General features: G+C 61.8%; 53 protein-coding genes and 2 tRNA genes. 27 read left to right on the plus strand and 28 right to left on the minus strand.

The window, feature by feature from the left end:
* Positions 1-219: 219 nt before the first annotated feature.
* The 3 genes from EN885_RS15475 to EN885_RS15485 all read right to left on the minus strand — a co-directional run bounded on the left by EN885_RS15475 (position 220) and on the right by EN885_RS15485 (position 6561).
* Positions 220-780 (minus strand): hypothetical protein, encoded by a 561-nt coding sequence (locus EN885_RS15475; protein WP_128242110.1) that lies wholly within the window; start codon positions 778-780, stop codon positions 220-222.
* A gap of 66 nt (positions 781-846) precedes the next feature.
* On the minus strand, positions 847-2466 hold the full coding sequence (locus EN885_RS15480) for a DUF1254 domain-containing protein (protein WP_128242111.1): 1620 nt from the start codon (positions 2464-2466) through the stop codon (positions 847-849).
* Positions 2467-3174: 708 nt separating this feature from the next.
* On the minus strand, positions 3175-6561 hold the full coding sequence (locus EN885_RS15485) for a DUF3971 domain-containing protein (RefSeq protein WP_128242112.1): 3387 nt from the start codon (positions 6559-6561) through the stop codon (positions 3175-3177).
* Between the two features lie 96 nt (positions 6562-6657).
* On the opposite strand from EN885_RS15485, the gene EN885_RS15490 reads away from it, so the two are divergent.
* From EN885_RS15490 to EN885_RS15530, 9 genes are all read left to right on the plus strand, one after another.
* Entirely contained in the window at positions 6658-7125 is a 468-nt protein-coding gene (locus EN885_RS15490; protein WP_128242113.1) for a peroxiredoxin, read from the plus strand.
* A gap of 117 nt (positions 7126-7242) precedes the next feature.
* Complete coding sequence (locus EN885_RS15495; RefSeq protein WP_128242114.1) at positions 7243-8505, plus strand: M23 family metallopeptidase; 1263 nt, start codon at positions 7243-7245, stop codon at positions 8503-8505.
* Between the two features lie 176 nt (positions 8506-8681).
* The gene (locus tag EN885_RS15500) at positions 8682-9848 is read left to right on the plus strand and encodes an ROK family transcriptional regulator (RefSeq protein WP_128242115.1); all 1167 of its coding nucleotides are present in this window, start codon (positions 8682-8684) and stop codon (positions 9846-9848) included.
* A gap of 38 nt (positions 9849-9886) precedes the next feature.
* Positions 9887-10651 carry an ATP-binding cassette domain-containing protein gene (locus EN885_RS15505; RefSeq protein WP_128242116.1) on the plus strand — a complete coding sequence of 255 codons (765 nt, stop codon included), beginning with the start codon at positions 9887-9889 and terminating at the stop codon, positions 10649-10651.
* Between the two features lie 40 nt (positions 10652-10691).
* Positions 10692-11732: a sugar ABC transporter substrate-binding protein gene (locus tag EN885_RS15510; protein ID WP_128242117.1), complete on the plus strand. Its 1041-nt coding sequence runs from the start codon at positions 10692-10694 to the stop codon at positions 11730-11732.
* Positions 11733-11894: 162 nt separating this feature from the next.
* On the plus strand, positions 11895-12890 hold the full coding sequence (locus EN885_RS15515) for an ABC transporter permease (protein ID WP_128242118.1): 996 nt from the start codon (positions 11895-11897) through the stop codon (positions 12888-12890).
* Positions 12887-13672 (plus strand): SDR family oxidoreductase, encoded by a 786-nt coding sequence (locus EN885_RS15520; RefSeq protein WP_128242119.1) that lies wholly within the window; start codon positions 12887-12889, stop codon positions 13670-13672. The genes EN885_RS15515 and EN885_RS15520 overlap by 4 nt, the downstream gene beginning before the upstream one ends.
* Before the next feature lie 326 nt (positions 13673-13998).
* Positions 13999-14451, plus strand: coding sequence for a hypothetical protein (locus EN885_RS33595; RefSeq protein ID WP_164897853.1), 453 nt, complete (start codon positions 13999-14001; stop codon positions 14449-14451).
* Complete coding sequence (locus EN885_RS15530) at positions 14448-15563, plus strand: hypothetical protein (protein ID WP_128242120.1); 1116 nt, start codon at positions 14448-14450, stop codon at positions 15561-15563. The genes EN885_RS33595 and EN885_RS15530 overlap by 4 nt, the downstream gene beginning before the upstream one ends.
* Before the next feature lie 32 nt (positions 15564-15595).
* Here the strand turns inward: EN885_RS15530 and nadE are convergent, their stop codons facing one another.
* The 5 genes from nadE to EN885_RS15555 form a co-directional block, all read right to left on the minus strand.
* Complete coding sequence (gene nadE / locus EN885_RS15535) at positions 15596-16603, minus strand: NAD(+) synthase (RefSeq protein ID WP_128242121.1); 1008 nt, start codon at positions 16601-16603, stop codon at positions 15596-15598.
* Entirely contained in the window at positions 16600-18147 is a 1548-nt protein-coding gene (locus EN885_RS15540; protein WP_128242122.1) for an AMP-binding protein, read from the minus strand. Before EN885_RS15540 ends, nadE begins: the two co-directional genes overlap by 4 nt.
* A gap of 22 nt (positions 18148-18169) precedes the next feature.
* Entirely contained in the window at positions 18170-18430 is a 261-nt protein-coding gene (locus EN885_RS15545; RefSeq protein ID WP_128242123.1) for an acyl carrier protein, read from the minus strand.
* 18 nt (positions 18431-18448) lie between these two features.
* Complete coding sequence (asnB, locus tag EN885_RS15550) at positions 18449-20386, minus strand: asparagine synthase (glutamine-hydrolyzing) (RefSeq protein ID WP_128242124.1); 1938 nt, start codon at positions 20384-20386, stop codon at positions 18449-18451.
* A 434-nt stretch (positions 20387-20820) separates the two neighbouring features.
* Positions 20821-20896, minus strand: a tRNA-Val gene (locus EN885_RS15555).
* A gap of 216 nt (positions 20897-21112) precedes the next feature.
* Between EN885_RS15555 and EN885_RS15560 the strand changes: the two genes are divergently transcribed.
* Both EN885_RS15560 and EN885_RS15565 read left to right on the plus strand, forming a co-directional pair.
* Positions 21113-21189 (plus strand) — tRNA-Asp (locus EN885_RS15560).
* A 174-nt stretch (positions 21190-21363) separates the two neighbouring features.
* Positions 21364-22152, plus strand: coding sequence for an ion transporter (locus tag EN885_RS15565; RefSeq protein ID WP_128242125.1), 789 nt, complete (start codon positions 21364-21366; stop codon positions 22150-22152).
* Positions 22153-22442: 290 nt separating this feature from the next.
* Here the strand turns inward: EN885_RS15565 and rbsK are convergent, their stop codons facing one another.
* Genes rbsK through ugpC form a run of 3 tightly spaced genes read right to left on the minus strand, consistent with a single transcriptional unit; the run spans position 22443 to position 24921 of the window.
* Positions 22443-23369, minus strand: a complete 927-nt coding sequence (gene rbsK, locus EN885_RS15570; RefSeq protein ID WP_128242126.1) for a ribokinase — start codon at positions 23367-23369, stop codon at positions 22443-22445.
* A 4-nt stretch (positions 23370-23373) separates the two neighbouring features.
* Positions 23374-23826, minus strand: coding sequence for an RbsD/FucU family protein (locus tag EN885_RS15575; RefSeq protein ID WP_128242127.1), 453 nt, complete (start codon positions 23824-23826; stop codon positions 23374-23376).
* Positions 23827-23862: 36 nt separating this feature from the next.
* A complete protein-coding gene (gene ugpC / locus EN885_RS15580; RefSeq protein ID WP_128242128.1) occupies positions 23863-24921 on the minus strand; it encodes a sn-glycerol-3-phosphate ABC transporter ATP-binding protein UgpC in 1059 nt (352 codons plus the stop codon).
* 293 nt (positions 24922-25214) lie between these two features.
* Between ugpC and EN885_RS15585 the strand changes: the two genes are divergently transcribed.
* From EN885_RS15585 to EN885_RS15595, 3 genes are all read left to right on the plus strand, one after another.
* Positions 25215-26879, plus strand: a complete 1665-nt coding sequence (locus tag EN885_RS15585) for a sugar ABC transporter substrate-binding protein (protein WP_095489663.1) — start codon at positions 25215-25217, stop codon at positions 26877-26879.
* A 101-nt stretch (positions 26880-26980) separates the two neighbouring features.
* Positions 26981-28102 (plus strand): sugar ABC transporter permease, encoded by a 1122-nt coding sequence (locus EN885_RS15590; protein ID WP_128242129.1) that lies wholly within the window; start codon positions 26981-26983, stop codon positions 28100-28102.
* 9 nt (positions 28103-28111) lie between these two features.
* Positions 28112-29029 (plus strand): carbohydrate ABC transporter permease, encoded by a 918-nt coding sequence (locus EN885_RS15595; protein ID WP_128242130.1) that lies wholly within the window; start codon positions 28112-28114, stop codon positions 29027-29029.
* A gap of 208 nt (positions 29030-29237) precedes the next feature.
* On the opposite strand, the gene EN885_RS15600 is transcribed toward EN885_RS15595, so the two are convergent.
* Positions 29238-29981 carry a creatininase family protein gene (locus tag EN885_RS15600; protein WP_128242131.1) on the minus strand — a complete coding sequence of 248 codons (744 nt, stop codon included), beginning with the start codon at positions 29979-29981 and terminating at the stop codon, positions 29238-29240.
* Positions 29982-29987: 6 nt separating this feature from the next.
* Positions 29988-30128 (minus strand): hypothetical protein, encoded by a 141-nt coding sequence (locus EN885_RS33600; protein WP_158302576.1) that lies wholly within the window; start codon positions 30126-30128, stop codon positions 29988-29990.
* A gap of 185 nt (positions 30129-30313) precedes the next feature.
* Here EN885_RS33600 and EN885_RS15605 point away from each other — a divergent pair, with 185 nt between their 5' ends.
* A complete protein-coding gene (locus EN885_RS15605) occupies positions 30314-31336 on the plus strand; it encodes an aldo/keto reductase (protein ID WP_128242132.1) in 1023 nt (340 codons plus the stop codon).
* A 69-nt stretch (positions 31337-31405) separates the two neighbouring features.
* Here the strand turns inward: EN885_RS15605 and EN885_RS15610 are convergent, their stop codons facing one another.
* The 6 genes from EN885_RS15610 to EN885_RS15635 all read right to left on the minus strand — a co-directional run bounded on the left by EN885_RS15610 (position 31406) and on the right by EN885_RS15635 (position 40062).
* A complete protein-coding gene (locus tag EN885_RS15610) occupies positions 31406-33001 on the minus strand; it encodes a glycosyltransferase family 39 protein (protein ID WP_206616825.1) in 1596 nt (531 codons plus the stop codon).
* Between the two features lie 252 nt (positions 33002-33253).
* Positions 33254-33526: an HU family DNA-binding protein gene (locus EN885_RS15615; protein ID WP_006201846.1), complete on the minus strand. Its 273-nt coding sequence runs from the start codon at positions 33524-33526 to the stop codon at positions 33254-33256.
* A gap of 196 nt (positions 33527-33722) precedes the next feature.
* On the minus strand, positions 33723-36134 hold the full coding sequence (lon, locus tag EN885_RS15620) for an endopeptidase La (protein WP_128242183.1): 2412 nt from the start codon (positions 36132-36134) through the stop codon (positions 33723-33725).
* Between the two features lie 288 nt (positions 36135-36422).
* Positions 36423-37697, minus strand: coding sequence for an ATP-dependent Clp protease ATP-binding subunit ClpX (gene clpX, locus EN885_RS15625; RefSeq protein ID WP_095485846.1), 1275 nt, complete (start codon positions 37695-37697; stop codon positions 36423-36425).
* A gap of 294 nt (positions 37698-37991) precedes the next feature.
* Positions 37992-38621, minus strand: a complete 630-nt coding sequence (gene clpP, locus EN885_RS15630) for an ATP-dependent Clp endopeptidase proteolytic subunit ClpP (RefSeq protein WP_095485814.1) — start codon at positions 38619-38621, stop codon at positions 37992-37994.
* Positions 38622-38958: 337 nt separating this feature from the next.
* Complete coding sequence (locus EN885_RS15635; RefSeq protein ID WP_128242134.1) at positions 38959-40062, minus strand: FAD-binding oxidoreductase; 1104 nt, start codon at positions 40060-40062, stop codon at positions 38959-38961.
* 105 nt (positions 40063-40167) lie between these two features.
* Here EN885_RS15635 and EN885_RS15640 point away from each other — a divergent pair, with 105 nt between their 5' ends.
* Both EN885_RS15640 and EN885_RS15645 read left to right on the plus strand, forming a co-directional pair.
* On the plus strand, positions 40168-41418 hold the full coding sequence (locus tag EN885_RS15640) for a cytochrome P450 (protein WP_128242135.1): 1251 nt from the start codon (positions 40168-40170) through the stop codon (positions 41416-41418).
* Between the two features lie 27 nt (positions 41419-41445).
* The gene (locus tag EN885_RS15645) at positions 41446-42165 is read left to right on the plus strand and encodes a transporter substrate-binding domain-containing protein (protein ID WP_128242136.1); all 720 of its coding nucleotides are present in this window, start codon (positions 41446-41448) and stop codon (positions 42163-42165) included.
* Positions 42166-42182: 17 nt separating this feature from the next.
* On the opposite strand, the gene EN885_RS15650 is transcribed toward EN885_RS15645, so the two are convergent.
* From EN885_RS15650 to EN885_RS15675, 6 genes are all read right to left on the minus strand, one after another.
* Positions 42183-42533, minus strand: coding sequence for a cupin domain-containing protein (locus EN885_RS15650; protein ID WP_095485810.1), 351 nt, complete (start codon positions 42531-42533; stop codon positions 42183-42185).
* A gap of 21 nt (positions 42534-42554) precedes the next feature.
* Positions 42555-43835 (minus strand): O-acetylhomoserine aminocarboxypropyltransferase, encoded by a 1281-nt coding sequence (locus EN885_RS15655; RefSeq protein ID WP_127205854.1) that lies wholly within the window; start codon positions 43833-43835, stop codon positions 42555-42557.
* 246 nt (positions 43836-44081) lie between these two features.
* Complete coding sequence (locus tag EN885_RS15660) at positions 44082-44603, minus strand: CoA-binding protein (protein ID WP_127205853.1); 522 nt, start codon at positions 44601-44603, stop codon at positions 44082-44084.
* Positions 44600-45382, minus strand: coding sequence for an AAA family ATPase (locus EN885_RS15665; RefSeq protein WP_128242137.1), 783 nt, complete (start codon positions 45380-45382; stop codon positions 44600-44602). Before EN885_RS15665 ends, EN885_RS15660 begins: the two co-directional genes overlap by 4 nt.
* Positions 45383-45392: 10 nt before the next feature.
* Positions 45393-45815: a VOC family protein gene (locus EN885_RS15670; protein ID WP_127205852.1), complete on the minus strand. Its 423-nt coding sequence runs from the start codon at positions 45813-45815 to the stop codon at positions 45393-45395.
* A 2-nt stretch (positions 45816-45817) separates the two neighbouring features.
* Positions 45818-46639: an enoyl-CoA hydratase gene (locus EN885_RS15675; protein WP_128242138.1), complete on the minus strand. Its 822-nt coding sequence runs from the start codon at positions 46637-46639 to the stop codon at positions 45818-45820.
* Positions 46640-46806: 167 nt separating this feature from the next.
* On the opposite strand from EN885_RS15675, the gene EN885_RS15680 reads away from it, so the two are divergent.
* The 5 genes from EN885_RS15680 (at position 46807) to rpsI (ending at position 49233) form a co-directional block, all read left to right on the plus strand.
* Positions 46807-47271 carry a PaaI family thioesterase gene (locus tag EN885_RS15680; protein ID WP_127205850.1) on the plus strand — a complete coding sequence of 155 codons (465 nt, stop codon included), beginning with the start codon at positions 46807-46809 and terminating at the stop codon, positions 47269-47271.
* Positions 47272-47370: 99 nt separating this feature from the next.
* On the plus strand, positions 47371-47880 hold the full coding sequence (locus EN885_RS15685) for a LysE family translocator (RefSeq protein ID WP_245493083.1): 510 nt from the start codon (positions 47371-47373) through the stop codon (positions 47878-47880).
* A gap of 2 nt (positions 47881-47882) precedes the next feature.
* Positions 47883-48020, plus strand: coding sequence for a hypothetical protein (locus EN885_RS34250; RefSeq protein WP_245493084.1), 138 nt, complete (start codon positions 47883-47885; stop codon positions 48018-48020).
* A gap of 264 nt (positions 48021-48284) precedes the next feature.
* Entirely contained in the window at positions 48285-48749 is a 465-nt protein-coding gene (gene rplM / locus EN885_RS15690) for a 50S ribosomal protein L13 (RefSeq protein ID WP_091591498.1), read from the plus strand.
* 1 nt (position 48750) lies between these two features.
* Entirely contained in the window at positions 48751-49233 is a 483-nt protein-coding gene (gene rpsI, locus EN885_RS15695) for a 30S ribosomal protein S9 (protein ID WP_023717316.1), read from the plus strand.
* A gap of 68 nt (positions 49234-49301) precedes the next feature.
* Here the strand turns inward: rpsI and EN885_RS15700 are convergent, their stop codons facing one another.
* Positions 49302-50210, minus strand: a complete 909-nt coding sequence (locus tag EN885_RS15700) for a LysR family transcriptional regulator (protein ID WP_128242139.1) — start codon at positions 50208-50210, stop codon at positions 49302-49304.
* 94 nt (positions 50211-50304) lie between these two features.
* Here EN885_RS15700 and EN885_RS15705 point away from each other — a divergent pair, with 94 nt between their 5' ends.
* Positions 50305-51177 (plus strand): aldo/keto reductase family oxidoreductase, encoded by an 873-nt coding sequence (locus tag EN885_RS15705; RefSeq protein ID WP_128242140.1) that lies wholly within the window; start codon positions 50305-50307, stop codon positions 51175-51177.
* 215 nt (positions 51178-51392) lie between these two features.
* Here the strand turns inward: EN885_RS15705 and EN885_RS15710 are convergent, their stop codons facing one another.
* On the minus strand, positions 51393-52451 hold the full coding sequence (locus EN885_RS15710; RefSeq protein ID WP_128242141.1) for a glycerophosphodiester phosphodiesterase family protein: 1059 nt from the start codon (positions 52449-52451) through the stop codon (positions 51393-51395).
* A 404-nt stretch (positions 52452-52855) separates the two neighbouring features.
* On the opposite strand from EN885_RS15710, the gene speB reads away from it, so the two are divergent.
* From speB to EN885_RS15725, 3 genes are read left to right on the plus strand one after another with little or no spacing between them, the layout of a single operon-like run.
* Positions 52856-53863 carry an agmatinase gene (speB, locus tag EN885_RS15715; RefSeq protein ID WP_095485801.1) on the plus strand — a complete coding sequence of 336 codons (1008 nt, stop codon included), beginning with the start codon at positions 52856-52858 and terminating at the stop codon, positions 53861-53863.
* Between the two features lie 29 nt (positions 53864-53892).
* Complete coding sequence (gene argC / locus EN885_RS15720; RefSeq protein ID WP_128242142.1) at positions 53893-54825, plus strand: N-acetyl-gamma-glutamyl-phosphate reductase; 933 nt, start codon at positions 53893-53895, stop codon at positions 54823-54825.
* Positions 54826-55665, plus strand: coding sequence for an aminoglycoside phosphotransferase family protein (locus EN885_RS15725; RefSeq protein WP_095485799.1), 840 nt, complete (start codon positions 54826-54828; stop codon positions 55663-55665). It abuts the gene before it with no gap.
* Here EN885_RS15725 and EN885_RS15730 read toward each other — a convergent pair.
* Positions 55655-56746, minus strand: a complete 1092-nt coding sequence (locus EN885_RS15730) for a COX15/CtaA family protein (protein WP_095485798.1) — start codon at positions 56744-56746, stop codon at positions 55655-55657. The two genes, EN885_RS15725 and EN885_RS15730, sit on opposite strands and share 11 nt — an antisense overlap.
* A gap of 152 nt (positions 56747-56898) precedes the next feature.
* On the opposite strand from EN885_RS15730, the gene EN885_RS15735 reads away from it, so the two are divergent.
* Positions 56899-57117, plus strand: coding sequence for a DUF2842 domain-containing protein (locus EN885_RS15735; RefSeq protein WP_095485797.1), 219 nt, complete (start codon positions 56899-56901; stop codon positions 57115-57117).

Consider the following 57117-nt stretch of genomic DNA (forward strand, 5'->3'; position numbering starts at 1 on the left):
GCAGGAACGTCAGTGGCGGCTTTCTCCACGTGCCTTCCTTACTGGACCAATTCGACCGCGCTCGGCCGCCATTCCGCTAGTGGCAAATCGCCGGCATGCCCGAATAAATCCAGAGTGCGCCGGCTGCGATGCCGCCAAGGAGCCATCTTTCTCGCCACACCCACCTTGGGAGAAGCGGGTGTGGCGGTTGGCTGGTGACGGCATCAGGGCTTTGATTACTCATCGGACTGCGCTCGGTAGAAGTTCGCGCGATGCCCTGCGGATGCCGGCAGACGCATAACAAACGCCGACCACATAGACGGCTATGCTGATCCCCTGGGCCACAAGCCACAGGTTCTTTCCGGTCTGCACCGGTTCGAAGTAGAAATTCGGCCAGAAATAGTTACCGATGGCGTAGCCGGCGCCGGCGGTCACCAGTTCGGCGATCAGGCCGTATGCGCAAAGCGTTGGCGCAATGCGCTCGTGGCTGGAGATGTTTGGCGACCCACCCTGTCTGGTTATGGTCAGGTAACAAAGTCCGATGGCGATCATGCCAAGGCCGCCGGTCTTGAGCGTCAGTTCCGCCAGTATCGCCGGACATCCCCACCAGAGCGTCATGTTCTTCAGAAAGACCGGACCCACGTCTCCGGCCAAAGCCCCATTGATGTAGTGCGCGATTGGAATGAAGCCAGTCACGAAACCCGTGATGAAGAGCCCGAGACCCCAGTGAATGTGTGCCCAGCCCAGTGCGGCTGGCGTGACAGCGGCTTGTCCATCCATGGAAATTGAAGCGGTGCTCATGATTTCCTCCTGTTGTTGGGGATGGCCACGCCCGAAGGGCGGCCATCCCGCAGTCCGGTTCAGGTATCAGGGAACGAGCTCGATCTCGCTCGGCCGCCAAGTCTTGTCGAAGAAGCTGGGCTTCGGGCCGTAGAGGCGAAAGACCGTGAACCAACCCTTTTCCGGGTCGGTCTGGATCCAGTTGCTGCGCGCCACGCCCTCGGGCTGTTCCGGGCCGAACCAGACGGTCGTCGAGCCGTCGGCGGCAGCCTCGGCGGCAGGCGAGGGATAGCTCTGGCTGCCGGAACGCGGGTATTTCTGCGGTGTCTGCAGCATCGAGCGCGTCTGGGTGTCGTAGAGTGTGAACGACCAGAACGCCCTCGCGGGGATGTCCTTGGGCAGCGTCACCTTGTAGGTCTTCGCCCCATCAAAGGAGTTTCCGTCAGGATCGAGGAAGCCCATGAGATACTGCGAGCCGATGTCGGAAATGCGCATGATCATGCCCGGCGAGTCCACCGTGTAGGCGAAGTAGTAGGCCGTGCGCGAATCGAGCGTGCGTGCGCCGGTCGGCGGCAACGGCTTGAACATGCCGTCCTCGTAGAGCGGCGGCGGGGTCTCGAAAAAGGCGCCGCCTTCCCACAGCATCATCATCCAGCGCGAATTCTCGTAGTAGGCCCAGTCGGGGTGCGCCTGGGCAAAGCGCGCGTTCAGCGAGCGCCCGACCGTCTGCCCGACCGCGGCGGCGTCGGTCAGGATCTTCTTCATCCGATCGTCGGGGTTGAACTCCTTGCCATGCACAATACCGATGGCCGCAAGCTGTCCGGCGAGTTCCACGTCCAAACTTGTGACTGGCTGGCTCTGGACGTTCTCGTTGAGCAACTCGAAAAAGCCGTAGTCGCTGGGCGGAATCGTGTTGAACGATAGCCCGGTCCCCTCGATGAACTTCGTCTCGGGAATCTTCGGCTCGCCTGCTATGCGCACCGTGCCCTCCAGAGCTTGCGCGATGCTCGTTCCGTAGGAGCCCGGCTGGTAGGGATAGATTTTCATGTTCTTTTTGATGTTCTCGACCGCCGGCTTCGGGTCGTTGTCGACGAGGTAGGCGCGCCCGGCATAGAGGACGTCGTTGGTCTTCGCATGCGCAACGAAGTAGCCACCCTCGGGGAGCGGGCCGTCATAGCCGGGGCCGACGATCAGATATTTGCCGCCGAGCCCGCGATCCGGCCCCGGACCGCCGATGTCGATGACCCACGAGAACCACATGTCGTTGATCGCGCCGACGGCGTTTGACGGCTGTTCGATCACTATCGGCCCTTTGCTGAGATCGAGTCCGGCGAGGTAGTAGACCGTGTCGGCATTGGTCGTCAGGAATTGCGAGTTCGAATCCATCAACTCGGAGAAGATGATGACATCGCCGGGTTTGGCGCCGATGCTCTCGAAGCCCTTGACGAGCGCCAGGGCCGAGGCGCCGCGGAAGCTGTTGTTGTAGGCGTTAAGTGCGTTGGTGAAGTCGAGCGTGTCGTAGACCTTCTGAGCAGTGTCCGCGGTCGGCACACCGTCCTTGAATTCAAGTGTGCCGGCGCTGGTCTCGACCTTGTCGGGGGCGCTGAGGGACTTCACCGTCTCCTCCGACACCTGCGCGTCGGCGGTGCCGGCGGCTGCGAGGGCAGCAATCGCGGCAGCGCCGGCCAATTTCAGGTAGCGTCTCATAGGCTTTCATCCTTTGTTGCGGTTCGGACTGCGCGACGCCTCATCCGGCGCCACGCATTACGGGTTCGAGGGGATAATTATTGCGCCACATTGATACCGGGCGGCTGCCACATCCTTTCGCCGACCGGCAGTATCGAAGGCCATTCGGCGCTGATGGCCGGTCCGGCCAAGGGAATGCCGGCGACGCTAATCGCGATGTTGGGCGCGCCGCATTACATTCCCCTCAATGCACGCCCATAGGTTGCATGCCCTCTTGGCTTCGGCAACGTAAATTACAGTAGCGAGTGTGTAACCTACTAAACACCGAACGCGAGCGCGCGCCGGGCTGATCGTGGACGGGCCACAATCAAGGCAAGCGACTGAGGCTGATATTGAAGGTCGGTTGCGCGTCCTGCCGAATTCAGTAGACGACAGTCGGGACAGTTAGCCTTTTTGGAGAAACGAGTCGGCAGTGGCGGGCTTATCGGACGACGTGCCGCCGTCTGAGTGGACCGCTCTTGTTTCGCCAGGGCTATGGCTACCGCATTAGCGATGTCCGCTTTTGGTGAGTGAACGGGACCGTTGGAATGACTGCTATTGGGCGCTAAGCGGCCGTATGCCGAGCGGAGATCGAAAGTCGCGCTTGGGTCATGGGCGTGAATTCGGCCGGGGCGAACTAGAGTCCGCTTAGGGTCAAGACTCGGTCGCTTGAAGTGATTGGTTTTGACCTCACCGATACTCGAAGATCGACCTGAAAATTCCGGGCGCGATCACCGACAGCGGATTGACGTCCAGTTTCGGTTTGTTGGCATCGCCCCTGAGCCGGTAGGTCACGCCGATCAGGCCGCGATCGCGGCCATTGCCGAGCAGCGCGCCGAAGAGCGGCAGTTCGCCGAAGATGCGGTTGAGGCCATAGACCGGCATGAACGTGCCGGTCATGTCCATGTTGTTGTTCCGGTCGTAGAGCGTGCCCTGGAAGGTGGTGCCGATGCGTGGACCGCGCAGCACGCCATTGGCCAGCTTGAGATAGCCGGCACCCTTCTCGATCTCGGAAAAGCCGCGCTCGAACTTCACTCTCGACGTGTCGATATTGGCTTTGACAGCTTCGTTGAGGCTGCGGCTGTCGCCCGCCGGCGTCGTCGATACGAGCGAGGCGAGTTTCGGCTCGTTGACCACGAAGAAGTTGCTCGAATCGACCTGGCCCTTCATCGGCCCATCGCTTGCCCCGGCGAGCGCCAGCGTGATCGAACCGCCCTCCATATGCTCGTAGATGTTGAGGAACCGCAGGATGGCGCCGGCATCGGCCGACGTCATGTTGAGGGCGCGCCTGCCGGCGCCGGTCGTATTGCTGATGCTTATGGCAGCACCCGAACTTGCCGTGGCGCTGACCCTGAGCCCGTTCACCCTGGAGCCGGCGGCGCTGTAGTCGAGCTTCAGGTTCGACAGTGTCTCGTTGTGGAAGCCGGTCAGGGAATTGACATCGGCACTGACGGAAATTGCGTCGGAACCCGTGGCCTTGGTGGCGGTGTCGACATCGGACGTGAATTGCTTGATCAGCGAGCGCGCGTCCAGCGCGTTGCCGCTGATGTCGATAGCGTAGCCCTTGCCCGATCGTTTCACTGACACGGCAACATCGTCCCCCCGATTCAACGTGACCTTGCTGAACCGCGCCGAGGACAGGGCGCCGTTGACCAGCACCACGCCGCCGTCGATCGAAAAAGTCTTTCCATCCAGGTCGAAGTCGGACAGCGTCGTGGTGTCGCCGGACTTGGTCATGGCAAATGTGACCTTGGCTGGAATGCCGGGTCCCTTGCTCCAGCCTGCCCACGGAATGTCCAGCCTGGCGTTGGTCAGGTCCGCCGAAACAGTCTGGTTGCTGCCGCCGCTCTTGTCGATCGCAACCTTGATGGTTCCGGAAAGCAGCGTCGACAGGCCCGGCATGGCGGTTGCGCGCATCTTGTCGTCGAGCACCAGCGCCACTTTCCGGCTGCGGGGCGGTCCGGCATTGTTGAGCGGCTCGATCAGGTCGAGCTCGGCTGGAATGCCGTTCAGCAGCGCCTTGGCGGAGATCACGGCCCGATTGGGCTCGACAGTGATCGAACCGTTGGCCTCCGTCACCGCCTGGCCTTCGAACGGCTTGGCCAGCGAGAGGTCCTTGTAGTCGAGCGCCACCAACCAATCGAGCTTCGAGGTGTCGACGCCGGACTGCAACGGAATGTCCGCTCTCACGTGGCCGGTCACCGTGCCGGACAGGTCGTCCGGCAACAGGCCGACATGGCGCATGGCGTTGATCGGCTCATAGGAGGCGAGCTCGGCGATTGCAGACGCCTCGCCGGCGACGTCGATGTCGAGCGCGCCGATCACCGGCGGGCGGTTTGCCGCCTTGACCGTCATCGTGCCGTTGCTCGCCGCCACCGTGCGGCCGCTGACCATATAGACGTTGCCCGAGGAGAGCCTGACGTCGACGTCGTTGCCGTGGAATTCGACAACGCCGACGGCATCGCGTATCGGCGGAATGTGACCGGCCGTATCGAAGCGCGCTCCTTCGATCTGGAAACGGCCGAACACTTCATCGGCGGATAGCGGAATCCCGTTGCCCAGGCGCCCCGGCACGACCTGGAACTGCAGGCTGGCGTCAACAACGCGGCCGCCGAACAGGTTCTTCAGCACCCAAAGGCGGGCGTTTCGCGCGGAAAACCAGGGCCACAACTGCTTGACATGCGAGACCGGCATGTCGTGGACGTTGAACGCAACGGATATGCCCGGTACCTTTCCCTCGACGAACTCGACCGACGCCGTGCCCAGCGCCTCGCTGGCGGATCCGGACCTGATCCCGATCTGCTCGGCCACGAGCTTATGGCTCCTGGTCTGGTAAACGCCGGCGACGCGGGCGATGAAATTGAGTGCTGGTTCGGATGATTCCGAGGGCGCCAGTATCGAACGGTCGCTGGTCAGGTCGTAGCGATAGGACGGCTCCTCGCCCGCTGTTCCAGTCGCCGGCTTCGGCCCGATCGAACCGGCGAAATCGAACGTCGAGCGACCGGTCTTCACCTGCAGCCTGTCCACCTGGATCTTGTTGGCGCCGGCGACAAGCGTCGCATCGAGATCGACATCGGCTGGAAGCATCCCCGCACGCTGGCCGAGATCGAGCACGGAGCCGGCTAGCGACAACGAGGCCGTCAGCCGCGACGCGTTCTCGCCGGATCCTTCCGATCCCGCCAGCTTCAAGGCAATCGCGCCCAGCTTCCCACCTGGCACTGCCGCGGCCTGGTCGGCCTCCGCTATCTCGACGCTGGCATCCAACGCCGTCACGAGCCGCGTCTTCGTATCGCGGGCGGCTGTGGCAGCGATGGTGAGTGCCCTGCCGTCGACATCCGCGTCGGATGAAAACTCCATGCCGCCAGGCCCCGACTGCGCAACCGTGGCGTCAGTGATCCTGACCAGTTTGACCGAGCCGGTCTCGGGCAGAACGAGATCGACATTGCTGAGGTCGATCTGGCGCATCGAATCCACCTGCACCGTGTCGAGCGCGCGGTTGAGGTTGGCAAAAACCGCATCGGATAGTCTTTCCGGATCGATGAGGCCGTCGTCATTGCGCAGCGCCGCCGTCCAGTCGCCAGCCGTCGGGATCGCCGCCATCATGATGCGCGCGTCGGAAATCCTGGCGCTGGTGAGCCGCACCTCGCCCGAAAGCAGGGGCATCAGCCTTATGCCGAAACGGACACGCCCGGCGTTGGCCATCGGCTTGCCGTCGGCGGTCTTGAGGCTGACATCGCTGACCTGCAGCGCGATGAAGCTCGATCCGTCGAGCGTGAGACGGGCCGGCCCGACCGCAACATCGACGTCGACGCCGGCCAATTTCTCGATGGCCATTTCCGCCTCGGTCCGCAGCCGCTCGGTGCCGAAACCGGACATGCCGATCGCATACACAGCGACAGCGGCCAGCAGCACAAGGGCGACAAGGCCGGCAAACAGCCGCGTAAGAATACGAACGCCGCGGCCGATCGACGCTTGGCCGAGCGGCGGTACGCGGCACGCGGACGGGAAGGCCCCCAGGTCGGTGATCTCATCACGCCTGAATCTGATCTTCTCGTGCTGCGGCTGCTCCTGATCCACGCAATTTTCCGTTGAACGAACTCGACCGGTGGACGAATCCCAGTTTGACATTATATCGATGCGGCTTGGCGCGTAACCACAAACAAGGGCATCGATATGGCTGATCTCGACGTCGGCGAGCTTGCGCCGCAATTCGAACTTCCCCGAGACGGCGGCGGTTCAATCAGCCTCGCGGCATTGCTGGGAAAGCCGGTCGTACTTTACTTCTATCCGCAGGATGACACCACGGGCTGCACCAATGAGGCGATCGGCTTTTCGCAGTTGAAGCCGGAATTCGAAAAGCTCGGTGCCGTCGTGATCGGCCTTTCGCCGGACAGCGTCCGAAAACACGACAAATTCAAATCGAAATACGGCCTTGCCGTCGATCTTGTCGCCGACGAGGAGCGCAAGGTGATCGAAGCCTATCATCTGTGGGTCGAGAAGAAGCTTTATGGCCGCCGCTATATGGGCGTCGAGCGTGCTACGTTCCTGATCGGCAGCGACGGACGGATTGCCAGGATCTGGCGAAATGTTCGCGTCAAAGGCCATGCCGAGGCGGTGCTGGAGGCGGTGCGGGCGCTTTGACGCAGACGCCGACGGCAGCCAACGTGAGGCGAGAGGTTGCGCGCAAGCAACCGACCGTTAACCTTAATGATGTGTAATCAGGCTTGTCGTTTGGTGTCGTAACGAAAGCTTGGTCCCGTGAACGTAGCCAGTCAGTCAACGGTCTTTGGCAGGCGCAAGGAGCCCCACACGGTCATTATCGCCCGGGGCAACGAGATAAGGCATTTTACCATACGGCCATGGGTTGCCGCATTTTGCGGCTCCGCGCTGGCGGCTATGGCCATAGGCTATCTCCTGGCGACCTCCTACCTCGTGCTGCGCGACGACCTGATCGGCGCGACCACGGCGCGGCAGGCGCGCATGCAGCAGGCCTATGAGGACCGCATCTCCGCGCTACGCGCCCAGGTCGACCGGATCACCAGCCGCCAGCTTCTCGACCAGCAGCTCATGGAAACCAAAGTTGGCGAACTGCTGGAACGACAGACCCAGCTCAGCCTGCGCCATGGCCGCCTCGCACGCACCGGGAGCGACGTCGGAGCGCCACCTGCGTCCGCAAAGCCGGACAAACGCGCCGACGTGACCGACGCCCAGTCGCAGGCCTATTCGGTTGCCAGCGTCGGCGCCAGTCTTGGCGTCGGCAACACCAGGCCGTTCTCCTTGTGGTCGACCCGCTCCGATCCGCTGCCGAGCGACACGGAGGCCGATCGTGCCGACAGACTGTTCGTGTCGATCAACGAGTCGCTCAAGGCCATAGAGAGCCAGCAGCTCACCCGCATCACCACGCTTGCCGACAACGCCTACAGAAACGCAGATGCGATTTCACAGGCGCTCGAGGCAGCTGGCCTGCCGGTCGACAGCGATTTCGGCAAGAGCGATGCCGGTGGCCCGCTGATACCGCTCGACACTTCGATGATGTTCGACAGCAAGGTAAGAGAACTCGACGAGGCGCTGGACGCGCTCGACCGTCTGAAGACCGAGGCGCGACGGCTGCCGCTCGCCAATCCCGCCCCTGGCCGTTCGGTCACCAGCCCGTTCGGCGTGCGCACCGATCCGCTCCTCGGCACCGCCGCGCTGCATTCCGGGATGGATTTCCGGGCGCCGACCGGAATGCCCGCCAAGGTCACGGCGCCCGGTGTCGTCGTCAAGGCCGGCTGGAACGGCGGCTATGGCCGCATGGTCGAGGTCGACCATGGCCAGGGTTTTGCCACGCGCTATGGGCATCTCAGCAAAATCAACGTGACCGTAGGCGAGAGGCTCAACGCCGGCGACGTCATCGGCAAGACCGGCAGCAGCGGCCGCTCGACCGGCCCTCATCTGCATTACGAGATCCGCCACAACGGCGAAGCCATCGACCCGCTGCGCTTCCTGAGGGTCGGCAAGAAGGTCGCGCAGTATCTCTGAAGCCCGCCGGCCTCTTCATTAGACCGATCTAGCCGTTCCCATCTGATATCGACCTCTGCTCCTGCTCCGAACCCGGGAGTGGCGCATCATGCGCGGAACTCATCGACTTATTTTTGAATTCCATTTGACTGAATAAATATTCGGTGCGAACCTCCAGTCTCCTAAGGGCGCAAGACATGGCACTGCGGGGGACCAATCAGGAATTCGGGCGGCCGTACAACAGGCGCATCGTGCTTGAGTCCATCCGCCTTCACGGCCCGATCACCCGCGGCGACATTGCCAGGCGGGTCGGGCTCACCGTGCAAACGGTGTCGACCATCGTTCGCGAGCTGGAAGAACACGGCTACGTTCTGTCCATGCGCGAAGAGCCGCGGGGGCGCGGGCTGCCTCCGGCGACCCTGCGAATCAACCCGGAAGGCGGCTACGCCGTCGGCATCCACGCCACTCCCCTCGGCATCAATGCGGCGCTGATCAATTTGAGCGGTGACGTGATCGAGAGCACCTACCGCGAAGCTCCCAGCGCAACGCCCGATCATGCCTTCGATTTGATCGGCGCGATGGTGCTTGAATTGACCGGACTGCGCCCTGGCGGTCGCGTTCTCGGCATCGGCATGGCGCTGCCCGGCCCTTTTGGCGTGGAATCGATGAGCTTTATCGGCCCGACGACGATGACCGGCTGGAAGGACGTGGCGCTTCGGGAACGGCTGGAGGCCTCGACCGGGCTGCCGGCGTTTTTTGAGACCGACATGGCGGCCGCGGCAATGGGCGAGCGCCTGTACGGCCTCGGAGCGGGACATTCCGAATACTACTATCTCTATTTCGGTGTCGGTCTTGGCGGCGTCATGGTGCATGACGGAAGCGCGTTGCGCGGTGCCTGGGGAAATGCCGGCGAAATCGGGCATATTCCTGTCGCGCCGGGTGGCGAGCCCTGCCCCTGCGGCAATCGCGGCTGCCTCGAACGATACCTTTCGCTCGAGGCGCTGCGGCGCCGGAACATCAGTGACGCCGATTGGGTTGATGAAGTCGGGCCGATCTTCCGCAACGCCCTCACCATCATCGAGAACCTGTTCGATCCAGAAACCATCATCCTCGGCGGACTGGCGTCCACCGATTTGCTTGAACGGCTGGCCGGTTCGGTTGCGAACCTTCCCAACTCGGTCTCGGCGCGAACGGATCGCACGACGCCCCGTGTCACCGTCGCACGCGGCGGCCAGCATGCGGTGTTGCGCGGGGCCGCAGCACTTGCCGTCTCAGGGGTGCTTTCGCCGCGCTTCGGCCAGATATTCACCGCCGAGCGCGAACGCGGGCGAGATATCCTGCAAAGCAAGGGGATCGCGGCATGAGCGGAGCTCAGCCTGGCATGATCGGAGCTCAGCCTGGCATGAGCGAACCCCTGCTGGTGCTCGACAACGTCACCAAGAACTATGGCGCCATCGAAGCGCTCAAGGGGATCAGCTTCTCGATCGGCAAGGGCGAGGTGGTGGCGCTTCTGGGCGACAACGGCGCCGGCAAATCGACATTGGTCAAGATCATCGCCGGCGGGCTGGAGCCGACCTCCGGCCGCATGCTGTTCGAGGGAAAGGAATTCCTCGCCAAGTCTCCCGCCGAGGCAAAAGAGGCGGGGATCGAGACCGTCTACCAGGACCTCTCGCTTTGCACCAATGTCGACGTGGTCGCCAATTTCTTCATGGGCCGCGAGATCACCAGGAAATTTCTGGGCGTTCCCGTGCTCGACGAACCCGCCATGGAGCAAGTGGTCAAAAAGGCGCTGGCCAGCGCCGGCACGCGCATCCCCTCGCTCAGGACCAATGTCGAGCATCTCTCGGGCGGTCAGCGACAGGCTATCGAGCTCAACCGATTCGTGCATTTTGGCGGCAAGCTCGTGCTTCTCGACGAGCCGTTCGCAGCACTCGGTGTCGAGCAGACGCGGCGCGGTCTCGACATGATCCGCCAGGTGGCGAGCCAGGGTATCGGCGTCGTCATCATCACCCATATCATGCAACAGGCCTTTCAGGTCGCCGACCGGATCGTGGTGATCCGGCAAGGTGTCGTGGCCGGCGATGTCGCGCGCAATAAAACAAGTCCCGACGCGGTGATCAACATGATCACCGGAGAGACGCTTGCCGGTGCCGGACCGGCGGGTTGAGGGACAAAATGAGGGGTCCGGCGCAAAAGGAGCGAACGACATGAAGAAAATACTTCTTGCTGTCTTCGGTATCCTGGCACTGGCCTTTGCCACGCTCACGCCGGCATTCGCCCAGTCCAAGGGGACCGTCTATTATATGGTGCCGACGCTACTCGATGAATTTCAGACTGGCTCGGTGAGCGCTCTGGAATTGTTCCTGAAGCAGGTCGGCTACGAGATGAAAACGCTGAACGCCGACAACAAGACCGACGCTCAGCAATCGCAAATGAACGACGTCATCGCGCTCAAGCCGTCGGCAATCATTCTCGCTGCCGTCGATTTCAATGCGCTGAAGCCGTCCATCGAGGCCGCCCGCGCCGCCGGCATCCCGGTGGTCGAATTCGATCGCCAGATCACGTCCACCCCCTCCGACTTCACGTCGGTGGCGGGAACCGTCGAGATCGGCTACGTCGCCGCCGACCAGGCCGAGAAGCTCTTGAAAGCGAAGAACGGCTCGGTGAAGGGAAAAATCCTCCAGGTGCTCGGCGATCCTGGCGATCCCTACACGCTCGACATCCAGAAGGGTTTCGAGGAGAAGATGAAGGCGTTCCCGGACGTCAAGATCATCTCGGTTCCAGCCATGCAATGGGAAGCCAGTAACGCGGGCACCATCGTTGCCGACCAGATGCTCGCCAACCCGGATATCGACCTGATCTTCAGCCACGCCGCGCATCTCTCGGTCGCTGCCGTCGCCTCGCTCGAGGCCGCCGGCAAGAAACCGGGCGACGTCATGCTGATGAGCTCGAACGGCGCCCCGGTCGGCCTCGACCTGATCCGCAAGGGCTGGCTCAACGTCGAAGTCGAGCAGCCGCTCTACGCTCAGGCCGCCGCCGTCGCCATGTTCATGGACAAGGTCGTCAACAAACAGGAGATCAAGCCGGGAGAGTACGAAGTGCTCGGCCTGAAGTCGACCGTGACCAAAGAAGCCTGGGGGCCGAACATCAAGATCCCCGGTGCTGCGATCACCAAGGAAAATGTCGATAACCCGGCCTTCTGGGGCAATATGAAGCCGCCCTCGGACACTGTGAAGCCGGTCGAATAGCAAGATCGCCTGGGGCTTCGGGCCACGCTGGCCCGGAGCCCCAACCACTGCAGCTCGGCGCGTCCGAACGGGCGCAAGGGACGCTGCAGCAATTTCAATCCGCGCATGATCCTTTCCGAAAATCGAATTGGTTTCGGGGTCATGCGCCAGCCGGATCAGCACATGAATCCCCGCACGCGCCACGCCCTCGAGTTCGCCCTCGACAACCTCGTCTGGTTCATGCTGGTCTTCGTGCTGGTGGTCTTCTCCATTTTCATTCCGAACTATTTCCAGCTCGGCATCTTCGCCAACATCATAGAGGCGTCGAGCGTGCTTGGTGTCATGTCGATCGGCCTGGCGCTGGTCATCATCACCGGACACATGGATCTGTCGGTTGAATCCGTGGCGGCGCTCGGCGCCATGGCGGTCGGCATCCTGTTCTGCTCGGCGGGTATCGGCCTTGGCGTTCAATTGCACCCGGAATGGCTGATGGTTCCGGTTTCGCTGCTGCTTGCCCTGGTTGTCGGCGGCATCATCGGCGTCATCAACGGCTATTTGGTCGTGAAGGTGAAGATGAGTGCTTTCATCATCACGCTCGCGTCCTACATCTGGGTGCGCGGCCTTGTGCTGGTCATTTCCGGCGGCCGCTCTGCACAGGATCTTGCGCCGGCGATCCGCTGGTTCGGCATTCAGCGCCTCCTTGGCCTGCCGCTCACCGCCTGGATCGCCATTTCGTGTTTCGTAGTCTTCTCGCTGATCATGGCCAAGACACCCTTCGGCAGGCATCTCGTCATGATCGGCGGCAACGAGACCGCAACCTTCCGCGCCGGCATCCGCGTGAACCGCAACCTCGTCATTGCCTTTGTTCTCGCTGGCGCCATAGCCGGCCTTGCCGGCTGGCTGCTGGCGATCCGCACCTCCGGCGCCACCGCCAATCTGGGCGTCGGCCTGCTGTTCAACGCCTTCGCCGCCGTCGTCATCGGCGGTGTCAGTCTGAAGGGTGGCGTCGGCACTTTGCCCGGAGTCTATGCCGGTGTGCTTTTGCTGTCGGCCATCAACACGGCGATCAACCTCATGGGCCTGCCGGCCAACTTCACCCAAGTGATCCACGGCCTGTTGGTGCTTGCCGCCGTGCTGCTCGACGCGTTCAAGCAAACCATTCGCCAGAGGCTGGCATGACTGGCCGTCCAGAGGTTGGAAGACTTTCGGGCAAGGTCGCGCTGATCGTCGGCAGTGCGCGCGGCATCGGCAAGGGCATCGCACAACGCTTTGCCGAAGAGGGCGCGAAGCTGGTCCTGGCCGATACCGAGGTTGAGGCCGGGCAAGCGACCGCGGACGAGCTCGGCGCCGCCTTCATTCGTACCGACATCTCGCAGATAGCCGATGCAGAGGCCGCCGTAGCGCTGGCACTCAACCATCACGGCCGGCTCGACATCCTGGTCCAGAATGCCGGGATCTACCCCTGGCAGCTCATCGAGAACACCAGTCCGGACGACTGGGACCGGGTCATGGCCGTCAATCTGCGCGGCACCTTCAATGCCACTCTTGCCGCGCTGGCGCCGATGAAGGCACAGCGCTTCGGGCGCATGCTCTACACCTCGTCGATTACCGGCCCGCACGTCACCAGCCCCGGTCACGGCCACTACGCCGCCAGCAAGGCCGGCATCAACGGCTTCATCCGTTCGGCGGCGCTGGAATTCTCCGGCTACGGTATCACTGTCAACGGCGTTGAGCCCGGCAACATCCTCACCGAAGCAATCCAGATGCATCGCGGCGCGGCGTATATCAAGAACATGCAGGATTCCATTCCACTCGGCCGGCTCGGCAGCCCGCGCGACGTGGCCAACGCCTTCCTGTTCCTGGCCTCGGACGATGCCAGCTACATCACCGGCACGACCATCATCGTGGATGGGGGGCAATTGCTGCCCGAGGGCAAGGATTTTCGGCTCCTTCCGCCGTGATCCTCGATTTCGGTGACGGTTTTTTCCTGCGCCCAGGCAACAACAGCCGATCATCCGGCACTTGCCATGATTTGCCTCAAGGCAAGGACGCGGCCGGCCGCGACGACGACCCGGATCTACTCGGCCTGTCTACACCATTCCCTACCAGGTCCTCGAACCCGATCTGGCGTTCATCGTCGATGGCCCCGCAGGTGCCTGCGGCTACCTCCTTGGCGCAGCCGACACAAATTCCTTCAATGCCAGCATGGCCGCAAAAGTGGTATCCCAACCTTTAAGCGCGCGTGGCCGACCCCTGGACCCGACAGCTCCCGCTGGCGCGGCAGCGATTGGCTGCGGCACAAATCCATCATCCCAATTTCGCCGTACCGCAAGCGCTGGCCGCCTATCCCTCGCAAGGCCATATCGACCTGTTGCCGCAGGCGCGCGGAAAAGTCATCGGCAGGCGAGCGATGGTCTTTCTCGATCAGCGCCTTGCCGCCTGCGGCTCAACCGGGCTTTGCCTTGAAGTCATGCGGCGGAATATTGACGCGCTGAACTTCTACAAGGCTGTCGGGTTCAGGGCTGAGGCCTCGCCAGACGTTCCGCGACGCCGACGAAGCAAGGCCGCGCCAATGCACTCGGTTCGCTACCAAAACTTTAACATCGGTTTACCCGAAGTTGGTACAGCAACGCTGGTTTCATCCGTTCAAGCAAAGAGCCTTCCCTTGCCGCAACACCACAGCTCTCCTTTGGTCCGGAAACGCGGTGGACGGGACTCCGATGGCGGGAGCCGCGCTTGAGCGTAATTCGCGCCCTTGAAGGTGCCGATCTTCCTGCAGTCGCGGGCATGTTTCAACGCGTGCTGCGCAAAGAGCGGACCGAAGCGCCGGCGGCGCTCATCGAATATATGAGACGGTTTTATCTGGAGGCGCCGGGTTGCGGAGGCGATCTGCGGTCGCTTGTCCACGTCAACGACGCCGGCCGCGTCTCTGGGTTTGTCGGCGTTCACGTATTGCCGATGCAGTTCAACGGCCGACAATTACGAGCCGCCATTTGCAGCTCGCTCATGGTCGAGGATCATGAGCGCGACCCGATGGCCGGCGCTCGCTTGTTGAAAGCTTATTTGGATGGTCCGCAGGACATTTCCTTCAGCGAGACGGCCAATGATATCTCCACGAAGTTGTGGACCCGGCTGCGCGGCGTGGTCCTGCCGCAATACAGCCTTGACTGGGTACGCGTAATGCGGCCGTCGACCTTTGTGCTCGGCCTTTCCGCCAGTCGCATGAAGCTTGTCCGAATGCTCAGTCCGTTTGCCCACGCCCTCGACCGATTTTATTGCAGACGAATGAAGTCGAGCGAACGACGCTGGTCCGGTGTGGCGGCGGACGGGGCAGGCCACGGAGCCTTTCGGATGTCCGAAATCGACAGAGACGCATTTGCCAAGCTCGTCGAACCGTTGACCGCCCAGTTCGCCCTGCGCCCGGTGTGGGCGGAAGGCCTACTTGATCATATCCTGACCGATGCGGCTCAAAAGACGGATCTGGGCGAGCTTGTCTATGTTTCCGTGACATCGCCAGTCGGCACCAATGTCGGCGCATTCGCCTATCACGCACGGACGGGTGAAATCGGTCGCGTGCTGCAGATCCTCGCCCTCCCCGGCCAGGCGGGTTCCGTCATCGACTGCCTGATCGATCATGCCGCCGTGCGCGGCATCAGCGGCCTGCGCGGACGCATTCAACCTGCACTTCTGGAAGCAATGCTTGGGCGACGCATCGCTTTCCTGACCGTTGCCTCGACCGTGGTGCATTCACGCGATCCCGAGCTTTTGGATGCCATGAAGAACTCACAAGCTTTCCTGAACGGGCTTGCGGGCGAGCAGTGGAGCCAGTTGATCGGCGGCCGCTTCACCTGAAGCGCTCGCCGTGGCCGGGTTGGAGAGGCAGGTCAGGTACCGACTTCCTCAACCTCATCAACGAGTTGCGGGCGCAGGTGCAGATAGCGCGTGGCTTTTCGCTTGGCGGTGATGTCTGCCCAGACGCGTTCCACTTGTGAGGCGTCTAGTCCCGCCGCCTGCCCAACCACTTCGGCCGCCACGCCTTTGTTGAGGCCGCAAAGGCAAATATCCATGCGATCATAGGGAAGCGAGAAGTAGAACTCCTCCTGCGTCTGCGCCAGCGAGTAGGTATCGGTGGTAGGCGGCCGGTTGCGGATTTCGTCGGGAACGCCGAGATAGGCCGCCAGCGCGTAGACCTGCGTTTTATAGAGATGCGCGATCGGCTTGACGTCAGCCGCGCCGTCACCGTTCTTGACGAAGAACCCCTGATCGTATTCCAGCCGGTTCGGCGTTCCAAGAACGGCGAAGTTCAGGCGATCGGCATGATAATATTCGATCTGCTTGCGGGTGCGCTGTTTCATATTGGTGGCGGCGACGACACCGAGATAGACCGGCAGCGGCATTCTTAGTTTGGTCTGCTTGCCCTTGGGATCCTGCACCACCAGCGACGAAATATTGTAGCCCTCGCTCTCGAGGGCGTTCGCGATCACGATCTTCGAGGCCCAGCCTTCGCCGTATTCCGGGACCAATTCGCGGATGAAGGCGTCGCGACGCTGGTAGCAGCCCATGGCGCGCAGGGTCGATCCGATATCCTCCACAATAGCCTCGACACCGAACGTGTCGGCGACAAGGCGGCCGAGCCGCAGACTTTCCGGATCGGAATCGTTTTCCGGCATGAACAGGCACAATACATTCTGAGGCCCGACGGCGCGCGCTGCCAACGCCACCGAAACGCTTGAATCGATCCCGCCGGAAAGACCGAGCGTGAGGCCCCGCTTGCGAATACCGCGCAACTGCTGGCGCAAAGCGGTCACGATCCTGTCCGTTTCGGCGGCGGGGTCGATCGCCAGAGCCTGCGCCAGAATGGTCTTTGCGTCCTCGCTCGGGCGAACACTCATTGGGCGGCCTCCATCATCTCTGCAGCAAGCCGACGGCTGACCTTGCCCGTATCCGTCTTTGGCAATTCCGAGCGGAACTCGATAACCTTTGGAACCATGAAATCCTCGAGATGACGTGCGCAGTGGCGCATGACATCCTTTTCGCTGAGCGTCGGATCCGAGCGTATGACGAGTGCGCCGATCGCATGCCCAAGTACGGGATCCGCCACGCCAACGACAACAGCCTCGGCGATACCCGGATGGGCGTGAAGCACGGCTTCCACTTCCTTCGGGGCGACCTTCTCTCCCCGCGTCTTTATGATGTCATCCTTGCGCCCGACGAAATAGAGAAAGCCATCCTCATCGGTTCTGAACAGATCGCCGGTATAGAGAACCTTCTCCCAAGGGTTTGGGCCTGGCCGCAGGGTCCGTTCCGTCGCAGCTTCGTTGCGCCAGTAGCCCTGCATGACATGCGGCCCGCGAATGACCAACTCACCCGCAATGCCCGATGGCACTCGCTGCCCGTCCTCGTCGACGACAAACGCTTCGGTGTTCGGAATGGCTATTCCGACCGATCCCGGCCGGCGATCGAGCTCCTCGGGCGGTAGATAGGTGCAGCGCTTGCATTCCGTCAGGCCATACATCGAATACAGCCTGACATCGGGAAAAAGGAAGCGCAGACGTTCTATGTGCGCTTGCGGCAAGGCCGCTGCCGTATTCGAAATATAGCGAAGGCTGGGCAGGAAACCCGGCGTCAGGTCACGCATCTGCAGGATCATCGCTGCCATCGTGGGCACGAGCGGAAGACCGGTGACGCCCTCCTCGCGGATACGTTCAAAGACCGCTTGAGGAAAAGCGAAGGACTTTTCGAGCACGAGCGTGGCGCCGAGCCTAACGGCCATCAGCAACTGATAGAGGCCATAGTCGAAGGCAAGGGGAAGAACATTCAAAATGATGTCGTCTGGCGAGTTGCGCAGATAGGTGGTGATGGAGTCCGCGGCCGCATCGCAATTGCGGTGCGTCATCATCACGCCCTTGGGCCGGCCCGTTGAGCCCGAGGTGTAGATGAGCATGGCAAGATCGACGTCGATGCCGCCGTGGTCTATCTCACTGGCTTCGAGCGTCAGGCAGTCCGCCAGGGATGCAGACCCTGCCGGGCATTGGCCATCGGCATCGGAGGTAGAAGCCACGAAGATGCCGGTCTTGCCGCTCGATCCGCACGCCTCGGCGACCACGGGCATCAGTTTTGCTTGCGTGAGGATCGCGGCAGCGTCGCAATCAGCGATGATGTAGGCAAGCTTTTCGGCCTTGGTGGATGCGTTGATCGGACTGAACGTCGCCCCTGCCTTGAGGACCGCGAAAATCGAAACCGCGGCCTCCCAGCAATTGTCCATGAAGATCAGGACCCGGTCGTTGCGCCTGACGCCGTTCGCGAAAAGGGCCGCAGCCAGGCGGCTCGAAAGATCGTCCAGTTCTTCGTAGCGCAGCCTTTTGTCCTTGGTGATCAATGCCGTTTTGGCGGGATGGGCAGCGGCCTTGGCGGCCAGGAGATGTTCGATCCGCATGGACGCTCCTCGCTGACTGGACCTACGCTGCCAGCGCTTCTGCTTTCGCCCTGATGAAGGACGAGAGGCGGTCAATCGAATCCAGGTTGGCCGGTACGATGTCGGAATCGACCATCGCTATGCCGAAATTATCCTCTATGAAAGCCACGAGTTCCAGTACGGCCGTCGAGTCCATGATGTCGTTCTCGATCAATGAGGCTGTATCCGAAAGCTGGTATGACGTATCGCCAAACAGGAAGTTGTCGACGATAAAAGCTCTGACCTTGTCCTTGATTGTAACCATTTTTCTTTCCTTCCCTTCTCAAGCTGCCCGTGCTGCACCGACCTCTTGGCCGGTGAAATTTTTCTGCCACAGTTGCGTCGACAAAATGCCCACGAAGGCCGCGTTGTCGCGGAACCCGGACGCAGGCTGTGTGCGGCATTTCTCATGAAGATTTGCCACCGCCTTGGCGTTGAACAGTCCGCCGGCAGCGATGCTCGCTTCGCTCAAGCAGTCGCGTACATAATCCAATTCTCCGGCTCCAACAAAGGAGCTGGCGTCCGGGGCTCGGTACGGTTGTTTGGTGCGTTCCCGGATCGCCGTCGGAAGCAGGTGCTTGGCCGCCTTGCGCAGTATGTGCTTTTCTACCAATCCCTTCAGCTTCATCTCCGGCGGCAATCTTGCTGCGAATTCCACCAAACGAGGATCGAGGAAAGGGAAACGTCCTTCGATACCATGCGCCATCGCCATGCGATCGCCCTGGCTGGAGAGGATATAGCCCGGCAGGAGGAAGCGGGTTTCGAGATATTGTGCCTGATGCAGTGGATGCCACAGGGAAAATGCCTCGGGCAACCGGCTGACTAGGTCCTCGGCCGCGTCATAGCCCTTCAAGGCCGTACGCAGGTCACCGGAAAAGAAAATCTTCGCCGCCGCCGTGGTCTTGAAGCGCGGCCGATGCGAGAATAGCGGATCGTCGAGGGCAGTGTTGCCGGTGCCAAAGAATGCAGACAGGTACTCCACGGATTGCTGTTGCAGACCCGGCAGATAGGGATAAAGCCTGCGGAACAGCTGTGGCCTCATGCGCGATGCCGGCTGACGTCCGCAGAACCGGCGAACACGCGCTTCCTTGAAGATATCGTATCCTGCGAAGACCTCGTCGGCGCCCTCGCCGGTCAGCACCACTTTCAGGCCAGCCTGGCGAACGAGCCCGGCCAACTGATAGAGAGGGGCCGGAGCCGTGCGAATGATCGGCCGCTCGGCAAAGTGGATGACTTCCGGAAAGACACGAGCGATATCGCCGGGACGGCAGGCGATGGCTCGATGATGGGTGCCAAGTGCAGAAGCCATCTCGGTCTGGAAGGCGCTTTCGTCGTGCTCGGTGCTGTCGAACGTTACGGAAAATGTCTGCAGCCTCCGAGGAGTCATGCCGGCGGCAAGCGCCGAAACAAGGGATGAATCGAGCCCGCCCGAAAGATAGGAGCCGACCGGCACGTCGGCCCGCATGCGAAGCCTCACCGCATCGGTCAAAAGGGCCTGCAGTTCCTCGGCCGCGTCGTCCTCGTTCGTGGCCTTCGACGGCGCGTCCCGATGCGGATAGTCCAGGTGCCAATAGCGTTTGACCGTGACTTGACCCTGTGTCGCGATCATCACGCTTGCCGGCTCCAGCTCGTGGATATTGCGGAAAGCCGTGCGTGGGGCGATCGGCGCCCAGAGCGTAAAGATCTGGTCGAGCGCAATCGGGTCGATCTCGGCTGAAACGCCGGGTACCTTTAGCAGGGCTTTGATCTCCGAGGCGAAGTAAAGCACCCCGTCCTTGCTCGTGTAGAACAGCGGCCGGACACCCATTCGGTCTCGTGCAAGCACCATGCGCCGATGCCTATTATCCCATATCGCGAAGGCGAAATCACCGTTCAGGAGAGGCAGACAGTCTTCGCCCATCTCGTCATACAGCTGCAGGATGACCTCTGTGTCGCTCGACGTACGGAAGCGTCGGCCCTTGGCTATCAGCCCTTCGCGCAATTCTACGTAGTTGAAAATCTCGCCGTTGAACGCAATCGTCAAATTGCCTGACACATCGGACATCGGTTGCTGGCCATCACCGATCCCGATCACGGACAGCCGCGCATGCCCGAGCCCGGCGTCGGGCGCCACAAATTTCCCTTGCTCATCCGGCCCGCGATGGGCGATCGCAGCTGTCATGCGCGCAAGCAAAGCTTCCGCATCCCGGATCGAACCGAAATAGCCCCCGAATCCGCACATTACTACAACTCATATATCGGCGAGGTGCGCAATATAACCTCGATAATGGCCTCAAGCGTTAACCAGGACAATTTCACCCGACACGTGGTTAACAATAAATTAAAACAATAATTGCACTTCTCTGTTGATTATCTCACCTGGATACAGAAGTATATTTCAAAGCTAAACGCAACTCTTGTTCGAGTTTGCGGCGACCTGCCGCGTTGCAGCCTGGCCGATCCGGTGGGTCCATCACAGATGGCGTGTTCGCTCGACGGATCTGTAACCGCCGAGCCCGCCCTGCTCCCACAAAACGCTCGGAAAGCGCTCAGTTTGTCCCGAGCGCCTGTCCCTTCGTACGCGTCGTCGAAATACCTAGGCCTGGCATCGTCGGTGCAATCGGTCACATCGGCAAGCGAGCCGATCAGCGAACAAGACTAAACCAAACGGTTATGTGGTGGGCGATGACGGGCTCGAACCGCCGACATCTTCGGTGTAAACGAAGCGCTCTACCAACTGAGCTAATCGCCCGCTCCGGGCCGGACCTTTAAGCAGTTAAGGCAAGCTTCGCAAGGCCAAATGAGCACGCAATGCCCTCGCCGCCGATCGGATTCGGCAACAAAATCCTGCCTGTCAAAAAACCTTCTCCTGTTTGCTGTTATGCTGTCCTGCTCCGCTTGACACCCGGCAGCTTACCCCTTATCCACCGCCCCAACGACGAACACGGCTGACACGTGCTCGTCTTGCGCGGGTGTAGCTCAGTTGGTTAGAGTGCCGGCCTGTCACGCCGGAGGTCGCGGGTTCGAGCCCCGTCACTCGCGCCATTCTTTTTTGAATGGCTCAAGTCCTTTCGTACAAAAAGTTTCAACTTTCAGTTTCCTGAGAGTTTCAACTTTTTGTATTCGTTGCGTCACAAGCCGGCCATATGCGTTTGAGCATTGGATTTTCCCAAATCCGGTTCCCACTTTTGGGTCCGATGCTCTAACGGAGAAGAAGCCTTGGACGCCCTGAAATCGCTCATCGAATCGCGCCGCTTCGACCTCGCGATCATGGTCCTGATCCTGATCAACGCCGTCACGCTCGGCCTCGAGACCTCGCCCGACGCGATTGCTGCTTTTGGCCCGCTCCTGACGGCCATCGACCGCGCGATCCTCGGCGTCTTCGTGCTTGAACTCGCAATCCGGGTGATCGTCTACAGGACGCATTTCTTCCGCGATCCGTGGCGCATTTTCGACCTCCTCGTCGTCGGTTTCGCGCTTATCCCCGCGACCGGTTCGCTCTCCGTGCTGAGGGCGCTGCGCATCCTGCGGGTCCTGCGCCTGATCAGCATCGTTCCGTCGCTGCGCCGTGTGGTCACCGGCTTCATCACCGCCCTGCCCGGCATGGGCTCGATCATGCTGTTGCTCGGGCTGGTGTTCTACGTCTTTGCGGTGATGGCGACGAAGCTCTACGGCTCGTCCTTTCCCGAACTGTTCGGCGGCATACCGGAATCGCTCTTCACGCTTTTCCAGGTCATGACTCTCGAAGGCTGGTCGGACGGCGTGGTACGCCCGGTCATGGAGGTCTATCCAACCGCCTGGCTGTTCTTCATCCCGTTCATCATCGCGACCTCGTTCACCGTGCTCAATCTGTTCATCGGCGTGATCGTTTCGGCGATGGAAGCCGAGCACGAGGCGGTAGAATCGGCCGACAGGGCAACGCTGCATAGCGATCAGGCCACCATTCTCGCGGAGATCCAGGCGCTGCGGGCAGAGGTCCGGGAATTGTCGGGCCTTCGCGCTAACTAGCTGCCGCAGACCCAGCAGCAATTTAGGCGGCTTTCAAACTCAGCCGTGAAAGAGCCTGCCGCTCCATTTGCGAAGCGGCAGGGTCCCCCAGACTACCCCCCCGGACTGCCGGGGCAAGGTTGGCCCCGGTATTGTTGTCCGTGCGATTGCGGCGCCAGACCCAGTGACCATTACGGGACAACTATGCCAATGGCACAAGACAGGTTTGGTGATTTACATTAACTGTGGCTAATATGTCACCGGTGGTCGGAACGGAACAAAGTGGAGAGCGCCGGTGAGGCTGCGCGGCCTCAACCCTTAGCCAGCAACGCCTCGACCTCGTGCAACGTCGGCATCGACGGTGCGGTGCCGGGCCGGGTGACTGAAATTCCCGCGACGGCGCAAGCGAAGCGGACTGCTTGAAGCGGTTCCACCCCTCTCGCAAGTGCTACGGCCAAGCCGCCGTTGAAGGCATCGCCCGCGCCCGTGGTCTCGACCACCGGGCCGGCATTGACCACGGGAACATGGTCGGAACGGCTGGCCGTGTGCAGCAGCGCGCCTTTTTCACCAAGCGTGATGATCACCGAACCGACGCCCTTGCCGAGCAGACTGTCGGCGGCGCGGCGGGCATCGTCGAGGGAGGAAACCTTGATGCCGGTCAATTCCTCGGCTTCGGTCTCGTTGGGCGTGACATAGTCGCAGAGCGTATAGATGCGATCCGGAAGCTTTGCCGCGGGCGCTGGATTGAGGATGGTCGTCACCCCTGCCCCGCGCGCGATCTCCAGCGCGCGCAGCGCCGCCTCGATCGGCTGCTCGAGTTGGGTGACGAAGACGCCAGCCGAGCGAATCAGGCCGGCGTTAGCCTCAATGTCGTCGGGCGAAATCAGCATGGCGGCACCGGGGCTGACGATGATGGCGTTGTTGCCGGTCGTCTCCTCGACGAAGATGTAGGCCGCACCCGTATAACTCTGCGGCGTGTCGATGACGGCGCTCTTCACGCCGGCCTGCGTCCAGGTCTGCCTGGCCATATCGGCAAAGGGATCGACGCCGAGGCGCGTCAAGAAGGTGACGTCAGCGCCGAGACGGCCAGCCGCAACCGCCTGGTTCGAGCCCTTGCCGCCGGGGCCAAGCGTGAAGGATGTTCCAAGGATCGTCTCGCCCATGCGCGGCTGGCGGACGGCGCGGTAGGCAGTGTCGGCGACGAAGACGCCGAGTATAACGACGGGCTTGCCTGGCATCTCCCTACTCCGCATCCGGCGGAACGACGCCCTTGCGGAACGCAAAACAGCCATAGAAGCGGCGCTCGCCGGTCTGGATGACGCAATAGGCCTTCTTGGCGCGTTCATAGAAGGCATAGCGCTCGACCGAGATCATCGGCCAGGCCTTGCCCTCCGCCGCGTCAATCTCGTCTTGCACTTGCCTCTGCACGGCGGGAATCTCGTCCGGCTTGCCGACGATCTCCATGCGGGCGGCTGCGTCGTCGACGAAATTGTCCAGCGGATAGAGCGACAGCACCGCCTTGACCACGTCCGCCGCCGACGCGTCGATGCGCAGCAGCCGGCCGAGCACGGTCTGGCGCGCCACCGAATCGGAGGGGAAGTTGGTGTCGGCAATGATCAAATCGTCGCCATGGCCCATCGCCCGCAGCGCCTGGAGCACGTCGGCATTGAGCAGCGGATTGATCCCTTTGAGCATGGCATTCCTCCCGAACGGGCTTTTTTTGATGTGAAGTTAGAGACGACGGCCGGTCTCTGAGTCGAAGAGATGGACCTGGTCGAGCCGTGGTTTCAGGTGCAGCGTGTCGCCCGGCTTGAAGTCGTGGCGCTCACGGAACAGCGCCACCATCTCGCCTTCACCGAAACGCAGGAAGACCAGCGTTTCAGAACCGGTGGGCTCGACCACGGAAATCTTTGCCGGCACGCCGTCGGGTTGGATTTCGAGATGCTCGGGCCGCACGCCGTAGACGACGTTGCGACCATCCTCCATCTTACTGTTCGCGGCAATCGGGAACGGCGTCCCGGCAATCTCGACGACGGGCTTGTCGCCTTTGCGCACCACACCCTTGAGCAGGTTCATCGACGGCGAGCCGATGAAGCCGGCGACGAACAGATTGGCCGGCCGGTCGAACAGTTCCAGCGGCGCGCCGACCTGCTCGATGCGGCCGTCGCGCATCACGACGATCTTGTCGGCCATGGTCATGGCCTCGATCTGGTCGTGCGTGACATAGATGGTGGTGGTCTTCAGCCGCTGGTGCAGTTCCTTGATCTCGGTGCGCATCTGCACGCGCAGCTTTGCGTCGAGGTTAGACAGCGGCTCGTCGAACAGGAATACCTGCGGGTTCCGCACGATGGCGCGGCCCATGGCGACACGCTGGCGCTGGCCGCCCGAGAGCTGGCGCGGATAGCGCTTGAGGTACGGATTGAGGTCGAGAATATCGGCTGCGCGCTTGACCCGCTCGGCGACCACCGCCGGGTCGGTCTTCCGCAGCTTCAGCGCAAAGGCCATGTTCTGCTCGACCGTTTTGTGCGGATAGAGCGCGTAATTCTGGAACACCATGGCGATGTCGCGCTTGGCCGGCGGCAGATGGTTGACGACGCGGTCGCCGATGGCGATCGTGCCGCCTGAAACGGTTTCCAGCCCCGCCACCATCCTGAGCAGCGTGGACTTGCCGCACCCTGAAGGACCGACCAGCACCACGAACTGCCCGTCGGCGATGTCGACGCTGACGTCGTGCAGGACCTTGACGGTTCCGAACGCCTTGGCCACATTGCTGATCGCGACTTGAGCCATGGGCCCCCCTTTCGTTGCGGTGAAGCTAAACAACGCAAACGGCTAGGGCAAGTCAGTCTTTTATAGATAAAAAACTCCATTCTCGTTGACACGGCACTTGGTTGTGAGAATAGTGAAAGGGCTCGGGTTATGACCCTGTTCCGGGCGCGCCGGCACGTTAGTCCGGACCACGGAAATCGGAGCGTCGCGGAAGGAAACTTGGGCCGCTATTTCTATGAGTCGCTGTTGTTGGGGAACACGTCCAGCGCTCCAAACATCTGAACGATCACCATTGAAATTCTGGGAGGAATAAAATGAAAGTCAGCCTTTACAACCAATTTATGCGCGCGGGAGCCACTCGCCGCGATGTCCTCAAGGGTGCGGCCAGCATGGCCGCGATCGCAGCGGCATCCGGCGCCGGGCTTGGCGCGCTGACGCGACCGGCCTCCGCAGCAAGCGAGCTGCGCGCGCAGATCCTGCAAATCCCCGGTGTCGGCAAGGGCCAGCCGACAGATGCCGACTTCCAGCAGGTCGGCGAGCTTTGCCTGGAGGCGACCAAGTCCAACGTCAAGGAAGGCGAGTTCGCCGGCGTCGAGCTCACCTTCATGGGGCTCAACAACCAGAACCTGCACAATGTGCTGTTTCGCGGCTTCCTGAAGCCGTGGGAGACCTATACCGGCGCCAAGATCAACTGGATCGACCTGGCGCAGGCGGACTACAACGCCCGCCTGCAGCAGTCGATCGCCACCGGCACCGTCGATTTCGACATCATCGAAATGGGCGCGCCGTTCGAAGGCGACGTCTGCGGCAAGGGCCTGACCTCCGAAATGCCGGACTGGGTCAAGGACCAGATCGACATGAAGGACGTCGTGGCCTATTTGCAGCCTCCGGTCGGCACCTGGGACGGCAAGCAGTATCGCGTGACCGTCGACGGCGACGCGCATAACTTCAACTACCGCACCGACGTGTTCGCCGATGCCGACCTCGCCAAGGCGTGGAAAGATGGCGGCGGCGAAGGCGAATGGGGCGTGCCGAAGACCTGGCAGCAGGTGCAGGCCGTGACCAAATTCCTCAAGGGCAAGCAGTTCCAGGGCCAGGACGTCTTTGGCTATCTCGACGCGCCCAAGGCGTGGGGCGGTTTCGGCTTCTACTTCCTCGGCAGCCGCGCCAGCGCTTATGCCAAGCATCCCGACGACAAGGCCTGGCTGTTCGACGCCGACACGATGAAGCCGCGCATCAACAATCCGGCCTGGGTGCGGGCGATCCAGGATGTGATCGACGCGCTTCCGTCGGAACCCGCCGACCAGATCAACGCCGACCCGAACACCACCGCCTTCCAGCAGTTCCTGGCCGGAACCGGTTCGATGGTCACCTGGTGGGGCGACGTCGGCTCCAACGTCAAGACCAACGACTCGTCGGTCGTCGGCGATGTCACCGGCTTCTCGATCCTGCCGGGCTCGGACGACGTCTACAATTCCAAGACCGGCCAGTGGGACAAGCTGGCCAGCGGCCCGAACTATGCGCCGAACTGCGCCTATCTCGGCTGGGGTGTCTATGTCATGGCCCGCGTCGACAGCGACGAAAAGAAGAAGAAGGCGGCCTGGTCTGCCGCGGCGCATCTCGGCGGCAAGGACCTGTCGCTCTGGTGCGCGGCATATCCGTCCGGCTTCCAGCCATACCGCAACTCGCATTTCGACATTCCGGAATGGGTGGCGGCCGGTTACGACGAGGCGTTCATCACCTCGTATCTCAAGTCGGAAGCCGACAGCTACAACCATCCGAACGCCGCGATCGAGCCGCGCATCCCCGGCATCTTCCAATACTACAGCGCCGCCGAGGACATTCTGGCCAACACGTTCGCCGGAAAGATGAAGGCGCAGGAAGGCGCCGACGCCATCGCAGCCGCCTGGGAGAAGCTGACCGACCAGATCGGCCGCGAAAATCAGGTCAAGCTCTACAAAGCCTCGCTCGGCATGTAGGCTGAGACTGTGGTGAACCGTGGTCCGGCGACGCGAAGCCGCCGGACTGCACCTAGACCGGCGAGCCGGTCATTAAAGCATTTAGTGAACGGACGAGACGCGTGGCTGACCAGACCTTGCCCACGAATGCGTGGCCGGCAAACGCCGCTCCATCCGATCTGATATCGCCGGGCCGCAAGCGGCTCGGCCGGGCCTTGATGGCTATTGCGACGCTCGGCCTTCTGGCGGTGATCGCAGTTCAAATCCTATACAAGACAGAGGTCGACACCATCGGGTTCGAGACCTGGCGGCCGGTCGTCTATGCCTATGTGCTGTGGGGCGTTGCGCTCGGCATCGGCCAGGTGCTGACACGCGGCGAAGACGGCCAGCGCGCGCTGTTCCTGCTGCCGGCGCTGCTGTTCACCATCGCCATGGTGATCTTCCCGACACTGTTCGGCTTCTACATCGCGCTGACGGACTGGAACCTCAGTTCCTTCTCCGGCCGGAAGTTCAACGGGCTCGACAATTTCTGGCAGATGCTGGCCGACCCCTATTACCGCAACGCGCTGTTCAACATGGTGCTCTATGTGCTCGCGGTGCTGGTCGAATATGTCATCGCCTTTGGCCTCGCACTGCTTCTCAACGCACAGATCCGGGCACGCAAATTCTTCCGCGTCGTCTTCCTCATGCCGTTGATGCTGTCGCCGGTCGCGGTGTCATGGATGATCGGCAAGTCGCTGATGGAATACCGGTTCGGGCCGGCCGCGGCGCTGGCGCGCCAGCTCGGCTGGGAAAACCCCGCCTTCTTCTCAAACCCGATCACCGCCCGCATCTCGATCATGGTGCTGGATGCCTGGACGTTCATCCCGTTCATGATGATCATGCTGCTGGCCGGCCTTCAGGCGATGTCACGCGAGGTGCTGGAGGCGGCCAGGGTAGACGGCGCCAGTGCCTGGCAGACCTTCTGGCAAGTCACCTTCCCGCTGATGCTGCCGGTGTCGGTGACGGCAATCATCCTGCGCATCATCTTCAAGCTGAAGCTTGCCGACATCATCATCACCGTCACCTCGGGCGGCCCGGGCGGCGCGACCGATTCCGTGTCGAGCTTCATCTACCGCGAGTATCGCGACCGCTCGAATGTCGGCTACGGCACCATGCTGGCGATGGCCTACCTGATCATCATCATCGTGTTCGTGACGTGGCTGTTGAAATTCGCCAACCGCTTCGTGCGCAACGTCAATTGAGGCGGCAACATGAGCGTTCAGACCACTGAGTACGCCGCTTCCGAAATCCGCTCGCCGGCGAGCTTTTTCGCCAACCGAGTCTTCATCTATGGCGCGCTGGTGTTCTGGGCCTTCATCTGCCTGTTCCCGATCTACTGGACGATAACCACCTCGTTCAAGACCGCGGTCGACGTCACCCAGGGCCATCTCATCCCCTTCGTCGACTTCCGGCCGGACTGGAAGGGCTGGCGCTCGCTCGGCCTGTCGCCGGATGCGATCTTCCGGACCTCGACGGTGCGCGACGAATTCATCAAGCGCTTCATGAATTCGGTCATCACCTCGGTCGGCGCATCGAGCCTCGCCATCGTCATCGGCAGCCTCGCCGCCTACGGCCTCACCCGCTACCGCTACCACTTCGCCTGGTTCAAGAACGAGGACATCTCCTTCTTCTTCCTGTCGCAGCTGATCCTGCCGCCGGTGGTGCTCGCTTTGCCTTTTCTCGTGCTGTACCGCGAAGTCGGCATGCTTGACACGCGCATCGGGCTGATCTTGCTCTACACGCTGATGGTGCTGCCGATCGTCATCTGGATCATGCGCGACCAGTTCAACTCGATCCCGGTCGAACTGGAGGAAGCAGCCCTCGTCGACGGCCTGTCGATCTGGGGCGCCTTCTTCCGCATCGTCATGCCGATCGCGCTGCCGGGCATGGTCGCGGCCTTCATCCTGGCGATGGTGCTGTGCTGGAACGAGTATTTCTTCGCCGCTCTCCTGACCTCGACTGACGCCAAGACCATTCCCGTGATGGTGGCGAGCCAGACCGGCTCGCAAGGCATCAACTGGTGGTCGATGGCGGCGCTGGCCACCGCCGCGATCACGCCGCTTGCCGTCATCGGCATCGCGCTGGAGCGCTATCTGATCATGGGCATGACCGCGGGCGCGGTGAAATAGACACCTGTCTTCCCTTCTCCCCTTGTGGGAGAAGGTGGATTGGCGCGTAGCGCCAAGACGGATGAGGGGTGTTGGAAGAAATGCGGCGCGCAAATGTCGAGGAATTTAGAGTGCTTACGTCTTCGAGGTAGCGATCCTTCCAGCACCCCTCATCCGAGCGAGCTTCGCTCGGCCACCTTCTCCCACAAGGGGAGAAGGAAGAACCGCGCTAGGCCGTCAACATCGCCCTCAAATGATCGAGGATCATCGCGACGCCCTTTTGCCCCAGCTCCATCGAGGCCTCAGGGGCAGTCGCCGTGTACCATCCCGTATTGTCGGCGAAGTGGCTGGCGTCCACCGCTTCCGGGCACAGCGCCAGCATCACCGACGTCTCGCCAATGCCGGCATGGTCGAACGGATATTGGCCGTTCATCGCCGCCGGCATGAGCGGATGCACCTGCACCCAGTTGAAGAAATTGGCGCCTTCGGCATGTTCGGCATAATAGCCGGCCATCGCCTCGGAGCCCCACCAGCCCTCGCCGCGCTCCTTCTCGAGAAAGCGAAAGATCGCCTGGCGGCCGGCGGTCTTGAAGGCGAGATCGGTCGGCATGCCGGCGGCAGAGTTCTCGGTCTGGTGGTGGATGATGGCGTGGATATTGCGAAAACCGATGCGCAGCAGACTATAGAACAGCTCTTCGCCGAACGGCGCCAGCACACTGCCGCCGACCTGAACCGACCCATTGCCCTCCGGCCCCGCCACCGCGTAGCTCGCCGCGCCGTAGTAGAACGGCGGCAGGATGACGATGTCGGCTTCCTTTTCGAACAGATCCAGTATCTTGACGACCGCCAGCGTGTCCATGCCGACGGCCATGTGCTCGCCATGGTATTCGAGCACGCCGAGCGGGAGCACGACCGGCCAGTTCTCGGCGATCGCCTTGCGGATCTGGTGCGGCAGCATCAGCTCGTAGCGCATGAGCGCTTACTCCATGTTGGCGTGGTGGGCGCGCTTCGCCGCCCCTGGTCGCTGACCATTCTGAGCCGGGACAGGCAAGGTGAAATCGGCAAGTCTTGCGGCGCTACCCTCGCCCATTCTGAACAGGTTTTTGTCGGCATTGGTCATGACGGTTCCACCAATTTGCCGGGACCCCAAACCTGCCTGAACGTATTGGCCACATTTCCCCCGAACAGCTTGTTTTTGCTCATGCTATCACCGTGAGAATCCGTGTCCAACGGCTCGAAGTACTTTTGAAGTGCCACGGGCGTGGTAGTGTCACGGCAATTGCGTAGGTGAGGAAATAGCAGGACATGAAGACACGGCATTTCGACCGCATCGGCAACGGCGGCATCACGTTCACGGAACTCGGCTTCGGCACGGCGCCGCTTGGCAACCTCTACCGTGTCGTCTCCGACGACGATGCCAACGCCACCCTGGAGGCGGCCTGGCAGGTCGGCTGCCGCTATTACGACACCGCGCCGCTCTACGGGCTCGGCCTGTCGGAAACGCGGCTCAATCCATTCCTGCGCTCGAAAAAGCGCGACGACTATGTGCTGTCGAGCAAGGTCGGTCGCATCATGCGCGCCTGCCCGCCGGAGCAGCGCACCGGCATCGGCAAATTCTTCGACACGCCGTCGCGCCGCGAGGTCTACGACTACAGCTACGACGGCGTCATGCGCTCCTTCGAAGCCTCGCTGGAACGCCTCGGTGTCGACCGCATCGACATCCTTTTCGTGCATGACGTCGACATCTTCACCCATGGCAGCAAGGAGGCCTCGGACCAACGCATCGAGGAGTTCATGCGCTCGGGCTACTACGGGCTGCTGGCCCTGCGCGACCAGGGCGTCATCAGGGCGTTCGGCGGCGGCATCAACGAATGGCCGGTTGCCCAGACACTTGCCGAGCGTGGCGACTTCGACCTTTTCCTGCTTGCAGGGCGCTATACGCTGCTGGAGCAAGAAGCGCTGCAATCCTTCCTGCCGTTATGCCAGAAGCGCGGCATCGGCATCGTTCTCGGCGGGCCGTATAATTCCGGGATCCTGGCAACCGGACCGAAGCCCGGCGCCTACTACAATTATTCCGAGGCGCCGCAGGACATTCTCGACCGCGTCACGCGCATCGAGGCCGTCTGCAAACGCCACGGCGTGCGCCTGATCGAGGCGGCACTGCAATTTCCGCTGCTGCACCCTTCGGTCGTGTCGGTGATCCCCGGCGGCCAGCGGCCGAGCGAGGTCGAAAGCAACCGCTCGCTGCTCGACGCGAAGCTGCCTTCGGCACTCTGGGCCGACCTCAAGAAGGAAGCGCTGATGCGCGCCGATGCGCCGACCGCATAAAGCCGCCTGCTTTCATCGGCTCAACACCTGCGGCCTCGCTTGGGTACAAGCGGCAATCCCTGACTGCATTCAATCTTGGACGCTTGCGCCTGCCGAACCGCGCTTGTGCAGGCGGGCGAAATAGATGCGCCTGCCCGACACGGATCCGAACAGCTCTTTCCCGATCAGCGTGCCGGTTTGGCTGCTGAGTTCGTAGTCTGCTTGCCGCAAGATCTCTACCAATGCCGGATCGGGCCGGTTTTCGTCCAGCCACATCAACACCGCAGGGTCCTGGAGTAGCTCTTTCAGCTCCGGAACTTCGGGATTGAGCAGCACGAGGTCGCCCTCAGCAAGACGGAAATTTCCGACCCAAGAGGAATTGCCGAGGATCGTGCGCACCGGCCCGGTGGCCCGCAGGTCGTGATAGAGTTCTTTGAAGTCCAGCCTTGCGGTGCGAGATTTGCCTTCCCCGCCCATCAGTTGCGCATACCAAGTGAACGGTGTCACAAGCAGAGCTGTAACGACAGCCAAGGCGATCACGAAGCGCTGAACCTCTCGGCCGAACTCACCCAGCTTTTCCATGCGTGCGGCAAGATAGAGCGGCAGCAGGAAAAGAACCGGCAGCAGCCAGCGGTTGCGCAACGACGTGCTGCCGCTTGCCAGCACCAGCAGCAGCACAGCAAGAAGGCCTATCAGCAATGCACGCTCAAGCAACTTGTTCCGCGGTGCATTGAAGGCGTCCTGCCGTCGGGGGAAACTCCGTTTCCAAACGAAGCCGAGGACGTAGATGACTAGAGTCACGATGCTGAATGACGCGGTGGCATATATGATTTTGAACAACCCCTCGCCGCGGATGCCGATCATTCCGTCGTCATCATCGGCTATGCCAAACTTGGATATACGGGCGAAAATTGCGTCCGAATGGTAGTAGCTCCAAACTGTCGTCGGGGTCAGAACAAGCACGAAGACCGCCATGCTGAGCAGTATCCATGGTGAAACCAGCGCTGGTCGATAGGCGCGCACAGTCATCGCCGCCGAGAGCAGCGCTGCCAGCATGAGGACATCATTGAACTTGGCGAGCGTGGCCAGTGCGGCCGCCAGGCCGAAGCTCGCATAGGCCAGCGGCGTCCGGACATGGACGAGATGGGCGAAGGCGAGCAGCGTGACCGCGCAAAAGGCGAAGGCGGCTACCGAATGCGTCAAGCTGTGTTGCGCTTCCCAAAATAGCAGCGGCACCGTCATTAGTCCGAACATAGCGGCGGCGGCAGTGACCTGCTTATAGCCAAGCCTGCGCATCGCAGCATGGCTGGCGGCAAAGCCGACGAAAAGCAGGACATATCTGACGAGCTTGAGGCTGACGATGCTCGTCCCGAACCCTTGGCTTATTGTCCAGGCAATCCAGTTGTAGAGCGGTGGCTGTGAACCACCATAGCCGGCGGCGAGATGCGGCAGATAGATCAGTTGCTCGGCATCGTCGATGTTCACGCCGTTGCCTGCCCAAAGGCCAAGCAGCGACAGCGTCGCGGTTTGGAAGGCGAAATAAAGAGCGATGACGAGCACCGCGACATAAAGCCGGCCGACCTTGTCGTCGGCAAGCCAATCAATCAGTTCTTCTACCTTCTGCAAGATGTGGTCGTCCCTTCGTGCCGGAGGAACGGCGTTACACGACTGGGGAGCAGAGGACAATTGGTCGCCGGGTTGCCCCAAAGCGCGTCGCGTTCGAACGGATTCATGCGACGCGCTTTAAACCCTTGTTTCTATGCATATCGTTATCGCAAAACCGCTGCGCACTTTTGCGCGACATGCATTAGGCGTCGGCGCGATACTCCCATTGCCGGCTCCGGAACCATTCACCTTTGGTCCGACACTTTAATCGGACGCAAAAGAAAAGCCGGGCATGCCCGGCTTTTCTGATCTCTGAAAAGGGTAAGAAGGCGCTTAGTTTACTGCGTCCTTGAGGCCCTTGCCGGCCGAAAACTTCGGCACGGTGCGCGCCGGAATCTTCACTTCCGCACCGGTCTGCGGGTTGCGGCCGGTCGACGCGGCGCGTTTTGACACGGTGAAATTTCCGAAGCCGACAAGCCGGACATCGCCGCCCTTCTTCAGTTCGCCGGTGATCACGGAAAACACCGCATCAACCGCCGACTGCGCGTCACCCTTCGAAATACTCGCGGCATCGGCGACAGCGGACACCAGTTCGTTCTTGTTCATAAAAATTCCCTTCCATGAGAAAACCGGAACGTACGACTCATCCGGCAGGAAACGGACTTTAGAAAGAAGCGCTTCCGCAACCAAGTCGAAAAGCGCGAAAAAAATCGAAAAAAGCCCGGAATTCCGGGGTTTTTCACATGAAAAAGCCGGGCTCAAGGCCCGGCTCTCTGTTTGTGCATTGCAACTTTAGCAAGAGCTAATGAGCCAGCGACTTGCTGGCGTCGTCTCCGGCATCCACCGCAGCCGGCGCATTGACCGGCTCGACCCACTCGATCGGCTCCGGCATACGCACCAGCGCATGGCGCAACACTTCGCCGACCCGCGCGACCGGAATGATCTCCATGCCGTTCTTCACGTTGTCCGGAATCTCCGCCAGATCCTTGGCGTTGTCTTCCGGGATCAGCACCTTCTTGATGCCGCCGCGAAGTGCTGCAAGCAGCTTCTCCTTGAGCCCGCCGATCGGCAGCACCCTGCCGCGCAGCGTGATCTCGCCGGTCATCGCCACATCGGCCCTGACCGGGATGCCGGTCAGCACCGAGACGATCGCCGTCGCCATCGCCACACCCGCCGACGGTCCGTCCTTGGGCGTTGCGCCCTCGGGCACGTGGACGTGGATGTCGCGCTTGTCGAACAGCGGCGGCTCGACGCCGAAATCGATAGCCCGCGAGCGGACATAGGAGGCCGCCGCCGAGATCGATTCCTTCATCACGTCGCGCAGATTGCCGGTCACCGTCATGCGGCCCTTGCCGGGCATCATGACGCCTTCGATCGTCAGCAACTCGCCGCCGACTTCCGTCCAGGCGAGCCCGGTGACGACGCCGACCTGATCGTCGGCCTCGACCTGACCGAAGCGGAAGCGCGGGACACCAAGATAATCGGCAAGATTGTCTGCCGTGATGTCGATCGTCTTCTTCTTCGTCTTCAGGATCTCGGTCACCGCCTTGCGGCCGAGCTTCATCAGCTCGCGCTCCAGGCTCCTGACGCCCGCCTCACGGGTGTAGGTCTGGATGATGCCGCGGATCGCGTCCTCGCCGACGGAAAACTCCTTCGGTTGCAGCGCGTGATCGCGGATCACCTTAGGCATCAGGTGGCGCTTGGCGATCTCGATCTTCTCGTCCTCGGTGTAGCCGGCGATACGGATGATCTCCATGCGGTCCATCAAGGGCGCAGGGATGTTCAATGTGTTCGCGGTCGTCACGAACATCACGCTCGACAGGTCGTATTCAACCTCGAGGTAATGGTCCATGAACGTCGAGTTCTGCTCAGGGTCGAGCACCTCGAGCAAAGCCGATGACGGATCGCCGCGGAAATCCTGGCCCATCTTGTCGATCTCGTCGAGCAGGAAGAGCGGGTTGGACTTCTTCGCCTTCTTCATCGACTGGATGACCTTGCCGGGCATCGAGCCGATATAGGTGCGCCGGTGACCGCGGATTTCGGCCTCATCGCGCACGCCGCCCAGCGCCATGCGGATGAACTCGCGGCCGGTCGCCTTGGCGATCGACTTGCCGAGCGAGGTCTTGCCAACGCCGGGAGGTCCGACGAGGCACAGGATCGGCCCCTTCAGCTTCTTCTGGCGGCTCTGCACGGCGAGATATTCGACGATGCGGTCCTTGACCTTGTCGAGGCCGAAATGGTCGGTGTCGAGCACGTTCTGCGCGAACGCCAGATCCTGCTTGACCTTGGAGTTCTTGCCCCACGGTATCGACAGGATCCAGTCGAGATAGTTGCGCACGACGGTCGATTCAGCCGACATCGGCGACATCGTCCGCAGCTTCTTCAGTTCGGCCTCCGCCTTTTCGCGGGCCTCCTTGGAGAGCTTGGTCTTCTTGATGCGCGCCTCGATCTCGGCGGCCTCGTCGCGGCCGTCCTCACCCTCGCCGAGCTCCTTCTGGATCGCCTTCATCTGCTCGTTGAGGTAGTATTCGCGCTGGGTCTTCTCCATCTGGCGCTTGACGCGCGAACGGATGCGCTTCTCAACCTGCAGGACGGAGATTTCGGCTTCCATGAAGCCCATCGCCTTTTCCAGCCGCTCCTTGACCGAAAGCGTGGCCAGCATCTCCTGCTTCTCGGGGATCTTGATGGCAAGATGCGAGGCAACCGTATCGGCGAGCTTGGAATAGTCGTCGATCTGGCTGGCGGCACCCACCACTTCTGGCGAGATCTTCTTGTTCAGCTTGACGTAGTTCTCGAAGTCGGTGACGACGGAACGGGCCAGCGCCTCGACCTCGACCTCTTCCTCCTCCGGTTCGACCAGCGCCGCGGCGCGGGCCTCGTGGAAGTCGGGACGGTCGGTGAACGAAACGATTTTCGCGCGCGAGGCGCCTTCGACCAGCACCTTCACGGTGCCGTCCGGCAACTTCAGCAATTGCAGCACATTGGCGAGCGTGCCGATGTCGAAGATCGCATCGGACTCGGGATCGTCGTCGGCGGCATTCATCTGGGTCGCAAGCAGGATCTGCTTTTCCTGACCCATCACCTCTTCCAGCGCCTTGATCGACTTTTCACGTCCGACGAAGAGCGGAACGATCATGTGCGGGAACACCACGATGTCGCGCAGTGGGAGGACTGCGAAGACGCCGTCGCTGGGAGCCTTGGATATTTTGGCCATTGTCCAACCTTTCATGTCGCGGCTTCCAATCGGCCAACCGCGAATCTCATATTAACGACCGAGGATCGTTCCGCCTACCACCGTTTGTGACGGGAGTTTTACAGCACAGAATTCGGCACCCCGGCCTTCCTCAGTTAGTTGGAGGCACGGGGGGCAAAGATCAAGGGTCAACACGAAACCGTTCATCCAATCTGTCACAATCCGTTCATCACAAGTCGGCCCGACCGCAATAGCAAAAACGGCGCCTCGCGGCGCCGTTTCAAAAAAAATCCATTGTGCAGGCTCACGTCAGGCGCTGACGTTGCCCTTCTTTTCCTTCTGCTCGGAATAGATGTAGAGCGGCCTGGCGTTGCCGGACACCACCTCTTCCGAAATAACCACTTCGCGCACGCCTTCCAGCGCCGGCAGCTCGAACATCGTATCGAGCAGGATCGCTTCCATTATCGAGCGCAGGCCGCGCGCGCCGGTCTTGCGCTCGATGGCGCGCTTGGCGATCGCCGACAGCGCATTCTCATGGAAGGTCAGGTCGACATTCTCCATCTCGAACAGCCGCTGATACTGCTTGACGAGCGCGTTCTTAGGCTCGGTCAGGATCTGGATCAGCGCCGGCTCGTCGAGGTCCTCCAGCGTCGCCAGGACCGGCAGACGGCCGACGAACTCGGGAATGAGGCCGAACTTCAACAGATCCTCAGGCTCGACCAGGCGGAAAACGTCGCCGGTGCGGCGATCCTCGGGCGAAGCGACCGTGGCGCCGAAGCCGATCGAGGTCTTGCGGCCGCGATCCGAAATGATCTTGTCCAGGCCGGCGAAGGCGCCGCCGCAGATGAACAGGATGTTGGCGGTGTCGACCTGCAGGAACTCCTGCTGCGGATGCTTCCTGCCGCCCTGAGGCGGCACGGAGGCGACCGTGCCTTCCATGATCTTCAACAGCGCCTGCTGGACGCCCTCGCCCGACACGTCGCGGGTGATCGAAGGATTGTCCGACTTGCGCGAGATCTTGTCGATCTCGTCGATGTAGACGATGCCGCGCTGGGCGCGCTCGACATTGTAGTCGGCCGACTGCAAGAGCTTCAGGATGATGTTCTCGACATCCTCGCCGACATAGCCGGCCTCAGTCAGCGTCGTCGCATCGGCCATGGTGAAGGGAACGTCGATGATGCGGGCCAGCGTCTGCGCAAGCAGCGTCTTGCCGCAACCAGTCGGGCCGATCAGCAAAATGTTGGACTTCGCCAGCTCGACGTCGTTGTTCTTGCCGGCATGCGCGAGACGCTTGTAGTGGTTGTGGACGGCCACCGACAGCACGCGCTTGGCGTAGGGCTGACCGATGACATAGTCATCGAGAACCTTGAGGATCTCCTGCGGGGTCGGCACGCCCTCGCGCGACTTCACCATCGAGGTCTTGTTCTCCTCGCGGATGATGTCCATGCAGAGCTCGACGCATTCGTCGCAGATGAACACCGTCGGGCCGGCGATCAGCTTGCGCACTTCGTGCTGGCTTTTGCCGCAAAACGAGCAATAAAGCGTGTTCTTGGAATCACCGCCGTTGCTGCCGACCTTGCTCATTTTCATGTCCTTTCATAGCCGCCCGCCGATGGTCTGGTTGAAAGGGCGCATATTCAAATCTATCGCGGGAAATCGCCGCCGCCAGTGTCCCGGCTCCCGCAACGCATTCCATACGAAACACATATCAGAAAACGTCGCAATGATTCGCACCAACCCCGCACAAAGCTAAGCCGTCGAAAATCAACATAGGCTTAACGTAGGCAATTGCTCCCGTCGAGGGAACAGCCAATTGTGGCCGAAATGCCGCAAGCGGCGTCAAAAGCGTGTTTTCCCACCATCCAGCTGCCACCAGGCTTATGCGGCGGCAACCTCAGCCGGCTCGCGCGACGAAATGACCTTGTCTATGAGGCCGAAATCCTTCGCCTCGTCGGCGGTCATGAAGTGGTCGCGGTCGAGCGTCTTTTCAATTTCGTCATAGCTCTTGCCGGTGTGCTTGACATAGACCTCGTTGAGACGACGCTTCAGCTTGATGATGTCCTGGGCGTGGCGCTCGATGTCGGAAGCCTGGCCCTGGAAGCCTCCGGAAGGCTGGTGGACCATGATGCGGGCGTTCGGCGTGGCGAAGCGCATGCCCTTCTCGCCTGCGGTCAAGAGCAGCGAGCCCATCGAGGCCGCCTGGCCGATGCACAGCGTCGCCACCGCCGGCTTGATGAACTGCATGGTGTCGTAGATCGCCATGCCGGACGTGACGACGCCGCCAGGCGAATTGATGTAGAGGTTGATTTCCTTCTTCGGATTCTCCGCTTCGAGGAACAGGAGCTGCGCGCAGACCAGCGTCGCCATGCCGTCCTCGACCGGGCCGGTGATGAAAATGATGCGCTCTTTCAGCAGCCGCGAGAAAATGTCGTAGGCCCGCTCGCCGCGATTGGTCTGTTCGACCACCATCGGAACGAGGTTCATGTAGGTTTCGACGGGGTTCTTCATGGACTATCCCTTTTCAAAGGTGGGATTCCGGCGCCGGGAGATTAGCAAGTCGGGCAGAATCGGTTCTGGATCGTTGTCCTGTAAATAGGATGTCGGCTCACCCTAGCGCAAGGCCGCCTCTCCTAGCCATCCGGTTAAGTCGAATCAAGCTTTCCGCACAGGATTCGCCCGAAGCTGCGCCGGCAGCCTTCTGCTGCTCTTGACGCGGCGCCGCCGCGTAACACTTTCTTAACCGCGTCGCTTAACGAAATGTCTCGAAACTGCTTTCCCGCGATACGGCTCCCCCTACAATTCAACGTTGAGTTTGCTCTGAAGGCTCAACAGGGGCGTGCCATGATCAGGCTACTTCGGCCCGCAGCCACGCCCTTAAACCGGCGACGTCGCCATTGCCGATGGTCGCCGCGACGCGCCTGCCGACAGCCGCGCCGAACTTGTAGCCGTGGCCGGAGCAGGCCGAGACAACAAGGCATCTGCCCTTCTCATGCGCCAGGAATTTTTCGTCGGCGGTGAAGGTGTAGGCGCAGGTGACGACTTCGGTCACCCTATACTCCTCGATACGGGCGATCGGCGGCGAAAACAGGTTGCGGATCGCCTCGCCCTCGCCCGCCACCGGCTGGCGGTTCCAGTCGGCGTCGCTGGTCGGCACCCTGTGCAGGCCGGAGCCGAATTTCATGCCGGCGCCGCCGGAGGGCGGGATCACGTAGCCATCGACAGCACCGCCGACATCGAGGATGACCGGGGCCCCTTGCCACGCCGCTTTCAGGTCCGCCGGCGGCTCGACATAGGCAAGCGCGGTGCGCCAGGTCTTCAGTTCGCCGTCTAGTTCCGGAAACAGTTTTAGCACCCAGGCGCCGGCGGCGATGACGATGCGGTCGGCTTGCATCGTCTCGCCGCTTTCAAGCACGATGTGGCCGGCCTCAACGTCGATCGTCGTCACCTTGCTGTTTTCATAGACGTTGGCGCCGTTGGCCCGCAGCCATTTGGCGAGTCCCGCCGCGATCTTGCGGCAATGCAGTGCGCCGCCCTCCGGCGAGAAGAAAGCGTAGCGAAAACTTCCGCTCTCGAGGAACGGCCAGCGCGCGACGGCCTCGCCCGGCTCGATCATCTCGAAGGGAAAATTGCCGGCCGCCAGCCCGTCGCGCATCTGCTCGGCGTCGTCACCCTCGTCGCGCGAAATGCAGATGAAGCCGCGCGGATCGAGATGGTTTTCGCCGAGATCAACCCACATCTCGTCCCAGGCCTCATAGGCTTCGGTGATCAGCCGGCCATAGCCCATAGCTGCACCATAGGCGCGGCGGATGATGCGGTGATGGTCGCCCGAGGCGGCAAGCGGATTGGGAATCGGTCCCTGCTCGACGATCGTGACCCGGTGCCCGGCCTTGATCAGCGACCACGCGGTCGAAAGCCCTGCAATGCCTGCGCCAACCACGATCACATTCATCAAAACCGTCTTTCCGCAGCCGCGCCGGCTGGCTCAATGCATTGGGCTATCGGGCGCCAACATACGGTCTGGCGCCAAGCTGGCAAGCCGGGCTAATGATCCAGAATGACCGATTTGGTGCCACCAACTTACCTGGCCTTCGATCGAGCCACCCGCCATATGCGGCTCGATCCACACGAGCCGGCTTTCTTCCAGAATCCCTATGAGGCCTATGCCTTCATGCATGGCGCATCGAATGTCTTCTTCTGGGAAGAGTTCGGCTTTTGGTGCTTCGGCGGCTTCGACGACGTCAACCGGCTGCTGCGCGACCGCCGCTTCGGCCGCCAGAACCCGGCCGGCGTCCCCGACAGAAGCGGCATTGGCCAGGACCGCACGCATCTCAACGCCTTCGACGGTATCGAGGCGAATTCAATGCTGGAGCTGGAGCCGCCCGTTCACACCAGGCTCAGAACGCTGGTCAACCGCGCCTTCGTCTCGCGTCAGGTCGAGCGGCTTCGGCCGCGCGTCGAGGCGCTCGCCAACGAGCTGATCGACCGTTTCGAACCGGACCAGGTCGATCTGCTGCCGGCTTTCGCGTCGCCGTTGCCGATCACCATCATTGCCGAGATGCTCGGCGTGCCTGTCGAGATGGGGCCGCAGTTGCTCGACTGGTCGCATCAGATGGTCGCCATGTATATGCATGGCCGCACACGCGAAATGGAAGAGACGGCCAATCGCGCCGCGCGGGATTTTTCGGATTTCCTGCGCGGCTATGTTGCCGAGCGGCGCAAAAACCCCGGCGACGATCTGTTGTCGCTGCTGATCTCGGCGCAAGACGATGGCCAAAAACTCTCAGAGGACGAACTGGTGTCGTCGGCCATCCTGCTGCTCAACGCCGGCCACGAGGCGACCGTTCACCAGACCGGCAATGCGGTGCGCTCGATCCTCGCGCAAGGCGGCGACCCGCGCCGCTTCTTCATTTCTGCGGAAGCGACCGCGGCGACCGTCGAGGAATGCCTGCGCTTCGACGCGCCGCTGCACATGTTCACGCGTTATGCCTATGAAGAGATCGAGGCCGGCCCCGGTGTCATCGTGCGGCCGGGCGAGACGATCGGCCTGCTGCTCGGCATGGCCAATCACGACCCGGCGGCCTTTGCCGAACCTCTCGCCTTCAGGCCGGATCGCGCGGACCAGAAGAACGTCTCGTTCGGCGCCGGCATCCATTTCTGCATCGGCGCGCCGCTCGCCCGGCTCGAATTGCAGGTGTCGCTGAAAACCCTGTTCCAGCGCCTACCGCGGCTGCATCTCGCCGGACAGCCGCGCTTCCGCGACTCCTATCATTTCCACGGGTTGGAAGCGCTCGCCGGGCGTTTTTGAGAACAGCGGACCTAAGGCTGAGATCGCATGACTGAAAAGATGAAATTCGCTTTTTTGCAGGAGTCTCCGTTCTGCTTCACCGACGCTTCCGGAGATGTCTTCGGCTGCGACGTCAAGCTCGCACAGAAGGTTTGCGAAATATTGGGGCTAGGGACCTTTTTGCCCATCGAGACCGAGTTCGCCAAGCTGCTTCCCGGACTGGCCAAGGGCGAGTGGGATATGACCACCGGTCTGTTCGTTTCGGACGAACGCAAGAAATCCGTCGACTTCACGCGACCGATCTGGGTCTTGCAGGACGGGTTGCTCGTCGCGAAAGGCAATCCGCGCGAATTCAGCGGCTATCGATCCATCGCCGCAGATGAGGCGGCGTTGATCGCCGTCATATCGGGCCAGGTCCAACATCAGACGGCTTTGCAAAATGGCGTTCCGCCCGAGCGGATAAGAATATTCGCCACGCAAGCGGGCGCGGCCGATGCTGTCGCTGCCGGTGCGGTGCATGCCTATGCAAGTGTCGCCATGGCGCATCGAGGCTATCTGGCTCAGCATTTCAACGCGCCTCTTGCGGTCATCGACGTTCCGGCAGCCGAAAAACAGCCAGCCGCCGGCGCTTTCGCTCTCGCCAAAGACAATGCGATCCTGCGCCAGCGCATCGATTCATGCCTGGACGATTTGCTGGGAAGTCCCTGGCACCGGGACATGATGGCCGAATACGGATTTTCCGACGGTGATATCGATCGGCTTTTGTGAAAGCGCCATGCAAGTGATCAAAGCTTGATCACATACTCCTTGCGCGTCATTTCAAGCACTTCCCAGCTTCCTCTAAAACCCGGCCTGAGCACGAAGCTGTCGCCGGCCCTGACGGTGCGCGCCTCGCCGCCCTCCTCGGCGATCACTGAAACGCCCGACAGGATGTGGCAGAACTCCCACTCGTCATACTCGATGCGCCATTTGCCCGGCGTCGCCTCCCAGATGCCGGCATAGAGCCCGCCGTCGCGTTCCTCGACATTCCAGGTGCGAAACTTCGGATCGCCCGAGATCAGGCGACCCGGCGCCGGCGCGCCAAGTTCCGGCTCGACACTTTCGACATTGACGGAGAGAAATTTCGGCTCGGTCATCGAATCTCCTTCCAGTGGGGATCAAACCTTGGCGAGAGCCTGTTCCAGATCGGCGACGATGTCGTTGACATCCTCGATGCCGACCGAGAGCCTGACCGTATCTGGCCCAGCGCCAGCCGTAACTTTCTGCTCGTCCGACAATTGCCGATGCGTGGTCGATGCCGGGTGGATGACCAGCGACTTGGTGTCGCCGACATTGGCGAGGTGCGAGAACAGTTCGAGCGCCTCGACGAATTTGATGCCCGCCGCATAGCCGCCCTTCAGGCCGAAGGTGAACACCGCACCGGCGCCAAGCGGCGAGTATTTTTTCTGTAACGCATTATTCTTGTCGCTGGGCAGGCCGGGATAGGAGACCCAGGCGACCTTGGGGTGGTTGGACAGCCAGGCGGCGACAGTGACCGCATTGTCGCAATGGCGCTGCATCCTGAGCGGCAGGGTTTCCAGGCCGGTCAGGATCAGGAACGCATTGAAGGGTGAGATCGCCGGACCCATGTCGCGCAGGCCAAGCACGCGCGCGGCAATGGCGAAAGCGAAGTTGCCGAAGGTTTCGTGCAGGACGAGGCCGCCATATTCGGGGCGCGGCTCCGACAGCATCGGATATTTGCCGGATTTCGACCAGTCGAAGGTGCCGCCGTCGACAATGGCGCCGCCGATCGAATTGCCATGGCCGCCGATGAACTTGGTCAGCGAATGCACGACGATGTCGGCGCCATGCTCGATCGGCCGCACCAGATAGGGCGAGGCCAGCGTGTTGTCGACGATCAGCGGCAGGCCGTGCTTGCGGGCGATGTCGCCGATCTTCTCGATATCGACGAAGACACCGCCCGGATTGGCCAGACTCTCGATGAAGATCGCCTTGGTCTTTTCATCGATCTGGCTTTCGAAGGTCGATATGTCGTTGGTGTCGGCCCAGCGCACCTGCCAGCCGAAATTCTTGAAGGCGTGGCCGAACTGGTTGATCGAGCCGCCGTAAAGCCTTGTCGCGGCGACGAAATTGTCGCCGGGCTGCATCAGATTGTGGAAGACCAGCACCTGCGCGGCATGACCCGACGCCACGGCCAGCCCTGCCGTGCCGCCTTCGAGCGCCGCGATACGCTCTTCCAGCACCGCCTGGGTCGGGTTCATGATGCGGGTGTAGATGTTGCCGAAGGCTTTTAGCCCGAAAAGCGAGGCGGCATGGTCGGCATCGTCGAAGACAAAGGAGGTCGTCTGGTAGATCGGCGTGGCACGCGCGCCGGTCGCCGGATCGGGCTTGGCACCGGCATGGACGGCGAGCGTGTTGAAACCGGGCGTGCTGGTCATCGAATACCTCCCTTTGAACCTTCTGAAAATCGCCGGGCATTCTTGGCGAAGCCCGGTCACGAATGCAAAGAAGAAAATGCCCTTCGACGCACGTTCTGTGATCGAGGCGCGAGAAAATGTTCCGATTACCGGAATAAATTTCCGTCTCGAGCCTGATCCACCCCGATAGGATCGGGATGGGGTCTATCTTTCTTGTTTGACCATGATCTTTTCCGAAAACCGGTTTCCACTTTTCGGGATCATGGTCTACTTCTGGCGAACGCCGAAGCTCTGGAATCCCGGCCGCATCAGCGGCTTCTTCGACGACAGCACGCCGGAGTTGACGCCGGTCCAGCCGATTTCACCCGACAGCTTGCCATACTCTATCTTGGGGCAGCGGTTCATCACCACCTTGATGCCAGCGGCCTCGGCGCGCACGGCCGCCTCGTCGTGGCGCACGCCAAGCTGCATCCAGACGACTTTCGGCAGCGGGTCGAGCCGCAGGATCTCGTCGATGACGCCAGGCACCGCCGCGGAAGCGCGAAAGATGTCGACCATGTCGACGGGCTCGGGGAGATCGGCGAGCCTAGCATAGACTGTTCGGCCGAGGATTTCCTTGCCGGCCTGTCCCGGGTTGATCGGAAACACCGAAAACCCTTTGGCAAGCAGATATTTCAGCACGAAATAGCTCGGCCGCACATCATTGGCGGACGCGCCGACCATGGCGATGGTCTTAACCGAATTGAGGATGCCGGCGATATAGGCATTGTCGTAGGCGTCGTGGTTCATGCCTCGTCCTCATACAGAGCTTCGGCGAGAAAACCATCCGGATCGTTGCAGAAACTGCGCATCATCCGAAAATGATCGGTATCGCTGAAATCGGTCGGGTCGAGGCCGAACCGGCTGATGCGGAACAGCCGCGCGCCGGGACAGGCCATCAGCAGCGGCGAATGCGTCGCCATGATCACTTGCGCCGTGCCGGATTGGTCCATCCGCCGCAGCATCCTGAGAAGCTCGATCTGGCGCGTCGGCGACAAGGCGCTTTCGGGCTCGTCGAGGATGTAGATGCCTTGCCGGCGGCAGCGCTCCTCGAAGAAACGGATGAAGCCCTCGCCATGCGACCAGGACAGGAAATCGGGCGGAGGTGGCTTGAACGGATCTTCGAGCGCCGCCTGATCGAGATAACGGGCGACGGAGTAAAAGGATTCAGCGCGAAAGAACCAGCCGGCGGTGACTTTCGGCAGCCAGTGACCGCGCAGCGTCTTAGCCAGTGCGGCGCCGCTCGTATCGATGGCAGCTGAATGGTCGACGGGCATGTAGCCCTTGCCGCCGCCGGCCTCGTCGTATCCGGCCAGCGCGCCGATCGCCTCGAGCAGCGTGGATTTGGCGGTGCCGTTCTCGCCGACGATGATGGTGATCGGCGTGGTGAATTCGAGCTCGAAATCGTGGCTGCGGAAGATCGGCAAGTTCCAGGGGTATTTTTCCCAATCTGCGACCCGCGCCGGCTCTATCAGGATGCGCTTGAGATAGGGAGCCTTCAGTCGCGTCAGTTGCTTGCGAGGAGCCATGCGGCAGCGATCAGTCCGGCAGCGAGATCGTTCCGTCTTCCGCGATCGGAAAAGCCGGATTGTGCGCCACTTCCCAGACATGCCCTTCCGAGTCGGCGAAATAGCCATACCAGCCGCCCCAGAAGGCGCGGCCGGCCGGCTTGACGATACGACCGCCGGCCTTCTCGGCCATCGCAAGCACGTCGTCGACTTCCGTGTCGGAGCGGGTGTTGTAGGCGAGATAGACCGCCGACGGCGCCTTGGAAAAGGTGATGCCCGAATCCTCTTCGGCGCTTGCGCGCGGGAACAGGCCGAGAATGACGCCGCCCATCTGGAAGAAGGCGACGCCGTCGGTGATCCCGGCATGGCGGGTCAGGCCCATCGCCTCGTAGAAGCGCGTGGCGCGCTCGAGATCGTCGACGGCGATGGTGATGATTGAGATGCGGGGTTCCATATCTAATCGTCCGTCCATTCCGGCTTGCGCTTGCCGATGAAGGCGCCAATGCCCTCTTCCGCGTCGCGTGCCAGCATGTTTTCGACCATGACGCGGCCGGTATAGGCATAGGCCTCGGCCAGCCCCATCTCGGCCTGCGCGTAGAACGCCTCCTTGCCGGTCTTCACGACCAAAGACGATTTGGCAGCAATGGTTTGCGCGTATTTGGTGACAATCTGGTTCAGATATTCGCGCGGCACCACGCGATTAACCAGGCCGAATTCCTTGGCCGTCGCCGCATCGATGGTCTCGCCGGTCAAAAGCATCTCCATCGCGTGCTTGCGCGAGACGTTGCGCGACAGCGCCACCATCGGCGTCGAGCAGAACAGGCCGATATTGACACCGGGCGTGCAGAAGGTCGCCTCATGCGAGGCGATCGCCAGATCGCAGCTCGCGACCAGTTGCGCCCCGGCTGCCGTCGCCAGGCCATCGACCTCGGCGATCACCGGCCTGGGATGGCGCACGATCGCCTGCATCAGTACCGCGCAAGCGGAAAACGTCTCCTCGAAGAATGCCTTGCCGCGATCGGCATCAGTGCGGCGCGCGGTCATTTCCTTGAGGTCGTGTCCAGCGCAGAACACTTTTCCGGCCGCTGCCAGGATAATGACGCGGACGGATCTGTCTGATTTCGCGCGGTCGAGTTCCGCCGTCAGCGCCGCCATCACCGCCAGCGACAGCGCATTGGCCGGCGGATTGGCAAGCGTGAGGCGCAGCACGCCCTTGTCCAGTCTCGCGACAACAGGACCTTCGGCAACGGCCGGCTTGATGGCGACGATTTCGGCCATGTTCTCCAACCTCTTCATTGGCCAGCGGCATCGGATTCGTGGGCCATGGAACAAAAGAACTAGCACGCTGCCGATTGAAGAACAGCCTTGAGACGTGTTTTCTCAAACCCGACAATTGGCCCAGGCGTCCACCTGACCCCGTGCCGGCTCCATATAGGAAACCGCTTATGCCCGTCCAAGACAATCTCAAACCGGTGCTGACGGCGGCTGAAATCAATGCCCTGATGGCAACCGTCTACCCACAGCTCAACGACCAGTTCACCTTCTACGAGGCGATCGACGTGTTTCCCGGCGGCTGCACGGTTCGCCTGAATGCCGACGAGCGGCATTTGCGCCCTGGCGGAACGGTGTCGGGCCCGTCGCTGTTCACACTGGCCGATATAGGCGGCTATGTCTGCGTGCTTTCACATGCCGGGCCGGATGCGCTTTCGGTCACCACCAATCTCAATATCAATTTTGTCCGCAAAGCCGAGGCCGGCCCGATCGACGGCCATTGCCGCATCCTGAAGCTGGGCAAAAGCCTGATGGTGTTCGATATCGACATCATCGCCGGACCGGACGGACACACGGTAGCGCACGCGACGGGAACCTATTCGATCCCGCCGAAGAAGAGCTTTCAATCGCAGGCCTGATTTGCAGGACGGATACGTGTTTTCCGCTCGTTCCAGACGACCCCTACGGAACGAAATGTCCGACAACACGTTCGCAGGCCGATCAGGTCCGCAAAAAACATGCCCGAACTTCCCACTTTTCTGGCATTCCTGGTCGCCGTGCTCGGCTACCAACTGTCCGGTCCGGGGCCGGACATGCTTCTGGTGATCAGCCGCGGTATCGGACAGGGCTGGCGGGCAGCACTGGCGACTGCAACCGGGTGCGTTTTCGCAGGCGTGATCCAGATTCCGCTGCTGGCAATGGGACTTGCATCGCTGGTCACGTCCTCGCCTGTCGCGTATGGCCTGCTGCAACTGCTCGGAGCGGCGTACTTGATCGCAATCGGGACGAAGTTCTTGCTCACGCGCAAGGGAGCGGAAAGAAACAGCATCGTCGCAGCCAAGGAGGGAGGTTTGGCAGGTGCCTTTCGGCAAGGCATGATCTGCAACCTGACCAACCCTACCGCACTGGTTTTCATGCTCGCAGTACTGCCGCAGTTCGTCCATTCCTCCACAGGATCGCCGGCGATGCAATTTATCGTGCTCGGGGCCACGATGAAGGCTACTGGCTTGTGGTCCTGGGAGCTGTAGCCTTGGCCTCAGGCGCCGTCGGTCGCTGGCTGGCACGCAACGCCGGTTTTCTTGTCTGGCAAGAACGCCTGGCTGGTGCGATCATGATCGCTGTCGGGATCAAACTGCTGCTGGCCGCGATTATTCCGGGACGGCGCTAGTCAAATTGTCGGATTCAAATGCGGTATAATAATACCTCAAAGCTAACCTGTTGATTTGGCAAGGTAATCCTTCTGAGGTGGTCAGAAATGCAACTTGACTGGCTAATCCCCCTCGCCTATAAGCCCTCACGGAACCGCGGCCCGCAAAGGCCGCCGTTTTGTTATTGGCGGCGGGCAAGCGCTCGGCGCCAATCCAAGCAACAAGAAACGCCTTCCCTTGTCATTCGTGAATAAGGGACGGTCCGAACCGAAAGCAACAAATCCATGACAACCTTTTCGCAGAAGCCTGCGGATGTGGTGAAGAAGTGGGTGCTGATCGACGCCGAGGGTCTCGTCGTCGGCCGTCTCGCCACTGTCATCGCCAATCATCTTCGCGGCAAACACAAGCCCACCTTCACCCCGCATGTCGACGACGGCGACAACGTCATCGTCATCAATGCCGACAAGGTGGTGTTCACCGGCAAGAAATTCACCGACAAGGTCTATTACTGGCACACCGGCCACCCCGGCGGCATCAAGGAGCGCACCGCGCGCCAGCTGCTCGAGGGCCGTTTTCCCGAGCGTGTCGTCGAGAAGGCCGTCGAACGCATGATCCCGCGTGGCCCTCTCGGCCGTCGCCAGATGAAGAATCTCCGCGTCTATGCAGGCACGGAACATCCGCATGTCGCCCAGCAGCCCGTCACGCTCGACGTGGCCAAGCTGAACGCCAAGAACAAGAAGGTTTCGTAAAATGGCTGAGCTTTCCTCGCTCGCAGAACTCGGAACTGCCACCGGCAACACCAACACGCAGCCGGCTGCACCCGTCCATGTCCAGAAGCTCGACAAGTCGGGCCGCGCCTATGCCACCGGCAAGCGCAAGAACGCCATCGCGCGCGTCTGGGTGAAGCCCGGCTCCGGCAAGATCGTCGTCAACGACAAGGTGTTCGCCGAATATTTCGCGCGTCCGGTCCTGCAGATGATCCTCAACCAGCCGATCATCGCCGCCAACCGCGCCGGCCAGTACGACATCGTCGCCACTGTCATCGGCGGCGGTCTCTCCGGCCAGGCCGGTGCCGTGCGCCACGGCATCTCCAAGGCGCTGACCTACTACGAGCCGGCGCTGCGCGCCGTGCTCAAGAAAGGCGGCTTCCTGACCCGCGACAGCCGCGTTGTCGAACGCAAGAAGTACGGCAAGGCGAAGGCCCGCCGCTCGTTCCAGTTCTCGAAGCGCTAAGCGCTACGCAGCTTCAACAGTCGAAAAGGCCGCCTCCGGGCGGCCTTTTCTATTACCGACTTCAGGCATCAGGCGTGGTCGGCCGATACCTTGATGAAGTCGATAAACGCCCGCAACGGCGCCGGCACGAGACGCCGGCCGGGATAATAGAGGAACGGCCCGGGGAAGCTCTGCCACCAAGATTCGAGGACGGGTTCGAGCGCACCGCTCTCGAAGTAAGGGCGAAGCCAATCCTCGAAAAGGCTGACAATGCCGGTGCCGGCGATGGCCGCATCGACGGCGAGATCGGCCGCTCCGCCCAAAGTCACGAGAAGCGGCCCCGTCGGATCGACCCGCACCACCTCGCCGCCACGCTCGAATTCCCACGGCGGCATCGCACCGCTGGCGAAACGGCCGCGCAGGCAAGCGTGGCCGAGCAGGTCGCGCGGATGTTGCGGCCGGCCATGGCGGTCCAGATAGGCAGGGCTGGCGGCAGTGGCGAAGCGCTGCACGCGCGGTCCGATCGGCACCGCGATCATGTCTTGCTCCAGCCGCTCGTCGTAACGGATGCCGGCATCGCAGCCGGCCGCCAGCACGTCGACAAAGCTCTCCTCGGCGATCACCTCCAGCCGGATACCGGGATAGGCGGCGAGGAAACGCGGAACAATGCTGGGCAGCACCAGCCGCGCGGCGCTGACCGGCACGTTGAGGCGCAATGTACCTGCCGGCCGATCGCGGAAGCCGTTGACCACGTCAAGTGCTGTCTCGACCTCGGTCAAGGCTGGGCCGAGCCGGGCCAGCAAGCTCGCACCCGCTTCAGTCAGGACGACGCTGCGGGTCGTCCTGTTGAGCAGCCTGACACCGAGCTGCGTCTCGAGGCGGCGCACCGCCTCGCTCAAGCCCGACGCACTGCCGCCGCTGGCACGGGCGCCATCGCGAAAACCCTTGGCCCGCGCCACGGCCACGAAGGCGTTCAGATCTCCGAGATCGATCTTCATTGTTCGGTATTCCGTACAGCCCGTGCGGAATGTAGCCAATTATCGTGAGATCGGACAGCGCCTATCTCAGCTTCATCTTGAACGGAGATAGATTATGTCCAGCATCGACCAGTCCGGCTCATTCACTCTCGGCGACCGCACCGTGAAGCGGCTCGGCTACGGCGCCATGCAGCTCGCAGGACCCGGCGTATTCGGTCCGCCCAAGGATCACGACGCAGCCTTGGCCGTGCTGCGCGAAGCCGTTGGGCGCGGGGTGAACCACATCGACACCAGCGACTTTTACGGCCCGCACGTCACCAATCAGCTCATCCGTGAGGCGCTGGCGCCCTATTCCGACGATCTGACGATCGTCACCAAGATCGGTGCGCGTCGCGGCGCGGACGGCTCGTGGCTGCCGGCCTTCTCTCCAGAGGAGCTGACGGAGGCGGTGCACGACAATCTGCGCAATCTCGGGCTCGACATGCTGGATGTGGTCAATCTCAGGATCATGTTCGACGCACATGGTCCGGCCGAAGGGTCGATCGAGGCGCCGCTCACCGTGCTGGCCGAGCTGCAGCGACAAGGCCTGGTGCGCCACATCGGGCTAAGCAATGTCACCTCAACGCAGGTCGAAGAGGCGCGGCGCATCGCCAGGATCGTCTGCGTGCAGAACCAATACAATCTGGCGCACAGAAGCGACGATGCCTTGGTCGACGAACTTGCCCGCGACGGCATCGCCTATGTGCCATTCTTTCCGCTCGGCGGCTTCAACCCGCTGCAGTCGTCTACGCTATCCGGCGTCGCTGAGCGCCTGGGCGCCACGCCCATGCAGGTCGCGCTCGCCTGGCTGCTCCGTCGCGAGCCCAATATCCTGCTGATTCCCGGCACCTCGTCCGTCGCGCATCTCAGGGAGAACCTGGCGGCGAGTGAACTGGAGTTGCCCAGCGATGTGCTGAGGGAACTGGACGGCGTGGCGATGGCGGCTTGAGACTAGCCAATCTCCCCCCTCGTGGGGGAGATGGCCGGCAGGCCAGAGGGGGGCGCTGCCCCGCCAGCCTATCCATCAATTTGTGTCAATCGAAATTGTCTTGAAGCCAATTGTCGGCATCGTTTTGACAAAGGTAAGCGATCCGTCGCGCCCCCCTCTGCCCTGCCGGGCATCTCCCCCACAAGGGGGGAGATCGGCAGCTTCAGCCACCACGTCTAGTTGATGCTTGCGGTGTTCGCCGGCTCCGCCGGCCGCGCCTCATTGGGATAAGGCACGCGGTAGCCGTTTGCCGCCAGCCAATCGATCGCCGCTTTCGGCTCGTCGGTCTGGATGATGGTGGCGCCGCGCTCGGCCCAGAAGCCGTACGTCTCGCGCGGCAGGCTGGCGAGCACCGCCAACTCGTCGCCGCGACCGCCGGCAAGGAAGCCGCCCGGCTTGTTGACGATGGCGTAGGTGTTGGCCCAGATGTGCCAGTCGCCCCTTATCGCCGCTGCGCGCATGCGGGGGCTGAACAGCGGGCCACCGGTCTCGGTCAGCGTCTCCGACCCCGCGCGCCAGTTGATCATCTCGACCGCGCGCGGCGAAAAGGTCCCGCTGACTTTCTCGGCGAAGCCGGCGTCGCGAACCGCGTCGTCGGCGATAATCGGCATGAACTGGAAACCACTGCCGATCGCGCCCATGGCGGCCTTGACAGTGGTGATCCTGGCCGGATTCCACAGGTTCTCCTTGACGATCACCTGTTCGGCCATGCCTAGATCGCGCGCGACCGCGATCATGCCGGCCAGGCTGTCAACGTCGAGCTTGTTATCGATGTTGATGAGGATCCTGTCCTTGGTCGCCATCAGCATTTCGCGCAGGGTCGAAACCGGCTCTTCGGTGACGGCGCCGGTGCCCTCGATCACCAGTCTGCAGGTTTTGACCTCGGCCAGCGTGCGCTTGACCACCTCGCCCCTGCAATTCGTCGTGCGGTCGAGCCAGCTGTCATGCATGACGACGAACTGGTCGTCCTTCGAGCGCCTGACGTCGACCTCGACGATTTCGGCACCAAGCGCGATCGATGCCTCGACGGCGGCGATCGAGTTCTCCGCATAGAGCGTCTTGCGGGCCTGCATGCTGCCGGCGCGGTGTGCCGCCACCATGACGTGGTCGCGCCACTGGTTGGCGTGTTCGAAACGGTCGAGAATCTGTCTGGCGCGCGTTTCGCCTGCCGATGCCGGGCCTGTGAAGAGCGCCAAGGCAACGGAAAGCAGAAGGTTCAGCCAGGTCGTTCGCATGAGAATCGCTCCGTACCGGATGGAGACCCGGTTAAGCGACTCACGTGACAGCCCAGTGAACGAAGCCGGCTTCGCAAATGCCGGAAAGTCAGGTCAATGCCGGTTGAAACGGCCGTTCTGCGACCTCGAATCATAACGGCAATCAGCAGGTCGCTGCCAATCAGCTTGCCGAGATCGATGCCGCCGCTGTCGCGGTCGGTGTGGCCGACACCGTCCGACGATGGGAGGCTGGCTACTTTCGGTTGCATTCATGCTTAGCTAGACAATTCCCGCGCCAGCCATGCAGGCTCACCTGGCAAGCAAGAATTTGTGACCGGGCTCGAATGACCATGGCCCCGGAAGGGGTCGCATTTCTGAGAATTATGTCCAATAAGGTTGCGCCTCGACGCACAGGAGATCGCTTCATGCCGAACAGCAACATCGACCACGCCTTCACCGCCCGCGCCAAGACGGGCGCGTCCTTCGAGCCGACCTATGCCGGCGCGCTGTCGTTCATGCGGCGCAAATACACGAAGGACGTGAAGGGCGCGGACGCCGTGGTGTGGGGCATCCCCTTCGACGCCGCCGTCACCAACCGGCCGGGTGCGCGCTTCGGGCCGCAGGCGATTCGCCGCGCCTCGACCATCCTCGACAACGATCCGCAATATCCATTTTCGCGCGAGCTGTTCGAACATCTCGCCGTGGTCGACTATGGCGATTGCCTGCTCGACAGCGGCAACCACCAGAAGACGCCAGGGACGATCGAGCGCGAGGCGGCAAAGATCCTGAAATCCGGCGCCTTCCTGCTTTCGCTCGGCGGCGACCATTTCGTCACCTGGCCGCTGCTCAAGGCGCATGCCGCCATCCACGGACCGCTGGCCCTGGTGCAGTTCGACGCCCACCAGGACACCTGGCCGGACGATGGCAAGCGCATCGATCACGGCTCCTTCGTCGGCCGTGCGGTCAAGGAGGGCATTATCGACCCCGACCGTTCGATCCAGATCGGCATCCGCACCCATGCGCCTGATACCTTCGGCATCAAGATCCTGTATGGCCACGAAGTCGAGGAAATGCGCGCGTCCGATATCGCCTATGCCATCGTCGACCGCACTGGCGGCAAGAAGGCCTATGTCACCTTCGATATCGATTGCCTGGACCCGGCCTTCGCGCCCGGCACCGGCACACCGGTCGCCGGCGGGCCGTCCTCGGCAAAAATCCTGTCGGTGCTGCGCCAGATCAATCAGGTCGATATCGTCGGCGCCGACGTCGTGGAGGTTGCGCCGGCCTATGATCACGCCGATATAACGGCAATTGCGGGGTCGACGGTGGCCATGCACTATCTCGGGCTCCTGGCGGAACGAAAAGCCCGGCTCGAAGAGCTGAACAGCGGCAATCACGTCGTTGCCGCGTTGAACCAGGCAAGTGGCATATAACTTTGAGATAACAGGAATTCAGGCAGGCAATGAAACCGAAAATCTTCATCGACGGCGAGCACGGCACCACCGGTCTCCAGATCAGGGCGCTGCTTGCCGAGCGCGGCGACCTGGAGATCATCTCCATTCCGACCGAGCGACGCAAGGAAGCGGCAGCTAGAGCCGAGTTCCTCAACGCTGCCGATGTCGCGATCCTGTGCCTGCCGGACGCAGCCGCGAAAGAAAGCGTCTCGCTGATCACCAACGACACCACCAGGGTCATCGATGCCTCGACCGCGCATCGCGTCGCCGAAGGTTGGGAATACGGTTTCGCCGAAATGGACAAGGATCAGGCGAAGACAATCGCCAGGGCAAAGCGCGTCGCCAATCCGGGCTGCTGGCCGCAAGGGCCGATCGCGACGCTCAGGCCGCTGGTGGCGGCCGGGCTGTTGCCGCCGGATTTCCCGGTCACCGTCAACGGCATTTCGGGTTATTCGGGCGGCGGCCGGCCGATGATCGAGGACTATGTCGCCAAGGGCGAGGATGCGTCGGAATTCCTGCCCTACGGGCTGACCCTCCAGCACAAGCATGTGCCGGAGCTCAGGACCTATGCGAACCTGTCGCATGACCCGATCATGCAGCCGGCGGTCGGCAATTTCGCGCAAGGCATGATCACGGTGGTGCCGCTGCAGCTCGGCGGCCTCGACTATGTGCCGACTGGCGCCGAGCTTCATGCGGCGATCGCCGACCATTTCGCCGCCATCGATGGCGGCGTGGTCGAGGTAGCGCCCTATGAGCAACTGGAGCGCGTGCCGGAGATCGATCCCGAAATCTACAACGGCACCAACCGGATGAAGCTCTATGTCTTCGCCAACGACGACAGGGCCCAGGCGCTGCTGCTCGCCGTGTACGACAATCTCGGCAAGGGCGCCTCGGGTGCTGCCGTGCAGAACATGGATCTGATGCTCGGCCTCAAGCACTGAATGGACGCTCCGGCATTTCCAACACGCTGGAACGTCAATGCGCCAGAACTGATTGCCGAAACCTTCAGCAGCCGCATCTGGAAGGTTTTTCGCGCGGACGGCTCGCCGGCGATCGTCAAGGCGCTCAAACCTTTCGATGATGTCAAAGACGAGTTGCGCGGCGAGCATTTCCTCGCCTGGCGGCGCGGCGAAGGCGCGGTGCGACTGCTAGGCTGCGACGGCCACTGCATGCTGCTCGAATATGCCGGCGAGACCTTGCTGTCACAGGTTCTCGCGGAGCAGGGAGATAGTGCCGCCACCGCAATCGCGGCTGAAGTAATGGCAAGACTGTTCTCGCCATCTGACCACCCTGCCCCACCGGATCTTCAGCCGCTGCGGGCACGGTTTTCCAGTCTGTTCAACAAGGCGAAGACGGATCGCGACGATGGCGAAAAGAGCCTCTATGTCGAAGCGGCTGCGACCGCGGAACGGCTGTTGGCCGATCCTGTCGACGTGCTGCCGCTGCATGGCGACCTGCATCACGACAACATCATGCACGGGCCGCGCGGCTGGCTGGCGATCGACCCGAAGGGCGTTCTCGGCGATCCCGGCTTCGATGCGGCGAACATGTTCTACAATCCGCTCGACCGCGACGACCTTTGCCGCGATCCCCGGCGGATTGCCCACATGGCCGAGATCTTCGCCACGACGCTCGGCCAGACGCCGGCCGCAATTCTGGATCATGCCATCGCCTATGGCTGCCTGTCGGCGTCATGGCATCATGAGGACCGCAACGCGATCGAGGAAAGCCGCGAATTGTCCATTGCCACGGCGATCAGGACGGTGCGGCTCAGCCTCTGATGGCGATCCGGTTGGGCAGCGGATAGGCGCCCTTGGTACCGCGCCAATGCGCTGCTGCAAAACCAAGCAGGACAAGCGCGAAGGCCTGATGCGTCAGCGCCATGTGCAGCGGCACGTGCATCATCAGCGTGCCGATGCCGATCAAGGCCTGCGCCAGCACCAGCAGAAACAGCAGCGTCGCGCGACGCGCATGCGTCGTTTCAGGCAGGCGGCGGTGCGTCGCGATCATGTGCCAAAGTGCTGCTACGAAGATCGTGTAGGCGCCGAGCCGGTGGATGAACTGGACCGTCTTCGGGCTCTCGAAGAAGTTGCGCCATGCCGGCTCTAGGATCAGCAGATCACCGGGGATGAGCTTGCCGTCCATCAGCGGCCAGGTGTTGTAGCTCAGGCCGGCATCGAGCCCGGCGACCAGCCCGCCGAGATAGATCTGGATCAGCGCCAGCAACACCAGAAAGCCGGCCAGACGCTGCGTCGAACGGTCGGCGGCGGGCTCTGAATGAGGCGCGAGCCCGCGAGCCACCACCATGGTCGCGGTGAAGATCAGTGCAGCCAGCGTCAGATGCGTCGCCAGCCGGTACTGGCTGACGGAGACCCGCTCGACCAGCCCGGACGCCACCATCCACCAGCCGATCGCGCCCTGCAGGCCGCCGAGAAGAAGAATCCCGATAAGTTTCGGCCCCAGGCCGCGTTCGATGCGGCGCGTCGCCCAGAAAAACACCAGCGGCACGGCGAAAACCAGGCCGACACCGCGCGCCAGGATCCGGTGCACCCATTCCCACCAGAAGATCGACTTGAACGCTTCGATGCTCATACCCTTGTTGAGCTCGGCATATTGCGGGATCTGCTGGTAACGCTGGAACTCCTCCTGCCATTCGGCGTCGTTGAGTGGCGGGATGATGCCGTGGATCGGCTTCCATTCGGTGATCGACAGGCCGGACTCAGTGAGCCTGGTGGCGCCGCCGACCAGGACCAGGACAAACAGCACCAGAAGCACGACGTAGAGCCAGCCGCGCACCAGCGCCCGGTTGCGCAGGTCGCGGTCGCGGGCCACGAAAGGCGCGGCAGCTGATATGGCAGCCATAGGCTTGTCCCGGCAGGTTGCAGTCGCGGATTGGTGAACCATCGCGACCCTGCTGGCAAGACCGGACAGCGCGGCACGCCGTCGCGCTGCTTCTTGCGGGTTGCGTGTCTCTTTTGTTGGGCCTAAGCGATAAGGATTAACGGGATCGCGAAATGCCCATTCGCCTGAAGAAGCTGATCGGAACAGTCCTGCTGGTGGCGCTGGTTATCGTCTATGCGCTGGTCGCATCGATCGTGGCGGTTGCCCAACTGGCAGAATCGGGACCGTGGGCGCATTTCCTGTTCTTCCTGCTCAGCGGCATGCTCTGGGTGCTGCCGGCTATGGGCATCATCAAATGGCTGATCCTGGAGCCGCCGCGGCCGAAGAATTGA

It is taken from the genome of Mesorhizobium sp. M6A.T.Cr.TU.014.01.1.1 (genome assembly GCF_004022765.1).
Lineage (GTDB): Bacteria > Pseudomonadota > Alphaproteobacteria > Rhizobiales > Rhizobiaceae > Mesorhizobium > Mesorhizobium mediterraneum.

Excerpts from the sequence above, each read along its gene's own strand:
- EN885_RS15475 (WP_128242110.1), bottom strand. The coding sequence starts at position 780 with ATGAGCACCGCTTCAATTTCCATGGATGGACAAGCCGCTGTCACGCCA.
- EN885_RS15480 (WP_128242111.1), bottom strand. The coding sequence starts at position 2,466 with ATGAGACGCTACCTGAAATTGGCCGGCGCTGCCGCGATTGCTGCCCTC.
- EN885_RS15490 (WP_128242113.1), top strand. The coding sequence starts at position 6,658 with ATGGCTGATCTCGACGTCGGCGAGCTTGCGCCGCAATTCGAACTTCCC.
- EN885_RS15500 (WP_128242115.1), top strand. The coding sequence starts at position 8,682 with ATGGCACTGCGGGGGACCAATCAGGAATTCGGGCGGCCGTACAACAGG.
- EN885_RS15505 (WP_128242116.1), top strand. The coding sequence starts at position 9,887 with ATGAGCGAACCCCTGCTGGTGCTCGACAACGTCACCAAGAACTATGGC.
- EN885_RS15510 (WP_128242117.1), top strand. The coding sequence starts at position 10,692 with ATGAAGAAAATACTTCTTGCTGTCTTCGGTATCCTGGCACTGGCCTTT.
- EN885_RS15515 (WP_128242118.1), top strand. The coding sequence starts at position 11,895 with ATGAATCCCCGCACGCGCCACGCCCTCGAGTTCGCCCTCGACAACCTC.
- EN885_RS15520 (WP_128242119.1), top strand. The coding sequence starts at position 12,887 with ATGACTGGCCGTCCAGAGGTTGGAAGACTTTCGGGCAAGGTCGCGCTG.
- nadE (WP_128242121.1), bottom strand. The coding sequence starts at position 16,603 with ATGAGTGTTCGCCCGAGCGAGGACGCAAAGACCATTCTGGCGCAGGCT.
- EN885_RS15540 (WP_128242122.1), bottom strand. The coding sequence starts at position 18,147 with ATGCGGATCGAACATCTCCTGGCCGCCAAGGCCGCTGCCCATCCCGCC.
- EN885_RS15545 (WP_128242123.1), bottom strand. The coding sequence starts at position 18,430 with ATGGTTACAATCAAGGACAAGGTCAGAGCTTTTATCGTCGACAACTTC.
- asnB (WP_128242124.1), bottom strand. The coding sequence starts at position 20,386 with ATGTGCGGATTCGGGGGCTATTTCGGTTCGATCCGGGATGCGGAAGCT.
- rbsK (WP_128242126.1), bottom strand. The coding sequence starts at position 23,369 with ATGCCAGGCAAGCCCGTCGTTATACTCGGCGTCTTCGTCGCCGACACT.
- EN885_RS15575 (WP_128242127.1), bottom strand. The coding sequence starts at position 23,826 with ATGCTCAAAGGGATCAATCCGCTGCTCAATGCCGACGTGCTCCAGGCG.
- ugpC (WP_128242128.1), bottom strand. The coding sequence starts at position 24,921 with ATGGCTCAAGTCGCGATCAGCAATGTGGCCAAGGCGTTCGGAACCGTC.
- EN885_RS15585 (WP_095489663.1), top strand. The coding sequence starts at position 25,215 with ATGAAAGTCAGCCTTTACAACCAATTTATGCGCGCGGGAGCCACTCGC.
- EN885_RS15595 (WP_128242130.1), top strand. The coding sequence starts at position 28,112 with ATGAGCGTTCAGACCACTGAGTACGCCGCTTCCGAAATCCGCTCGCCG.
- EN885_RS15600 (WP_128242131.1), bottom strand. The coding sequence starts at position 29,981 with ATGCGCTACGAGCTGATGCTGCCGCACCAGATCCGCAAGGCGATCGCC.
- EN885_RS33600 (WP_158302576.1), bottom strand. The coding sequence starts at position 30,128 with ATGACCAATGCCGACAAAAACCTGTTCAGAATGGGCGAGGGTAGCGCC.
- EN885_RS15605 (WP_128242132.1), top strand. The coding sequence starts at position 30,314 with ATGAAGACACGGCATTTCGACCGCATCGGCAACGGCGGCATCACGTTC.
- EN885_RS15615 (WP_006201846.1), bottom strand. The coding sequence starts at position 33,526 with ATGAACAAGAACGAACTGGTGTCCGCTGTCGCCGATGCCGCGAGTATT.
- lon (WP_128242183.1), bottom strand. The coding sequence starts at position 36,134 with ATGGCCAAAATATCCAAGGCTCCCAGCGACGGCGTCTTCGCAGTCCTC.
- clpX (WP_095485846.1), bottom strand. The coding sequence starts at position 37,697 with ATGAGCAAGGTCGGCAGCAACGGCGGTGATTCCAAGAACACGCTTTAT.
- clpP (WP_095485814.1), bottom strand. The coding sequence starts at position 38,621 with ATGAAGAACCCCGTCGAAACCTACATGAACCTCGTTCCGATGGTGGTC.
- EN885_RS15635 (WP_128242134.1), bottom strand. The coding sequence starts at position 40,062 with ATGAATGTGATCGTGGTTGGCGCAGGCATTGCAGGGCTTTCGACCGCG.
- EN885_RS15640 (WP_128242135.1), top strand. The coding sequence starts at position 40,168 with ATGACCGATTTGGTGCCACCAACTTACCTGGCCTTCGATCGAGCCACC.
- EN885_RS15645 (WP_128242136.1), top strand. The coding sequence starts at position 41,446 with ATGACTGAAAAGATGAAATTCGCTTTTTTGCAGGAGTCTCCGTTCTGC.
- EN885_RS15650 (WP_095485810.1), bottom strand. The coding sequence starts at position 42,533 with ATGACCGAGCCGAAATTTCTCTCCGTCAATGTCGAAAGTGTCGAGCCG.
- EN885_RS15655 (WP_127205854.1), bottom strand. The coding sequence starts at position 43,835 with ATGACCAGCACGCCCGGTTTCAACACGCTCGCCGTCCATGCCGGTGCC.
- EN885_RS15660 (WP_127205853.1), bottom strand. The coding sequence starts at position 44,603 with ATGAACCACGACGCCTACGACAATGCCTATATCGCCGGCATCCTCAAT.
- EN885_RS15665 (WP_128242137.1), bottom strand. The coding sequence starts at position 45,382 with ATGGCTCCTCGCAAGCAACTGACGCGACTGAAGGCTCCCTATCTCAAG.
- EN885_RS15670 (WP_127205852.1), bottom strand. The coding sequence starts at position 45,815 with ATGGAACCCCGCATCTCAATCATCACCATCGCCGTCGACGATCTCGAG.
- EN885_RS15675 (WP_128242138.1), bottom strand. The coding sequence starts at position 46,639 with ATGGCCGAAATCGTCGCCATCAAGCCGGCCGTTGCCGAAGGTCCTGTT.
- EN885_RS15680 (WP_127205850.1), top strand. The coding sequence starts at position 46,807 with ATGCCCGTCCAAGACAATCTCAAACCGGTGCTGACGGCGGCTGAAATC.
- EN885_RS15685 (WP_245493083.1), top strand. The coding sequence starts at position 47,371 with ATGCCCGAACTTCCCACTTTTCTGGCATTCCTGGTCGCCGTGCTCGGC.
- rplM (WP_091591498.1), top strand. The coding sequence starts at position 48,285 with ATGACAACCTTTTCGCAGAAGCCTGCGGATGTGGTGAAGAAGTGGGTG.
- rpsI (WP_023717316.1), top strand. The coding sequence starts at position 48,751 with ATGGCTGAGCTTTCCTCGCTCGCAGAACTCGGAACTGCCACCGGCAAC.
- EN885_RS15700 (WP_128242139.1), bottom strand. The coding sequence starts at position 50,210 with ATGAAGATCGATCTCGGAGATCTGAACGCCTTCGTGGCCGTGGCGCGG.
- EN885_RS15705 (WP_128242140.1), top strand. The coding sequence starts at position 50,305 with ATGTCCAGCATCGACCAGTCCGGCTCATTCACTCTCGGCGACCGCACC.
- EN885_RS15710 (WP_128242141.1), bottom strand. The coding sequence starts at position 52,451 with ATGCGAACGACCTGGCTGAACCTTCTGCTTTCCGTTGCCTTGGCGCTC.
- speB (WP_095485801.1), top strand. The coding sequence starts at position 52,856 with ATGCCGAACAGCAACATCGACCACGCCTTCACCGCCCGCGCCAAGACG.
- argC (WP_128242142.1), top strand. The coding sequence starts at position 53,893 with ATGAAACCGAAAATCTTCATCGACGGCGAGCACGGCACCACCGGTCTC.
- EN885_RS15725 (WP_095485799.1), top strand. The coding sequence starts at position 54,826 with ATGGACGCTCCGGCATTTCCAACACGCTGGAACGTCAATGCGCCAGAA.
- EN885_RS15730 (WP_095485798.1), bottom strand. The coding sequence starts at position 56,746 with ATGGCTGCCATATCAGCTGCCGCGCCTTTCGTGGCCCGCGACCGCGAC.
- EN885_RS15735 (WP_095485797.1), top strand. The coding sequence starts at position 56,899 with ATGCCCATTCGCCTGAAGAAGCTGATCGGAACAGTCCTGCTGGTGGCG.